The following is a 57,671-nucleotide window of genomic DNA, read 5'->3' on the forward strand; positions in this document are numbered from 1 at the left end:
CCAATGCCGTTACTGCGGCATCGTTAACTTGCCGATAGGCGGCTGCGATAGCCGCTGCGGAGGTCGGCTGATTTTTGGGGTCCGGTACTTCCAGCTGCAAGCCTGCCGAGTTCAGAAAAGCGCCGAAGCTGCCTACCAAGTGCCAAGCAAGATCACCGAGGGAACGCTGTTGAGCCTCCGAGACCGTTTGCTTGAGCGAAGCATCGGTAAGCTTGTCCAGCACTTGCAGGGTAAGAGAGGCTTCAAGCTTCCAGTCTTCCAGAAATCCTTTCACGCTAGTGTACATGGGCTCATCTCTCCTTAGTTCCTATTATGAGTTGGCGTCGACGCCTACTCGTTGCCAATTACCGAATATGCTTTACGGTGATTGTACCAGTCAATTATACCACTATGGCAGCAGCTTTTTACAATTTTTCGCAAAACTGTCCGCGGCAACCGTATCCCGCTGTAATTGACGGCATTGAATATCAAATCAGTTTGTTGTATATTTATACAATCCAATTCAGATGGTTTTACTTTGATCAATAAAGGGGATGACAGAAGAGCCATGACTGTAACGATAAGAAACGCCGAAACCAAAGATATCAACCCGCTGACGGAATTAATGTATCAGTACATCACAGATTTCTATAAGCGGCCAAGACCTTCATCCGGAAAGATACATAGCTTAATCTCAACCTTGCTCGAGCACACAAAAGGGATTCAATTCGTGGCCGATAAGGAAGGCGAACTGCTCGGCTTTGCTACTTTGTACTTTAGTTTCAGTACGACCAAAGCGGATAAAATCACGATCATGAACGATTTGTTCGTAGTAGAAGACGCAAGAGGTACGGGCGTAGCCCAACAACTTTTTAAGACGTGCGAACAATTCACCAATGAAAACGGCTATGCCTACATGTCATGGGTTACAGCGACCGATAATAAACGCGCACAAAGGTTTTATGAGAAAATGGGCGGTTCGGTAGAAGCTTGGCTGAACTATTCGATATAATGCAGAAATACTAAGCAATTTTTCTAACAGCAAACCACATTTCGACAAAGCTGAGCCCGGCTCTGCCACCGTAGATTACAATGTTAAAGAAGCAGTCCTCGGCCTTAGCCTAGGGTGAAACCATGCTCGAGTCCGTTATTTGCACAAGCGGGCTTCGTTTACAATGGAAATAAACTCCATAGGGGGCTGCGTCAGTGAGAATATGGGTAGTAAGCTTGCTAGTAATAAGTATGCTGGGCTTGGTCGGATGCTCCAAACCTACACAGTTCAAGGGAGAAAGCACAAATTGGTCCGTCACCTGCTCGGTCCGGCAGTCGGCTAAAGTTAAATCTTATCAAATCCGTTATATCGGCCCGGACAAAGATCGCGACAGCCAAGTCAGCTATTCATTCGCGGACAGTCAAAATTTTAAAGCAAGCAAAGAGAGCAGCACAACCTCCTTGAATGGTTTGAAAATAAGCGGCGAGTCCAGCAATGATGCGCCTTATGTGGACGAAGACCAATTTAAGCTCCACATCAAATGGAACGGTAAGGAAGAGACGATTCAAATTGAAAAGGTGAAGTGACGGAAATAGGGACGGCTCAGCCGTCCCCTGCTTGCAAATGGATCATCGCGTTCATTTCGCTTAATACGGTGATGCCCCGCACTTCCGCCTCCTTGGCAAGGGCAAGAAGTTCGATCGTACGCGCCGCATTTTCCCTCAGACGGACGTCCCCGCCGGTTTCCCGGAGCGGATATGGGTACAACGGTGCAATATCCTCGAGATGCTCTAACCCCGAACTCCTTCGCAAACAAATTCCAACCGACTACGGGAAAACCGCGTTTCAAGCTTTGACGTATCGTTTCGATAATGCCCGCCAGCGTGTCGGGCGTGATCGTTTTGACCGGCGGACACAGATTTAACGTTTTAAACCCCAAATTCAAGAAATTACGCCGCAACACTTCCCCGCCATGCATGCAATATGGACTATCCGGAGCGATCGTATTTTGACGCAGGTTAATCCGAAACGCGTGCCCCGTGTATCCCATTACCTCGGATAATGTCCTATCCGCTTTGTCCGTATGCTGCAATACCGCATGGATCGCTTGTACAATCGTGCTTGGCGTTTGCTCGAACTGGACGGGTAAAATAGTCGGCAATGAATTCATCTCCCTAACGTATCTCTAATTCCCTTCACTCCGAGAGATGCCATTCCGTGCAAGTTTTTGAACTCCTATTTGTATTGAATGAGACCCAGGTGTACCCCTGTCGGATCGACGATATAGGCAAGGCAGAAATCCCCGAAATCCATTTTCTCTTGTACGACTTTGGCACCGTTCCCAATCGCTTTCTCCAACGTTTCGTCAATGGAATCGACCTGGATTTGCAAACGGGTGCCTTGCGGAAAATGCTCGGGACCTTGGGCGATACCGCCGTCGATTCCCGGTTGTTCGGCCGCCCCCGTCTTGGCGCTCCGGTATCCCCACTGCGGCTCCGATACTTCCCATCCGAATACAGTCGAGAAAAACTTGGCTTGCGCTTCAGGATTTTGGCTGCTTAATTCGAACATTACGACTCGATTCATAGTCTACACCTCATCAGTTGGTTTTTAAATGAAATCCGATAGCGGCAGCCCAAGCTCGCTTGCAGCCGCGCGCATAAAATCGCGACAGAAGGAGTAATCCTTCCACCGTACGACTTTGTCCATTTCCCATTCCAGCGTGTTGATATTATTCAGCATGAGTCCTTGTTCGGTGCGAAGCAAAATAATTACGGCAGGCTGGCCCCACAGCGTATCCGCGTATACGAAAAGATCTTTCGCCAGCTTCGTGCCGCTGTACGGATTAAGAGATTTTTGCGTAATCGTAGACTTGCCGTATTCGGAGCTGTTCATCGAGACGAAGCTGAACGTCGCTTCATCGATAAGGAAGCGGGCCAGTCCCTTATAATCTTTACGATTGAAGGCTTCGAGGAACTTCTTCATGAATTCGGGATTTACCGCATCTTGTTGAGCCATACGATTCTTAGCGGCCCCTTCTTCGGCGCTATCTTTGTTCAGCTTGCGCAGGTTGGCTCTCGCCCGGTGTAACATGGCGTTTACGGCGGTTTCCGTTGCGGAAATAAGCTCGGCCGTCTCCTTGGCGGTAAAGGAGAACGATTCCATGAGTATAAAGACGGCGGCTTGTTTCGGGGTCAAATGATGCACCAATACTTCCAATGCTTCGCTTACTTCTATCGAATCCGCCGCTTCGCTTTCGTATAGATGCTCCTCCGCATATTCCTCCAGCTTTACTTTCATTCTCCGGCATTGATCGATCCAATGATTGGTAGCTACCCTGAATAAGAAAGATTTCGTTTGCAACGGCTGCTGTCTATGAGATAGTGCAGAAAGAGAAGCAAACGATTTAAGCAGCGTATCTTGCAGCAAATCCTCGGCATCCCAAGGGGAGCCGGTTAGTTTCCTGCAGTAATGCCAAAGCTGGGAGCGGAAAGGACTAATAATTTCTATAAATCTGCCCCATGGATCAACCGTATTGTCGCCGATAAGCTGCAGGTCGGTTTTATTCAAGCTTCATCTCCTTTCGAATGCCCGACTACTAGTAATACGAAAAATAGTCGAACATCCATATGGGCTGTTTAAACTTTTTTTGATGTCAAATCATGTCGAAGTGATACGTTCGACATAACGATTCCAATTCCTGCAACTTTAGCTGCGCCTCGGGCATAACTTTACTGACCGGTACTCCTCGCACGTACGGTTGTTTATTGTACACCTTTCTGACTTCGGCCCGATAAGTGCCATGCTCGCCATTATTGCGAATGATGATCCTATGGGGTTGTTTTACGAGAACGTCGATGTGCCGCCGTACGGCTTCCGAGCCGCTTCCTTCCAATAAGGAAAGCAGCTGATAATCGGTCAATCGATCGATCGAATGTAAGATGCCGCGGTTTTCTTCCCTGTACAAAAGGATCGCCTTCGCCAAAATCTCGTCTGCCGCCAGGAAATGGGGATGCAAAAATATTTGATTGTCCGTTACAACCGCATGCAGCAGTTGCATAGCCGTTTCTTCGTCAGTCTCGATTACATGATTGTTAAACTTTATTTTATCGACCAAGCGTGACGGGGGCACCAAATGCATGCCGGCTCCGTATGTATCTCGTATGAAGCTGTCGAAGTGGTCTATGCTGATTCCGTCCGTTTTGCCGCTTAACGGAGTATTTTGATTCAGCAAATCGATGATGCGTGACGGTGTGAATTGATGCTTTTCCAATATTTCGGACACGGGGGCGGAAGCGATAGCTTCTTCCGTAAGAAGATGATGGTTTTTCCCCAGCGTCTTTTCTACCGAATGAGAGAACGGGAGGTGCCCGATGTCATGTACAATCGCCGCGGCGTGCAGCTCGCGCCAATCCGGATAAAAATGCTTCGTCAGCGCCCATACTCCGACCGTATGCTCGTAACGCGAATGCGTGATCGGACTGATCAAGGCACCGGCACCGAAATGATGCAAATGCTTCAGCCTTCTAAGCGGGGAGCTTTGGAACAACTCTCTTTCGAAAGGTTCTGCAGAAATCCGAAGCTGGTATAAAGGCTCCCATACCGAATCGTCAACAAAGATTTGCTGTGCTTGCACCATGCAGGAAACAATCCTCCATCTGAATTGTGATAACCCTATTATAAACAACTCTTATGGAAGATCATGCTACTAAATGCTTTTATTCATCTATAATGACTACTGCCCATAGTAAAGACCGCTCCCGTCTCATGGAGAGAAGGAACGGTCTTTGCTTGCTTCTAAAATAGCGGTCTAACGTCTCTTATTCCCCCGAATTCGCCGGTTTCCTCCAAAATAAGAGGTATTAGGGACTCTTTTCCGTTCTCCGGCATCTGCTCATTCGAGATTACGGCAGCCGGATTCGTCCGAATACGTCCTTCATCGCATAGTACGACTGCTTCAACCGCTCATGGAAACGCGGCTGCTCCCAAGTCGGCCATACGAGCGGAATCATGTCCTCGGCCGAAAGCTTGCCTTCCTTGAGCGCAGGGTAAACGAACGTTAGCGTGCCCGGATCGAGCGCCGGCTCCTCGTCGGCCGCGCTCTGCACAGAGTCGCCCGGCTTGTAGGCGGCGACGGCGAACTTGAAGCCCGGCACGGTTTGCTTGGCCGCAAGCCCTTCTTTCCATATATCGCCCATCACCTCGCGGGTGCTCGGATCTTTCACATTCAGCAGCTGCCAAGCGATTCTCGCTTCCAGCACATGCTCCTTCTCATCGAAGAAGACGTCGGCCAAGGAATCGTATTCCTTGCTCGCCGGATTGCCGTTGCCGAAACGAAGCAGCCCGGTTTCGTAAGCGTCGAACGGAAGCTTCAGCCCGCTGTCCGGGATCGTCAACGCCTTGTTCAACGCCAATTGAAGTGTATGGTACCGGCCGTTATTCGAAGTCTGCGCATACTCCCGGGGCGGAATCATGTTCAACGTATGGCCGTATTGGTAATAAAACGCGTCGTAGTAGCTGTCCACCCATACCCGCGAATGATCGGGACCCCCGATGTCGATCACGAAATCGAAGCCGCCATCCGTTGTCGCCCCGTCGCTTCCCGGCAACTGCTGCTGTCCTTGGCCCGGAATCGTGTCGAGCATGATCATCGCCCTCACCCGCCGCCAATCGAACGGGCGACCGTCCTTCCCGAAATCGAGGCGGAGGTAGACGTATCGTTCGTCGGCGGATGAGGCGACCCGATCCACGCGACGGTGCGCATCCCATTCATCGACAGCTTGCACTACCGAAGTTTCCCCGATATTTAGAAGAGGAATGCCTGCCTTCTCCCAATCCTTCGTGTCCCCGTCCACCAGCAATTGCACGCCTTCGGCGTTCGGATCGAAGCCGAGCAAGCCGAACTGCTGCTCGCTCGTCTGGGCGTTGGACCAGAAAGGACGGCGGTCGGGATTGTCGAGGTCCATCGTATTCCATGTCCTCTTGAACCATTCGTCCTGCCAAGTGAATACAAGTCCTCCGGCCATACCTTCCCTGTAAATATCCTCGAACAGTCGGGCATTGATCGCGCCCTGCTGCTCCTCCGTCAAGTGGCCCTGGTTCCATCCGCTAACGTTTCGATGCGTCATCCCCCGCGAAGCGGGAACGCCGAATTCGGCAACCAGCACCGGCATCCGGTGAGACTGCTTCAGATCGTGCAAATAGCCCGCATAACGGTTCGTTTCACCGCGGGAATCCGTATAGGCCGCATACTTTTGCTCGTAATTCATAAATTCGGGGTAATACGGGTAGACGTGATAGGAAGCGAAGTAGCCGCTCTTAAGCGCCGGTTTCGCCACGATCGCGTTCGGATCGACGGACACCATATCTTCCTTCGGCGCAGGCTCGGACGGATGGCGCATCGGGTCGGTCGTCACCCAATTCGTAAAGCTGAACGGCCGCTGCCACTTATACGTATCCATTTCGTAAACGGCGACGTCCTCCATCAGCTTCGCCACCCATACTTCAAAGGGAGACGCCTGCTCGGTCCGGAAGTACGTGCCGTCCAGCTGCGCCGTTCCTTCGCGCTTCTTGTTCGTCGAGTCGACCATGATCGGGTCCCATTCGATGCCGAGCACCCAGCCGAGCACATAGTTTGATATGTCCGCCCCGTACTTACCGGAAGCATGTCCCGGTCTTGCCGGCAAATCCGCTTTCCCGTGAATGACGTTCACCATATCGCGGAGCTCTTTCTGAAGCTCCTCGTTGACCTCGACCGAGTAAGCGTCTCCCGTCTCGACCAGCTTCTCCTCGTCGACCCATACCCCGTGCAGCACCATGACGGGCTCGTCCGCCTTGTCGTTGTATTCCTTCAATGCCTCGTAAAATGCCGGCGGGTGCAGCGTATAGACCCGGACCGCGTTCGCGTGCATGTCGCCGATTTGCTTGAACCAGCGGGCATATTCCTCTTTCGTAATGGCGGTTTCCCCGGGAAAGTGACCCGGTTTGGCGACACCCATGTTGACGCCCTTGATCAATAAGTCTTGCCAAACGCCGTTGCGGCGGACTTGAATGTAATGATCGCCGGTTCGGGCGGGCATCGATATGCCATCGACTTTCACAGTCTCCAAGCGTTGTACATCAGCTTGCTTTTGCCGGTCGAAGACACACGCCGCACCGCCGGCGGCCAAGCCGGCCAGCACGACACCGCCGAGCAGCCAGACGGGCCAGCGACGCCTTCGTTTCGATCTTTTTCTGCGCATGGAGCTTCCCTCATCCTCCCGTCCGTTTCCGCTGCGACTCCACCGATATGCCTTTGCGCGTCATCTCGCCCCATTCGTGCCGTTTGCCGCGGAGCGATTTGAACAGCCCGTTCAGCCTCCATACCGTTTGGATCGGCCGGTACCAGAACGTTTCCGACAACGCCCAGAAGAACAGTCTCGTCACATCCGAGACGCGGTTATATTTGCTTAACGTCCATTCCTCGAGCAATACCGCCCCCATCGACAGAAACGAGCCGTACAAGAGCATGGACAAAAACAGCAGAAAGCTGAAATATAGCTGAGTATGTCCCGTGAACAGTCCCCAAACGGCGATCGCGTAGCCGATCAGTTCCAAGATAGGACCAAGCAGCTCGACGAACAGAAAATACGGCATCGCGACGAGGCCGATTTTGCCGTAGCGGGGGTTCAGCACCATTCTCCTGTGCTTCCACAAGCTCTCGAACAAGCCGCGCTGCCAACGGACACGCTGGCGCTTCAACACTTTCATCGTTTCCGGCGCTTCCGTCCAGCAGACCGGATCCGGGATGTAGGCGATTTTCGCCTTGCTCCCTTTCTCCCGGATCAACCGGTGCAGGCGTACGACCAGCTCCATATCCTCCCCGATCGTTCCGACCTCGTAGCCGCCCGCCTCCAGCACCCAATCTTTGCGGAACACGCCGAATGCGCCGGATACGATAAGCAGCATGTTGAACCGGCTCAATCCGATCCGACCGATGAGAAACCCGCGCATGTATTCGATAACCTGCATAATGACGATCGGACGCCCCGACAGACGGACGTCTCCGCGGGCCAAATGCCCGCGGTCCACGATGCTGCCGTTCGCGATGCCGACGCTGCCCCCGCTCGCGATTATTTCTTCCCCGGGCTTCGCCTCGACGATCGGCTTCATAATTTTCAGAAATGCGTCGGCATCCAGTACCGTATCCCCGTCCAGCGAGACGAAGTAAGGGTATTGGGAATAATGGATGCCCGCGTTCAACGCATCCGCCTTGCCGCCGTTTTCCTTATCCAATACGACAAGACCCGGGTGCTTCCGGGAACGGTAAACGCCGCGCACCGGCTTCGTTTCCTTCCGCGATGTCCACAACACCTGATGCTTGACCTCGTACATGTCGAATTCCTCGATCATCCTGTCCTTCGTTCCATCCTTCGAGCCGTCATTAATGACGATGACTTCGTATAAGGGATAGTTCATGCCGAGCAGCGAACGGACGCTGTCCACTATATTTTTCTCTTCATTATAGGCAGGGACGAGGATGGATAAAGGCGGACTGAAAGCGGAATGCAGCAATTCCCCGTAATGAACCGTATGGATGTCGGCCTCGCGCCGGAGCTTGCGGAACGCGACCAGAAACAGGAACATATAAAAGGCCATAACGGCAAACACGTAAATAACGACGACCCAGCCGCCGATCTCCGCTGCAAGCGGCAACCCCTTATCCGGCATCGGCAACGCCTCCCTCCCCTTGCTCCAGCATTTCCTCGGCCGCCTCCCGCGCGAAGCGGTCGGGGTGAAAGGATGCAATCTGCCTGAGCTTCGCGGCGCCGTCCGCATATTTCAGTATCGAGCGTCCGGCTTCGATTCGGACCAAGTACGCCTGGTCCCCCATCATCTGTTCGAGTATCGGCACAAAATCGGGATTGCGCACCTCGGCCATCAGCCTCGCCGTCATGAGCCGCATCGGCCATGAGTACGTACGCCATTCCTTGCTCGCTTCCAGGAAGGCCGACTCCGCCTCCTCGGTCATATAGCCGAAATTGGCCAATGCTTTCATCGCCCGGATGCGGCATTCCTCCGACGGATCGGCAAGCAGCCGCTCGAACCAAGCCAGCACCCGCTCCGAACGGATATTGCGGATACGCAGCACATCGATCAGATTCAGCCGCAGCGATTCCCGGACTTCCCCGCTGCGTGCGATCAGTTCCTCCAGCAGATCGGCCGGCATGACGATCAGGACGCTCCGGTACATATGCTCGGAAATATAATCCGTTTCGTGCTTGGCATCCTCCGTCACCATCACGTCTACGATGTCCGGATTCCGGAGCAAAGCGAGTACCCGAATCGCGGACCATTTTTCCGTATCTCCGGTTTTGCGGTTGAACGCAAGGTCGAGGACGTTATTTTCAATTCCTTTCAGCTGAAAAAGTCCGATCAAGGCGAGTGCGTTCATCCTGACGGTCCAATTCCGTTCTTGGAGCGACTTACGGTATACATCCGAATACAACTCGGCGACGAGGCGGGATATGCGCTCGATCTCGGTCTGCATGCCGCTCAAGATCACCTGGTGAAACAAATAGTTTTCCAGCGCGGCGAACTGCCACTTGCGGCGGGGAACGATTCGCCGGGAACGCGTCCCGTCCCGCAAGTACTGCTCCAACGGAGAATCCGGCTGCTCCATGAGGGCCGTCCACTGCCGAATGCGTTCCTTCGTCCGGTTCGACGACCATTTGCGGATGACGAGAAACCCGTACAGGAACAGCAGCAGGCCGGCGACCATCGCACAAAACCAACCAACATACGCAATCGTGTAACCGGCGCTCATGATTTGTTCCCCTGGAGAATGCGCAACATTCTGGCTTCCAGCTCCGGCAGCCGGAACGGCTTCGTGACGTAATCGTCCGTTCCGAGCCGCATCGCCTGCGCAATCTCCTCTTGTTCCCCGACACCGGTCAGCATGATGATCCGGTAACGGTCCGGCGGATAATCCGCACGCAGACGCGTAAGCACCTCGATACCGTTGATTTTCGGCATCATCCGGTCGAGAATGAGCAAATATTTCGCTTTCTGCCGATGCCAGTCGTCCTCGAAAAAAGCGGAGCCGTCCGCGAACGTCCGCACCTCGGGCGCTTGGCCTTCGAGCCGCCATTCCTTCAATCTGCGCTGCAGCATATTGCGGATGATCGAATCGTCGTCGAGAATGGCGATGCGCCATTGCTCCGCTACTTGCCCGCTCACGCCGTCCGCTTCGAGCACCGTTCCCGGCCCGCCCTGCTTCGCTTGCTTCATCGCTTCGGACAAGCGGGATGTTTGCAGGTCAATGCTTTTCTGTACGTCCCATCGTTCGTACACGGCGCATATGGTTTTGACGACCGGATTGCCGTCGATCGCGAAGCCGCGACTGGCGAAGCTTTGCGCGAGCCCCTCGAAGCGCACGCCCGCTTCCTCGGCGGACAGCCCTTTCGACAGGAGCAGAAATTGGTCTTTGTCCCAACGGATCAGCAGCTCGTCTTGATGCAGCCGCCCCTTCAGAAACGCGGCCGCCTGAAACAGCAGCGAGTCCGCACCGGCATGGCCGAACTTGTCGTTCAATTCCTGAAACCGATCGATATCCAGCAGCGCCGCGTATAGAGATACTCCGCTTCGGGCGCACTCCCTGCTGTACCGTTCCCACTCCGCACGCAGATACACGGCGTTATACAGCCCTGTACATTCGTCGGACAGCATGAACTTGCCGATCGATTGCTTCCTGCGGATTTTGTTCATGACGCGCACGGCGAATTCGTCCGGATCGACCGGTTTGGCCAGAAAATCGTCCGCTCCGCGCGTGTACGCTTTAAGTCGGGCGTCCTTATCTTGCTGTGCGCTCATCAGGATGACCGGCACGATCATTTGCAGCGAACGTTCTTGAAGAATCGTAAGCAGATCATACCCGCTATGACCCGGCAGCACGACATCCAGCACGACACAATCCGGCTTCAGCTCATAAAACCATTGGATCGCTTTCTCCGGATAAGGGGTAGCGAGAACGAGACAGCCCTCCGCCTCCATCCGCTCTTTAAATAATTGAAGCAGCACCAAATCGTCGTCGACGAGCAGGACGAGCGCTTTCGCCGGAGCGGGAGCGGCAGTGACAGCGGCAGTGACAGCGGCAGTGACAGCGGCAGTGATAGAGGGAGCCTTGGCGGCAGCGGACGGGGCATCCGCATGCGTCGTCTTCCCATCGGCCGCCTCGGCCGGCACAACTTCTGTTTGTGCCACGCGGCTTGCTTCGGCTTGAGCCCTTAATTCAATTATGGGAGTAAGAATGAGCATAATGTCCGGATAGGACAAGCCGGCCGAGCTTTCCTCGTCGATGCGCTGCAGCAGGGCGGCGGCCCGATCGGTCCATTCCTGCAGCCCGATCGTCGCAGCGGTGCCTTTGATCGAATGCAGCAGCCGGTACAGCTCGGATTCGGGAACGTCTTTGCCTGATGCTAGCCACTGTTCCAACGTCCGGTCGAATTGCCGGATAAAAACTTGCTTATATTTTTGCATGGCCACGTTCCTGTTCGATTCATCGTAATAGGTAACCTCAAACAATTTTACCCCATATTGATGGCTTCGCAAATAGGACGGCGGCGCTAACAACTGTCTATCCGCCTACATGAAGCCAGAAAAGTCCCGATCGATCTTGTTTTTGTCCCGATCCGCCATGAATTCGCCGTTTTGGATGATTATGATGGAGGTAAGAAAGCTGATCCCCCAGAAGTGATGATCTGCTTCGTAGCTTATTCCATCGGAGCAGTCTAGCCGCTCTCGCAACAATAGCTTCAACTAGAACACGAATGTACTTCGCCGAATTGCATCGATCAAAGCTATTGTTAATACTTCTGGGGGATCCCCCTATAACAAGCGACATGTTTCCCGGAAGGAGTATCAGGATGAGCGAGCCGATCCAAATTGGCGTTCTCGGTTTTGCACACGGTCATGTCAACACGTATTGCGACGAATGGAACAAAAATCCGGATCTCGGCATTCAAGTCGCCGCCGGATGGGATCACGATCCGGAGCGGCTGGAGAAAGCGAAGCAGGCGTTCGGCCTGCAAACGTATGCGGAGGCATCGGCGCTTCTTGCCCGGGAAAATATCCGGGCCGTCGTCGTAGCATCGGAGACGTCGCTTCACGCGGAGTTGGTGGAACAGGCCGCTGCAGCGGGTAAAGCGGTTATCCTGCAGAAGCCGATGGCGCTGACGATGCGCGAAGCGGACCGGATTGTCGATGCCGTGAACAAACATCGCATTCCGTTCACGATGGCTTGGCAGATGAGAGCCGATCCGCAAAACATTCGTATGAAGCAATGGATGGACAGCGGCGAGCTCGGCCGCGTATTCACGGTCCGTAGAAGGCACGGGCTTGCCATGGGATTGCAGGCGAATTTCGCCGACTCGTGGCACGTCAATCCGGAATACAACCGGGACATCTGGGCCGATGACGCCTCCCATCCGATCGACCTGCTGCATTACTGGCTGGGCGTCCCGGAGAGCGTCACCGCGGAAATCGAGTCGCTGTACAACCCGCGCATCCCGATGGATAACGGCATTGCCGTCTTCCGTTACCCGGGCGGTCCGCTGGCCGAGGTGAATTGCTCCTTCACCTGCAACGCGGCGGAGAATACGACGGAGATCGTGTGCGAACGCGGCACGATCGTGCAAAATTACGGCGACGCGACCAGCTGCAACGTCCCGCGTCCTTCCGGAAGCCCGGGTCTTAAACGGTTCGACGCTTCGACGGGTGCCTGGACGGCAAGCGACATCGAGAGCCCGCCGAATCACGGTTTCCGCATACGCGGGCTGGCGGGGCCGTTGGCTCAGTTTTTGCGGGGCGAGCGTGCGGCGCTGGCATCCGCGGAGGAAGGCCGTACGTCGCTCAGGATGGTGCTGGCCTGCTATGCTTCCGCTCGGCAAGGGCGAAGAGTTACGCTGGATGATCCGATGATATCGCAATTGTAAGCGATAACAATTACCTAATTAATAGGATAAGAGAGGCGGGTGAAGTTTCCGGAAGTCCTCGGACATCGCATCCGGAAACGAAGTTATGGCGCTGAAAATCGGCATTGTAGGCATGAACGGCATCGGCAAAAACCATGCGGCTTGTTACAAGGAAGACGAGCTGGCGGATCTGGTCGCAGTTTGCGACGTGGTCAAGGAGCGCGCTGACGCGGCCGCCGAGAAGTACGGAGTGAAGGCTTACTACAGCTTGAAGGACATGGTCGAGAACGAGCCCGACCTGCAAATCGTCGACATCACGACCGGCGGCATCGATAACGGCAGCTGGCATTTCGAACCGGCTATGGAAGCGGTCGGCTACGGAAAGCACGTATTGGTCGAGAAGCCGATCTGTCATGACGTCAAGGAAGCTCGCGAGCTTGTCGCCTTTGCGGATAAGCAGAAGGTGTATCTCGGCTGTAATTTGAACCACTACTTCACGCCCCCTGCCGAGAAGGCGAAGCAATACGTCGATAACGGCGAAATCGGGGAGCTCGTGTACTGCTTGGCGAAGATGGGCTTCAACGGCGGAGAAGCGGGTTACGCGCTTGCAGGCTCGCCGAAGATCAAGGGGCATCCGTATTTCCATATGAAAGCATTTCTGACGCATCCTCTCAGCGTTATGCGGTATTTTTGCGGAGATATTACCCACATCCAGACGTTCTCGGACCGTCCCGGCTTCCGCAGAAGCGCGGGCGACGTCATGGTATCGATCAACAGCATCCACATGAAATTCGCGAATGGCGGAGTCGGCTACTTGCTCAGCCAGCGGGGCGATGCGGTATACGGCCTCGGCGGTTGGTGGAGCTTGGAGATGGCCGGCACACGCGGAACGTTCTGCATCGAGAACTGCGTGGAGAAAGTATCGTACTGGAAAGCGGAGAAAGGCATACCGGCCATCAGCGTCCAGCCGAAGCCGGAAGTGACCGACTACGGGACGAATGATTTCGGCCGGACGTTCAACAACAGGCTGCACGCGTTCCTCGAGGACGTATCCAACAACGTCGCCCGCGACCAGCTGCGCGCCAACGGACGGGACGCTCTTGCCGTGCTGGAATATACATTTGCCGTCATCGAGTCGTACGAACGCGGCGGCGAGACGGTCAGACCGCATCCGCTTCCGCCGCTGCACGGGGACCCGCTTTTCATGAAGTAAAGCTCATACAAATGGAGGAACGAATCCGATGATCAAGCTTGGCGTAAATTCCGTGCTGTTCAAGCATTTCGACTTTGCCGCCGCGGCAAAGCAAATCGCGCTGTGCGGGTACGACGGCGTCGAAATCGCGGCCATTCAAGGCATGTGCGAGCATCTCGATTTGAGCCGCTGGAAAGAGCAGAAGAGCGAATTGCAGGCTATCGTTCAGGAGAACGGCCTCGAGTTTCTGTCGACGGAGGTAGCCTCTCTTAGCGAGGAAAGACTGCTGCCCGCGTTCGAGGCGGCAGCGGAGATCGGCATTCCCGTCATCAACGTCGGTCCCGGCGGGAAGCTCGGCGTTGAAGAGGACGTGCTGGCGTCGATCGAGAAGCTGGCCCGGCTGTCGGAGCGGGCAGCTTCCTACGGGGTCACGCTGTGCGTGAAGGCGCACGTCGGCAACGCGATCTACAATACGCCGACCACGCTTCGGGCGATGGAGGCCGTCTCCTCCTCGGCGTTCGGGATCGATATGGACCCGAGCCACATCCACCGCGCGGGCGAAAATGCCGAAGAAGCGCTGCCTGCGGTGCTGAGCCGCGTGAGGCACGTCCATATCCGCGACTGCAAGGGCCGGGAGAAAGGCCCCGGGCCGATCGAGCTGCAGGCTTGCGGACGCGGCGACATCGATTTGTTCGGCTACTGCAAAGCGATGGTGGACGGCGGCTACAGCGGTCCGGTCGTGCTGGAGGTGATCGGTGCCAGTCCCGATCACTCGCTGGCCCAAGTCTCGATCGTGGCCGCGGAATCATACGGCTACTTGAACGCCTGCTTGAAGAAGCTGGGCGCCCGTTAACACGGGCTCCCCTTCCTTAGTCGGCGGGGGCCGGGCTGATTAGGGGAAGTACTCCTCTCTACTCTCTCCTCTCCCCTCTCCGCCGTCGGCAATTTGGCTGGAATTACTTAATTACCTGGCTCTCCCTCCACCTTTGGCAAGGTTGCGGGAATTTCGGAGTAATAAGGTTCATTTGAACCTTATTGGACGGGAGAGCCGCCAGTTTCGCGGATGTAAGGTACATTTGAACACTGTTTACCTGTCTCCCTTGCCACTGTCGGCACTTTTGCGGGAATTTCCGAGTAATAAGGTACATTTGCAATCTATCGGGCGGGCAAGTGACCAGTTTGGCGGATATAACGTACATTTGAACACTACCTACTCTAACAGATTACGAAGTCAGCTTTCCTAAGGAAAGCTCAGCCTACGCTTACGAAGACAGCTTTCCTTCGGAAAGCTCAGCACATGCTTACGAAGACAGCTTTCCTGCGGAAAGCTCAGCATATGCTTACGATGACAGCTTTCCTTCGGAAAGCTCAGCATATGCTTACGATGACAGCTTTCCTTCGGAAAGCTCTTAGGAGGAAACCAAATGCCAGCGAAAAAACCGAACGTGATCATATTCGGCATCGACAGCTTACGCCGTGATCATATGAGCTCATACGGCTATTCCCGCTTGACCACGCCGCACATGGACAAAATCGCATCAGAGGGAGTCTTGTTCGAGCAGCATTTCAGCCCGAGTATCCCGACAACGCCGGCTTACGCCTCGATGTTGACGGGAATGGACGTATTCGGGACGGATGTAGTCGCACTTAGACACCAAGGGCCGCTCGGCGGACACGTCAAGACGCTTGCCGAAGTACTGAGCGACAACGGCTACAACACGACCTGCATCGGCTTTACGGGCAACCCTTCGTCGCGCGGATTCGACAAGTATTTGAATTACGAATCGTGGCATCCCGACGAAACCGGACGCGCCCCTAAAGCGCACAATTTGAATCAGGTGGCCGTTCCCGAGCTCGAGCGCCTTGCCGCGGACAATAAACCGTTCTTCCTGTTCCTGAGACATATGGATCCCCACTCCCCTTACCTGCCGCCGCAGCCATACGAGCGGACGTTTTACGGGGGCGACGAGAAGGACCCGGAGAACAACTCTATGGAGCCGGTGTACAACTTCAAACCGTTCGCGGATTTCTTGAAATCGTGGATACCGGAAGGCGTGACCGACCACGCCTATGTAACGGCACAGTATGACGGGGCGATCGCCTATATGGACGCCTGCATCCAAACGCTGTTCGCCAAGCTCGAAGCGCTCGGCATTACCGAAGAAACGCTTATCGTCATTACGGCCGATCACGGCGAGACGCTGTACGAGCATGACTGCTACTTCGACCATCACGGCTTGTACGACTGCACGCTCGTCGTTCCGCTCATCATCAAATTTCCGGGCGTCGTACCGGCCGGGAAACGGTTTTCCGACGTATCGCTCATCCAAGACATTATGCCGACCGTACTTGACCTGCTCGGGATCAAAAGCAAAATCAAATTCGACGGGCAAAATCTCGTCAACTGGATCAAAGACAAGCAGACGACCCGCATCAGCGAGTTTTATATTACCGAGTGCACATGGATGCGCAAGCACGGCTGGCGCACGCCGGAATGGAAGCTAATCCGCGCGCTCGAGCCGGACTTCCATTTCAAGCCGGAGGTCGAGCTGTACAATCTCGTACAGGATCCGGAGGAGAACGTCAATTTGGCGGAGAAGGAACCGGAAGTCGTAGCGTTGCTCACGAAGCGGATGAACGACCATATCGCGAAACGAGAGAAACAAACGAAACGGCAAAATCCGATCTATACGAACCTGAACTGGCACGGCAAAGGCGTCACCTTCAAGTCTTCGCAAGAGGCATACGACGCCATGCACATCGGCTCGATCGTAAACGCCCGCTCGTTGCAAGAGAAAAAAGCGGAAACCATCAAAAAGTAGCACAAGCACCATTATTCTAGTTAGCAGTCTTAAGCAGCTCTTTTTTTCGGCGGATTCCCCGAAATAGCAGATGCCAGGGACTCTTATTGGGCGGCAAACCAACCGGTCACCGGCTATCCGTCCCAAATAACAGTCCCAAACATCTCTTATTTCCAAAAAATCACCGATCCCCTCCGAATAAGAGATGCAAAAGACTTCTAATCCCGGAAGCTTCTTCGGATAGAAAGAAAGGAAGGATCGCAGATGATCAGAGTGGCGGTTATCGGCGTCAATAACATTGGCAATATTCATTGCCGCACTTACCGGCAGCACCCGGACACCGAGCTTGCGGCCGTTTGCGACCTGCTGCCGGAGCGGGCGGAAGCCGCAGGCAAACAGCACGGTGTACCGGCCTATACGGATCTGCACGAAATGCTCGCCAAGGAACAGATCGACGCCGTTGTCGTAGCTACCGCGGGAGTAGAGAAAGGCAGCCATCATTTCGCGCCCGTCATGGCCGCCATCGAAGCGGGCAAAGACGTACTCGTCGAGAAACCGATTTCGAACCGGATCGAAGAGGCCAGGCACATGGTTGCGTTCGCCCGCGAGAAGGGCGTCCGTCTGGCCTGCAACCTGAACCACCGGTTTGCCCCGGCCGCTTACCGCGCCAAGGAGCTGCTAACCGAAGGGAAGCTCGGCACCCTTCTGTTTCTTAATATGAGACTTACGATCAACAACCCGCAGGACGATACCGAATGGCTCCATATGAGGGCTCTGCACCCTCACTCGATCGACGTCATACGCTACTTTGGCGGCGATATCAAGCGGGTTCAATCGTTTATGACGAAAGCTCCGGGACGGCTGGCATGGTCAACCGTATCGATCAATATGGAGTTCGCGTCGGGAGCCGTCGGGCATTTGACGGGGAGCTACGACATGTCGATGAAGCATCCGATCGAGTGCTGCGAAGTCGCCGGCAATAAGGGCAGATTGATCATTGACAACGTGTATGAGAGCATGACATACTACCCTCATCATTCGAACGATTTGACTGTGTACCGCAATCCGATATTCGGCGGCATGCAAGGCTTCGACGATACGTTCCGGCAGCGGATCAACCGGTTCGTCGGGCAAATCAAAGCCGGCGACGCCCCTGAAGCCATCGAAGCTTCCGGCGCCGAGGCGCTGGCCGCGCAGGAAGTGATCGAAGCGGCCATCCGCTCGCATCAACTTGGAGGAGCACCCGTGGACGTACCATGCGGCTCCCGATGACAACGGAGGTTCTACAACATGAATAGCAACGAACAGGGTAAAGTGCTCTGGTTTACCGGCTTGTCGGGAGCAGGCAAAACGACGACGGCGGAATATGTAAAAGCCCGATTGCTCGAGCAAGGGCGGCGCGTCGAGCTGCTCGACGGGGACGAACTGCGCCAAACGATTTGCAAAGGACTCGGTTTCACCCGCGAGGAACGGCTGGAGAACGTGAAACGCATCGTTTACGTGGCCGGATTGTTATCCAAACACGGCGTTGATGTGCTCGTATCGGCCATTACGCCCTACGCGGAAATGAGAGATTACGCGCGCGCGACACTTCCGGGATACGTGGAAATTTATGTACAATGCCCGCTGGAGGAATGTGAACGGCGCGACGTCAAAGGACTCTATGCCAAAGCGAGACGCGGGGAGCTGAACCATTTTACGGGAATATCCGATCCGTATGAAACGCCGCTCTCCCCTGACGTGACGATAAGCACTGCATCCGGTTCGCTCGAAGCAAACAGCAACGCCATACTATCCTGGCTCGGTAGACCGGGAAATGCGCCATCGGCAGGTTACGATCGCTCGCAAGACGGTGCGTAACCCGGCATATGCCGATAATGCCCAGGGCAGGAGGACGCGGGGATGAAAATCATACTAATATCGCTCGATACGCTTCGAGCCTCCCGTTTAAGCGGATACGGGTACGGTAAACGGACCAGCCCTCATATGGACCGGATCGCCCGTGAAGGAGTGCTGTTCGAGCGCGCCTATGCGGCGGATATTCCTACGGAAGTAGCCCATACCGGCATTTTCACCGGCAAAGTCGGGCTGACGACAGGAATCGTATCGCACGGCTCGGAGCTTACGCATTTGCCGAAAAATACCTCGTGGCTTCCGGCGCTGCTGCGCTCGGCCGGCTTTACCACTTCCGCCGTCGACAATTTGTATCAATTGAAAGAATGGTTTGCCAGAGGGTACCGGTATTACATCAATAGTGCAGGGGGCAAACGGTGGATCGACGGGCGGACGGTCAACGAGTTGGCTTTTCCGTGGCTGACGCAGCATAAGGACGAATCGTTTTTCCTATTTCTGCACTATTGGGATGCCCATACGCCTTATTTGCCGCCGGAGTCGTATATTCCGGAGTTTTACCCGGACGGACGGAACCCGTTCGATCCCGCCAACCGGAGCATGGAACCGGCGTACAATCATTTGGCTTATCCTTTCTTCAAGCATCATCATTACGACTTGCTCGGCGAAGTTACCGACAGCGCTTACTACGATGCGCTGTATGATGCGGAAATCCGTTATTTGGACGACCGGCTGCGGGATCTGGATCACCATCTGGACGCACTCGGGATACGCGAAGAGACGCTCGTCATCCTGTTCGGGGACCATGGGGAAAGTTTGACCGAGCACGACATCTACTGGGATCATTGCGGTTTGTACGAACCGACCGTACACGTTCCGGTCATCATGCGCTGGCCGGGCCGTATACCGGAAGGGCGTCGGGTACCCGGTTTCGTGCAGCAGGTCGATCTGCTGCCAACCATTCTGGAAGCGATCCGGAGCGAAAACCCGTCCGGCATCGACACAAGCAAGCTCGCCGACCCGGCCGGGCTGGATGGAGCAAGCTTGTGGCGGACGATCCAAGGAAAAGCCGACAGCACGCACGATACGATCTATTTAAGCGAATGCGCATGGCAAGCCGCCCGGGGGATCCGGACCGACCGCTACAAATTGATCCGCACCTATGACTCCGGGCCGTTCGTGCGCCCCGAACGGGAGCTTTACGACCTGCTGGCCGATCCGGAGGAAACGGTCAACCTGGCCGACGCCGAGCCGGAATTGGCCGGACAGCTGGAACGCCGGCTTACCGATTGGGTATCCAGCAAGCTTGCGGGTCGACCGGATCCGATGATGCTGCAGTTGGAGGCAGCCGGGCTGCCGTTCCGCAGACGAATCGAGCAAATACTCGGAACGGCGGGCTTGAGCTGGGACGATTGGCGTCGGAACCCGCGCAGGGAACGATTCGATCTAGCCGTACGCCATCACGGATAATTTTCTCTGTTGAACCGTCAAAAACGACCGGATGAATCGGAGTCATTGGCGAGGAGTGGGAAGCGGATGAAGTCGATGATCAAGAGCAGCGGATTAATGAAGGATGAATTTCCGTTCTGGATCACGCGCCATACTCAAGGAGCGGTTCAGGAGCATGGACACGAGTTCGTGGAGCTCGTCTATGTCGTGCGCGGAGCCGGCATGCATATATTTGAAGGAACGCAATACGAGCTCTCCGCCGGGGACGTATATATCATCAATCCCGGCGAAACTCATGCGTACACCGTAGCGAGCGGAGAGCAGATGGAGATCGTCAACTGTCTCTTCATGCCTTCCTTCATTCCCGATGCGCTGTTGAAGGAGCTGGAAATATCGACTTCGATGGACTACTTCTACGTGCATCCGTTCATGAAGCCGGACATCCGCTTCAATCACCATCTGAATTTGCACGGCCAGGATGCGGTCAACGTACTCGTGCTGCTCGACAGCATGATCCGGGAGCTCGGCCACCGTGGGCCGGGCTATACGACGATCATCCGTCTGCAATTGGTCGAGCTGCTGGTTCTCCTTTCCCGCTACTATACGTTAATGCGCAACCGCAGCACGACTCCGTCCCCCCGGCAGCTGGAACGCGAAATAACGGCCAGGCGCATCTATGGCTACATGGAGCGGAACTATGACAAGAAGATCACTTTGGAGTCGCTGGCCGGTCTATTCAATGTCGGCATCCGCCAGTTGAACCGCCTGATGCGGCAGGAGTTCGGCAGAAGCATCATCGACGTGCTCCACGAGATCCGGATCGAGCGGGCCAAGCATCTGCTTACCGAATCGGATGAGAAAGTGATTACCGTCGCGACCCAGGTCGGCTACGACGACCCGTCATTTTTCAGCAGGCTGTTTCTGCGTCACGTAGGATGCCCGCCCAGTCAATACCGTCAAGGACTCGGACTTCTCCAAGCGCATCGTTCGGGAGAATAATCCGCGAGTTTCAAGGAAGGATGACACCGTCCATGAGAAAACGCCCGCCGAATGTATTGCTGATTACGGCCGACCAGCTTCGCTTCGACTGTATCGGTTCAAGCGGCAAATATCCCGTCCGGACTCCCCATCTGGACCTGCTTGCTTCGCAGAGCGCCGTCTTCTCCGGCGCTTATTCGCATATTCCGGTATGCGGACCGGCGAGGCAATCGCTGTTGAACGGCAGGAGAGCCGAGACGTTCGGTGCTTTATGGAATTACAATGGCGCTCTCCCCATTGCCTCTCTTGAGCCGGATCATTACTCCTGGACCCAAACATTATCCGAGAACGGCTACGCCTCGGCATTCTTGGGCAAATGGGGCGTCAACCCGTCTCTTGACGCAACCGCTTTCGGCTACGATTCGTATGTCGGCGAAGCCGAATACGGGCGATTCACGAAAAGCCGCTATCCGGATGTCCGTTTCTCGAACGGCTTTTTCGGAGAGACGAATCCGATCCCGGTCGAGGACTCGCAGACACATTGGCTGGCGGCGCGGGCTGTCGAGGCTATCGAGCGGCTGCACGAGGCCGACTCCCCTTGGCATGTGGCGCTGCACTTCCCGGAGCCGCATTTGCCATGCCGGCCTTCGGGACGCTTCGCCGATATGTACGATCCGGCGGAAGTTCCTGAGTGGGACGGCTTCCGCGAAACGTTTGCCGGGAAACCATACATCCAACAGCAGCAATTATACAATTGGGGCATCGAGCATTTTACATGGAACGATTGGGCCCCGGTCGTCGCCCGGTATTACGGCGTTATCAGCCAAATGGACGAGGCGGTCGGCATCGTGCTGCAAGCTCTGGACCGGATCGGCGCGGCGGACGATACGATCGTTATTTTCACCGCGGATCACGGCGACATGTGCGGCTCGCACCGCATGATGGACAAACATTTCATCTTGTACGACGATGTCGTTCACGTGCCGCTTATGATCCGCTGGCCGGAGCTGGTTCGCCAAGGGGCAACGATCAGCCGATTCGTCTACAATTTTCTCGACCTGCCCCCTACCCTTCTGGACCTGCTCGGACTTCAAGCGCACGACCCGGGAAATTTGCACGGCCGCTCCTTAGTACCGCTGCTCTCCGGGATGGCGGAATCGGCGGAATGGCGAGATTCGGTCGTCGCCTCCTACAACGGCCAGCAGTTCGGACTGTACACGCAGCGCATGATCCGTACGAACGAATGGAAATATGTGTGGAATCTTACGGATACGGATGAGCTGTACGATCTCCAAGCCGATCCTGCCGAGCTTACTAACCGGATCGGCGATCCGGATCATGCTGGACTTGTCGCGGAACTTCGACGCCGGTTGTACTATACGCTACTCGCGGACGGCGACGCGATTGTCGCCAATGAATGGATGCGGCGGCAATTGTTGCAGGGATGCAAGCTTTCGAGGTAGTTGGCAGGTGGATCAGGGGGATTAGTCTTCGTCAGGAGACTCGGGCGTCTTCTTTCGAAGGCTTATTTGTTTTTGACATGCTGTCGCGGTCAGCGGATTATTTCCCGTAGCTTTCCGTCTCCTATTCCAAGACTACAGCTCGCCCTCCTTCACCGTATTTGTCGAAGCTGCTGTCCTTGCCTTCTCTGTGTCATGCCCGCTGGAAAGAAACGGATCGGACAACAGCGCAACGACAAGCTGCGCGCCATCGCTCATTCCCTGCAAATACAAGCGTTCGTTCTCTATCACCCGCATGAAATGATGCTTATCCTCCCACTCCATAAACTCCAGCCCATGTGTCCGATCCGCACCGGTAAACATCGCTTCGAAAGCCACCTCCTCCTCCGCGCGATATTTACACAGGGCGGAATTACGCTCGATTCGGGAAGCTTTACGAAGAATTCCTTCCGGAGCTGGTCCCCAGGCAAAATTCTCCTGGGTTTTTAGCAAAAACCAGTATAACAGACGGCTATAAAAGAACTGCGAAAGAACTATGAAAGAATCCCTATAGTGAAAGATCCTTTACCTATAGTATGATCAATAGGTGAGAAGGAACTGAAGGAAACATTGTGACGGCTTGCTGTCCTGAATATAATTAGAGGAACTCCAGATGTTTTCTACTGTAAGGAGAATTTCGCAGTTATGAGTATAACGCTATCCAATGTGGTCATGCTGGTTTCCATTTTTTTGATGACCGCGTTTTTATGCTACGCCTTTCTGTACAGGCAGGAACGGGGAATCCGATATTTTGCCTGGGTCATGGTTTGCCGCGTGATTTATGCCGGAAGTGTGATCATGGAAATCAACAGCGAAAGTTTATCGTCAAAAATGCTGTTTCGAAATATGGAACAGACCAGCTTGCTGTTTGTGGTGCCTATGGTCATTTTTTTTGTGCTGGCCCTGTTCGGGAAAGACGAATATTTACGTCCGTCTCGAATGATGCAGATCCTTTCGATTTTCGCGCTTTGGTCGTTGCTTATATGGACGAATCCGTATCACCATCTGCTTTTCCGGAATATAGAGCTCGACCAAGGGCATTTGGAAATAAGCAAAACCGTTTATTCCATTGCGTTTAATATCATCTGTTATCTGATTATTGCTGCTTGCGTCTTTTATTTGTTCGTCTATCTGCGGCGCGTACGTCCCGAGCTTCGCAAGCCCGGCATCTTGTTAGTGCTGTGCGGTTGTATCCCCGCTGCGACGGAAATTGCCAAATCTTCTTCCTTCGGCCTTACGCCGTGGCTGCTTCCCCTCTCGGTCTATTCCGGCTTTTTGGGAATGGCTATGCTGTGGATTGTGATCCGATACCGGATGTTCTCGGTCGTACCGCTTGCAAGAAACGTTGTGGTCGAGACGATGGAAGAAGGGATACTTATTGTCAATCGAAGAGGAAGCGTCATCGATAGCAATGCGTATATTGAGCCCTTATTTGCGGGTTCGGGAGAAAGTTCGATTGCGGGACAGCATATCGACAAATTGTTGCACAAGTGGCCGGAATGGCTGCGTGTCTGCAAGCATATGGAGACGGGCGATATAGAGATTGACGCCCAGGTGAACGGAGAAACACGGGTCTATTCGGTCAAGGTGTATCCGCTTGCCTCCCGGGGAGGGCCTGGACAAGGAACCGTATCCGTATTGTTCGACATAACAGAAAAGCAAAGACAGATGGAGCAGATCGTTAAGCTCAATCAGCTAAAAGACCATTTGTTCGCAATCGTTTCCCACGATATCCGGAACCCGTTAGCGGTCCAGGCTAGTTTGATTGAAGTGCTGGAAGTGGATAAAACGATGTTTAACCGCAATCATCAGGAAGTGATCGATGCATTAAGCGGGCAAATTCAAAATACGTTTGTGATGATCGAAAATTTGCTGGAATGGTTTCGCAGCCAAAAGGAAGGCATGCTGCTGCAACCCGAACGATTACGACTGTCAGATGTGGTCGAGGAAGTGTGCCGCACATTGCGAATTAAAAGCGAAGCCAAGCAAATCGCGATACATACGGAGATCGACATCGACATCGAAGTATATGCGGATAGAGAAGCGGTCAATCTGATCGTTCGTAATCTGATGACGAATGCGATCAAATTTTCCGAGCCAGGCGGGAGAGTTCTGGTTAGAGCCGAAACGAATGCCGGGCAGGTTATCGTATCGGTTAGCGACAATGGTGTGGGTATGGAGGAACAACGGGTTCGGGAATTGTTCGATCCGCTGAGGCTCGTGTCCACAACAGGTACTGCCGGGGAGAGAGGAACCGGGCTGGGATTGCAAGTTTGCCAACAATTCGTGCGGATGAGCGGCGGACAAATTTGGGTGGAAAGCGTGCCACGCCAGAAAACTGTTTTTTACTTTACGCTTCGCGCTGCAGACTCGGAAAGGGACAATGATGAGAGTATTGCTTATTGATGACGAACAGGCGATGCTGACGGCACTCAGCCAGCTATTGTCGCGAATAGATGGCGTGGAAATCGTCGGGATGGTACGCAGCCGTGCAGAGGCGGTTGCGTTTGCCGCACAGCATGTCGTGGATCTTGCCTTTATCGATATTAAGATCGCGGAAGACAGCGGATTGACATTAGCCCTTGAATTGAGGAAGATGAACGCCGACTTGGATATTGTGTTCGTGACCTCCCATAAGGAGTTTGCGCTGGATGCTTTTAATGCTTATCCATTGGATTATATTGTAAAGCCTATTTCTAAGAAGCGATTGGAAGAAACCGTTGCGAGAGCGGCGAGAGGGCGGACGGAGAAGCTCGGTCCCGGTAACGCGGACAGGCCGAAACGATTGTCGGTTGCAAGCTTGGGAGGTTTGCAAGTCAGCAGCGAGCAAGGAGAATCATTGAAGTGGATGTCCCGTAAAAGTCAGGAGCTGTTTGCGTATTTGTTGCTCTGTCGCGGGAATCGTGCGGCCAAAGTCCGTATTCTGGAAGATTTATTCCATGATAGAGAAGGGAAGAATTCGGAGTTGTATCTCAATACTGCGCTATACCAGCTGCGCAGGACGCTATCTACGCATGGAATGAAGGCAATACTTGTCTCCGATCGCGAATACTATCAGATGAGTCTGGAACAAATCGAGGTCGATTTTATACAATTTGAAGAACGATTGTCCGGTTTCCACACCATTGATGGAAATAATGAAGAGGCCGCGATAGCCATTGAGAACCTGTATACAGGCGATTTGTTCGAAGACAAACCGTACGGGTGGGCGCTTGCCGAGCGTGAGCGGCTCAGCGATGTGTACGAGGCGTTTGCCAAACGTCTGGTCAAGTGGCTGCTCGAAAATAATCAGATTCGTCAGGCCGTTCAGATTTCTAAAAGGCTGGTGCGGCGCAACGAATTGGATGAAGAAGCGAATATGCTGCTTATGCACGGGTTTGCCGCCTTGAAGGACAGACGGGCCCTCCAATTGCAATACAAGCAGTATGAAGAGCTATTGAAGCAAGAACTCAATATTCAGCCTTCGGCAGAGCTAACCGAGTGGTACGGTCGATTGTAGCTAGTGAAGTATAACTAAGGAACTTGGGCCTCTGTCTTGCAACGCCCTATTTGGATACATACGTTTATATTTTGATGGGCGTGAGGTAACGATAAATCTGCTATGAAATTCGCTCAGAAGTTATCGTCTCGTTTTGCTCAACCGTGTAGCTGAGACAGGTAAACTATCCGGCTCGTTAAAACTTAAAGCGTCGGGTCGGTTACCCTGTGCGTCCGCATCGACCAGCAATACTTTCTTCCCCCAGCAGCCAAACCGACTCCGAGATTTTCGCCTTCGGCAACTGCGCTCTCCAACGCCTCCTGGATCTCTTCCTGACCAGCAGCAATACCGTTTTCTTCCGCGAATAAGGTGATGAGCGCATGCGAGATGTAATCGTTAATCGCACCGAAGCTTTCCCGAATGACGGCGGAACGCAGTACGGTCGCTAACGAGTAGCTTCGTTCATCGATTTGAAGAGCCATGACTTGAGCGAGTGACATCGTGCATACTCCTTTATGGGTTCCTATATAAAAGCGCGGGAGTCGCTCCCGCGCCATGCTTCTTTCTCCATTAAATAAATCTACCGCCAGTCACGTTTTTCGCTTCTTCCTCGGTCAGCTTCTTCGGCATATCGCCGAGCTTGATCTCGGTAGCTTTGCTCGTCTCGACGGACTCCTTGGTTGCGTCCGTTTTCTTTTGCTCTCCCATTGGAATCACCTCCTTGACAGAAAATCTTCGAAAAGTAAGCTCTCCTTTGACGGTATGAGATTACTTTATGTTTACTTTATCAAATCCAAATAAAAGAATAATGAAAGAATTTGCAGTTTCCTTATGAGCTACACATATCACTCCGCTTGTGTCGTCGAAGGAATAGGAACACAATTCGCCCCCTTCATTTTTCAACGGCTTTTATACGGATTAGGTTCCTCTGGATCATTAGGACATCAGAGGTCGATAAGAGGCTGGGGAATCGGAGACGATCCCGAGCATCATCTGTTTGGCAGAGGAAGACGCCCTAGCCTCGTCCGCCGGTCCATACGCAAGAAAGCTGCAGCCCCAATGCGGTCGCCCTGCGTAGACTTTCACTTTCTTTTCAAAACGACCAGGTTGCCCTTCATTCCATCTTCGCTATAACCTTTGCCGACCGTCATCTGGATCGGCAGCACCGGGCCACGTTTAAAATACCGGCTGAAGTGCTGGTCCACGGATTGTTCGGTCACGAAGACAAAATGTCCTTCTTCTGCCTTGTCGCGACAGCCTCTGAGCAGCATCACCCCGCCCGGTTTGAGCACCCGCGCGACTTCCTCCGCAAATCGCCCCCGATTTTCTTCGGCGATACTGTGAAAACATCCGCGATCATTGACCATATCCACGCACCGGTTTTCCAACGGCAATTTCAAGACATCGCCCTGACGCCAATCTACCTGAACCTCCGCCTTGTTTGCCCGTTCCCTTGCGATGTTCAAGGCAGCGGCACTCAGATCGACGCCGATTACGCGATATCCCCGCTGGGCCAGAAAAATGGCTTCGCTGCCCGCGCCGCAGCCTACATCCAAAACGGCAATATTAGGGGGAAGATCCATGGAAGCCACGAACGCGACCAATTCTTGAGACGGATACGGGAGATCCCAGTAGTCTCGAAAGTTTCCGCTGTTATACGCTTCATCCCAATCTCTCATCCTGTCAACCTCCATATTAGAGACAGTTTTAACGGCAAGGGAAAGAACTTTGAAAAGAAAGGCGATGCATCGCCAACCGCAGAATCCATGGGAGCTTGAAATGGAAAGCTCCCATTGTCTTCAGCAGTTGGGTAATGCAAATTCATTACAGCATTGTACCTGCCCGTCTAGTATAGTCCATACTGGCTCTGCCCGGCAAAAAAGCCCCTCATCCATCAGAGGGGCGCTGCTTCATTTCTTTTTCAATTTTCCCGCGGCTTTTTCCTTGTTGGCGGCCACCCGGTATTTCACGATTCGGCTGATAAGCTCATAGGGCAGCGGCTGGTCGAGCGGGAATTGCAGCGTCCCTTTCGACTTGTGATAAGCCTTTACTTCGTCGTGGAACGCCTCGATTCCGCTGGGAGCCGGATAGAAGCCGATGTGGTACTCATCGATCGACCCATAAGCGGCTTTTGGGGGGTTCATGGGAATGTATCTCCTTTCTGTGGCTTGTCTAATATTCCCATTATACCAGACAAGCCTCCTGCATCTAGCCGCTCGCTCTTTCCCCAATCACAATCCCAACCTTCCCCCCGTCAACCTGCACCTTATATGAGCGCGTCCGCACCTTTTCGCTGAAAACCGCCTTGCCGGTCTTGATCTCAAACTCCCAGCCGTGCCAAGGACAGCGGACAAGCTCGCCGCTGCGGCCGTACTCGTATTCGTACACGGCTGACGGCAGCGTCGTGCCGCAGATAGGACCCTTGCACAACGGGGCTCCCTGATGCGGACAGCGGTTGTGCAGCGCATACAATTCGCCGCCTACCCGGTACACGCCGATCGACCTGCCCTCGACCTCCACGATGATTCTTTTGCCTTCTTGGATATCGGCTGCGTCAGCTACATAATGGACCGCCATACGCATCCCTCCGCTCTATAAGTTATACAGCGCCTTGGCGTTGTCGTAAAAAATTTTACGTCTCGCTTCCGGACGAAGCTTCTTCAATATTTCCGTCGGCATATCGTTGTCCCAATGCGGGTAGTCGGTCGAAAACATCAGGAAGTTTTCGGCGTCGATCATGTCGAAGATCGAGATCAGCTGCTTCGGATCGTCGGGCTCCTCGATCGGCTGGGTCGACAGGAAGCAATGGTCGCGAATGTATTCGCTCGGCAGCCGCTTCAGCCACGGCATCGTTTCGCGAAGCTGCTTGTAATATTTGTCGAGCTGCCACATCAGGCCCGGCAGCCAGGCGATGCCGCCCTCCAGCAGAACGAATTTCAAGTTCGGAAATTTCTCGAATACGCCCTCGCATATAAGGCTGGTCGTATGCGTGATATAGTTTTGCGACAAGCTGGTGTGCCATTCCAAGTACCGCGTCGGATAGCCGTGCCCCGTCGGCGGCGGCATCCCTCCCATTCCTTCCGTGCCAGGATGGATGGCGACTGGGAGCCCGTGCCGTTCGGCCGCTTCGTAGATCGGGTGGAATTGCCGCTGACCGAGCGGGGCGCGCTGGCCGCTGCCCATGATGACCCCTACCATCTTTGGATGATCGGCCATCCGTTCGATTTCCCTCGCGGCCAATATCGGATCGTGCGCGGAGACAAGGATCGAACCCCGGTAATGAGGATGCTTGGACAGCCAATGCTCAACCAGATGATCGTTGTACGCTGAAGCTATCGCGGCGGCAAAATCCGGATCGTGCAGGTTGGAGACACTCATCATGTCGCCTGTCAGAATCACATATTCGATATTGTACGGTTCCAGCAGGTCGGTGACGATAAAATCCGGATCGGAAGCCGTCGGATCGCCGGTAGGCGGTCTGCAATCTTGACGGACAACCCCGATCGGGTTATGCAGGTTCAGGCTGGCCCCGCCCGAACCGAGCTTCGCGTACCGCGATTTCCACGGCTCCTTCATGTAGGGAAGAAGGTTTTTCCCGCTCCTTAAAGTCTGGTGTACATCGACGTCAATCACTTTCATCGCTTCGCTTCTCATCGGACCGCACAGCTCCTTTCACAGTCGGTACAGCTTCTTGGCGTTGTCGTAATATATTTTTTGCCGGGCTTCCGGGCGGAGATTGTTTAGCAGGCCGGTCTGAATGTCGTTATCATAGTTAGGGTAATCGCTTGAAAACATGAGGATATTCTCGGCGTCGATGATTTCGAACAGTTTCAGCATATGCTCCGGATTGCCCGAATCCTCCATCGGCTGGGTGGAGAACCGAAAATGGTCGCGGATATATTCGCTGGGAAACCTCTTCAGCCAAGGAACCGTGGACCGCAGCCCTTTGTAATTTTTATCGAGACGCCAGATCAGATGCGGCAGCCACGAGATTCCGCCTCCGAGCATCGCGAATTTCAATCCGGGATATTTCTCGGGTACGCCTTCACAGACGAGGCTGATCATATGTCCCAGGAAGCTCTGGGAAATGCGCATCTGATATTCCAGAAAATGAGTCGGATAACCGGCCGGTGTCGGCGGCGGGGTTCCGCCAGCACCGTCTGCGCCCGGATGAATCGCGATAGGCAGTCCATGGCGCTCCGCCGCTTCGTAGATTGGATGAAACCGGCGTTGACCGAGCAAAGCCGGTTGGGCTGTGCTTAGTACAACAGCCGCCATCTGCGGGCAATCGGCCATCCGGTCGATTTCTCCCGCCGCGAGATAGGGGTCCTGCGTCGCGACGACGATCGAGCCGCGGAAGGACGGATGCTTGGGCAGCCAATGTTCGGCCATGTAATCGTTATAGGCCGAAGCGACGGCGGCCGCATGATCCGGGTCCAGTAAAGCCGATACGTCCATCATGCCGCCGGTCATAATCGCATATTCGATGTGGAGCGGCTCGATCAAATGTTGGACGAGATACTCCGCATCGGAAGCGGCCGGCCCTCCCGCAGGGGGGATGCAATTGCTTCTCAGCCTATTGATCAGGGACGGATAGCCGCTCGCCGGCAGCCCGACCCCCTGCGATTTCCATGGCTCGGGCAAATAACGATTAAGATCTTTCGGATTTTTCAACGCGTTGTGCACGTCTACATCAATGATTCTCATATCCGCATTCATGGATGGTGATGCCTCCCTCCGAATAACCGTGCCTGGAAAACCTGGTTTTGTTGAGCTCTGTTCATATTTTTATTGTAATTCGCCGGAAATACGATTACGATTGGTAATCATGTCATTATATGAGTAATTCTTCGATTTTTTACTTACAGGATGGAGGCTGCATGCAGATGAAGATCGATAACATCGCCTTTCAACCCGGCATGAATGGCAGCTGGACGGTTCCTTTGCATAAGACCGTGCATCATATCCTGCTACTCGTCACGAAGGGGGTTGCCATATACCGCTTCGGCGACCAGACGGTCCGGGTTCACAAAGGCGAAGGACTGTTTTTCCCGCAAGGCAGCCTTCGTTCGGCGGAGAGCGACCTGAAGGATCCTACGCAGATGTATTCCGCCCATTTCCGGGATATACCGGACGAAGAAGTCCCCGACTGCAGCGGCGAACGCTTCATTCATTTCAGGCCGCTCGGCTACGACTACCTCAAGCAAAGATTTTCCATGCTGAACGAATGCTGGCTAGGCAAAATGCCGAGCTACGAGCTCATTGCCCGCGGCATTCTGTACGAGATTCTGGGCATCGTCCTGCGCGAGCTGTCCGGAAGCTCCCATTCCAGCTCCCGCCGCAGTCTGGCGCTCCGTATCCATCAATACATCGTGCAGCGTTACCGCGAGCCGCTGAAGCTTAACGAGCTGGCTCAGGCGGTGGACCGGTCTCCGACTTACGTCTCCACCGTATTCAGAGAGGTGACGGGGCGGACGCCCGTGGAGTATATGCACGAGGTCCGGATTTCCGCAGCACGCGAGCTGCTGCTGACCAATAGCATGACGATCAGCGAAATATCCGAATCGCTCGGGTACTGCGATCCGACGTATTTCAACCACATGTACAAAAAAATTGTAGGTCATCCGCCTTCCCATACGTTAAAGCTGCAGCATTTGAACGAAGCGGCGGCGAAAGCGGCAATCCGGATGCCTTAACGGAAAGTAGCCGCTGCCGGCATACGTCTGATGCGTTCGCCGGCAACGGTTTTCGTCGACTGTATTCAACCCGATAAAGCGCTTAACCTACTTCATCATAACGATCTGTTCTTCGATTTTCTTATTCGCTTCCTGCTCATAATCCCTGAGCGCCGTATTCAAGTCCTTCGCGCCGGTCACTACGCTGCTGAACGCGTTAAGCAGGCTGGCGTCGGCAATCGAGTAATAGCGGGAGTAGGCGGGCGCCGGCGCGAGCTTATCCGGGAAGAAAGCCGCGACGTTTTTACCGGCGTAGTTTTTGTTGTTTTTCCCGAAAGCTTCCTGAACCGCCTTGTCTTTAATAACCGGGGTGAAGCCTTCCTTGGCCAGCTCGATTTGGGCTTCCACCGTCGTCAAGTAAGCGCTTACCTCAAATGCCTGCTTTTTGTGCTTGCTCTTGCTCATGATGTAGAGGAAATACGGGTCGGCCGCGGGAGCCACGCCTTTCGCGTCGGAATAATACGGCAGCGATACGGCGTCCCAGTTCAAGTTGTCCGGCAGCCTTCTGGACACGTTCGTGAAATGCGGATACATCGCCAAAGTCTGGTCTTTGAAAAACATATTTTCAAGCTCTCCGCCTTTGCTCATCACCGCGTTCGCCTCGTAGCTCGGAATCCGGAAAAATCTGGAGAAGTTGTCGAACACGCGTCTCGTCTTCTCGTCCGAGACCGCTTTATTCGTCGCCGGATCGACCAGGGACAACGGAATTTGGCTCGTTTTGTAATGAAAAAGCATATTCGTGCCGAGCCCGTAATATTTTTTGCCGCCATCCGTGCGGCTCATCTTGACCGCCAAGTCGTAAGTTTCGTCCCACGTCATGCCCATCTTGGGATAACCGACGGCAAATTTGTCGAACAAATCGCGGTTATACAGCAGGAACGGGATTTGGACGAATACCGGCAAAGCGTACAGGCCGCCCTTGGCGATATCTCTCTGCATATTGATAATGGACGGATCGAACCGGCTCAAATCGAATTTGCTTTCTTTGACAAGGCCGGATATGTCGTACTCGAGCCCGTATTTCAATACAAAGTCGGCCGTGCCGGATGTCGTGACGAGCATAAGATCGATTTGATCTCCGGAAGCGACCAAATCGCCGAGGGTCACCTTCGAACCGGCCACCTGTATAAATTTGGGGCTAATATGAGGAAATTTCTTCTTGATCGGATTGCCGTAGAGCGCCCAGAACATCTCCTCGGTCCAGTTGCTCTGTCCCGCATGGAAGACGAGCTCGATCGGCTGCTCCGCTTGCTTCGTATTGCCCGGATCTTTCGCATTGCCCGCTTCGCCGTTTTTCTTGTTTGTGCCGCAGGCCGCGACCATCGCCCCGCTCATGCCGAGCAGCGCTATCAACGCACAGCTTCCCAACAAATTCATGGTATCCCCCCGAGTGGTGAATAGTTTTCGATATGATCGTAACGCTTCATATCGAATACACCTTTATTGTAATGGGAAGGTGTGGGGGTTTCGATTGGTGATCATTCGTTTTTATTAGTAATTCTTCGATTTTGTAATCGCTATCAAAAGGGGTTCATTCGGGCAATCACTTATCGTCCCGGCGGCAACCGGATCGATTTTGGGCGATTCTTCGATTTGCTTATCAACATCGATATTATCTTCACCAAGACAATTATATATGATATAGTAAATATATTATTTGATGAATGTATATAATCTAACGAATTCTATCGAATAACGGGCAGGAACAGCCGCCTGCACAGGAGGAAAACATGGGAGAGCGAAATTACGAATTCAGAAACCGGTTGGACGTCGTTCACAAGCCGAACCGTATCAACCCGGCGCTGCAACCGGAGGCGGACGAGTGCCGCATCGGCGACGGATGGCAGATCGTCATTAGCGAGGATGCGAGCCCGCTTGTCGTCCATGTCGCCAAAGATTTGCAGGATTATTTCTTCGCCAGCATGAGTTGCTCCCTGCTGCTTCGACGTTCTTCCGATATCGGCGATGTCGCCGAGAATGGAGAGCGGGTTATCGTGCTGGCCGAGAAGGCGCAGCTTCCCGGTTACGGCGAGTCTTTGCATAAAGCCCGCAGCTACCGCATCGTCGCGGATGGGGACAACATCGTCATCTGCGGTTTCGACGAGCGCGGAGCCGGACAAGGAAGCTACTATCTGGAAGACTTGATGAATCTTCGCGAAGCCCCGTTCGTCAAGCAGCAGGATACGGTGCGCGAGCCGGTATTCTCGCCGCGGATGATCCATTCCGGATGGGGACTGGACGTCTACCCCGATGCTCACCTGAATGCGATGGCCCATGCCGGTATCGACGCGATACTCGTCTTCGTGAAGGACATCGATCAGACGCCGTTCGGCTACCTCGACTTCAATCACGTGATCGACCGGGCCGCCCTGCACGGGCTCGACGTATACATGTACAGCTATTTGCAGAGCAAGAAGCATCCCGACGATCCGGATGCCGAAGTTTACTATGATAGCACATACGGGCGGATTATGGAGAAATATCCGCGCTTCAAGGGGATCATTTTCGTCGGGGAATCGTGCGAATTTCCGAGCAAGGACCCGAACACGACAGGCATGCTCCGATTGGAATGGCCGAAGGACAAACCGAGAACGAAGCCTTCTCCCGGCTGGTGGCCTTGCACCGATTATCCGCAATGGCTCGATATGATCAAGAAAGTGACGCGCAAGCACAATCCCGACCTCGATATCGTCTTCTGGACCTATAACTGGGGCTACGCGCCGGAGGAGGAGCGGCTTCGCCTGATCCAGTCGCTGCCGACCGATATTTCGTTGATGGCCACCTTCGAAATGTTCGAGAAGTTCGAGCGCGATGGCGTCATTCATACTTGCGTCGATTATACCGCTTCCTTCGCCGGGCCGGGCAAATATTTCGCCAGCGAGGCGAAAGCCGCCCACGAACGGGGAATCCGGCTGTATACGATGGCCAATACCGGCGGACTGAGCTGGGATATCGGCGTCATTCCCTACGAGCCGATCCCTTACCAATGGGCGAACCGCCACGCCGGCCTTAGGCGGGCTCACGACGATTGGGGACTCGTCGGACTTATGGAATCGCATCATTTCGGCTGGTGGCCGTCGTTTGTCAGCGACTTGACCAAATGGGCTTACTGGACCCCGAGTCCATCGTCCGAAGAGACGTTCGCGGCCGTGGCGAAGCGCGATTTCAGCCCGGAAGCGGCGCCTCATGTGCTCGAAGCTTGGAAGCATTGGAGCGAGGGCATCCGGCACTACATTCCGACCAATTACGACCAATACGGGCCGTTCCGAATCGGACCTTCATATCCGCTTGTTTTCCGGGAACCGGCTTATGTCCCGCAAGCGTGGTACGCCCACTTTGGCAGCAATAACCGGATTGTCACTACCGCCTACAGCCCGAGAACCGATCACGAGAACAATTTACGCGTCAATGTGGAGATTGCGAGCCTGGAGAAAATGGCTGATTACTGGCACCGAGGCAATGCTGCCCTGGAGCAAGCGATAGCGCTCATTCCGGAGAGCAAGCTCCCCGACGCCAATTTGCTCCTTGGACTAAACCGCTTCATCCACCGCTGCGTGCTGACCGCGATCCATACGAAGCAGTGGTGGAAGCTGAAGCAGAGTCTTCTTCAGGAACAGGATCCGGCGCAAGCCGAGGCGATCGCCCAAGGCATGGTGCAAGTCGCCGAGCGGGAAATCGCCAATGCGGAAGCGACGATCCCGCTCACGGAAGCCGACTCCCGACTCGGCTGGGAGCCCTCGATGGAATATATGACCGATCCGGAGCATCTTCAGTGGAAAATTGCCCAAGTACGCCATGTTTTGGACCACGAGCTGCCTGAATATTTGAAGTCGAAAGTCCACGCCTGATCCGATCCGTCCGCACCGGACGGCAAAATCCCCGGCTGTTCGCCTTGAACAAGCCGGGGATTTTTTCAATGATTCGCATAATGACTCGTCCTGAAGCTGCCGCCTCAGACGTCAGCGCGTTGTGAGGGAATGGACAAGGCTGCCCGTCGACTTTCCGTAACGGCATATTTTCCAGTGTAGGGAGCAGTACCTGTTCAAATGAGCCGGATCCTGGCTCCGTTACAGTTTGAGCGCATTACAAAAGGATCCTTAACGCTTTGGTTCACAAAAAAATCCCCCTCACGGTCGTCATGCCAAATACCGGAGGGGAGTATGAGGAATTATTTAAGATCAGCAGCTCGGAGCACGATATGTGCCACCGTCAGTTTCGGAACGTTAAGCGTAAAGCTGTTGCCGTTGATCGAAGCGATGCCCGCCCTTTCCTGGATAATCGGGCTTTCGCTGTCGTAAGCCCACACTTGGGCCGACTTGTACGCTTCGCTCCCTTCGATTTGGAAGACGGCATTCATGTCGTAATCGAAGTTTTTGTTCATGACGATGAGATGGAGATTGTTGTCGTTGTCCTTGAACACGGAGCCGTAGATGGAGCTGTTCTCCGCGTCGGACGTTTCGGCACGTACCGAAGTATCGCCGAATTTGCCGTTACGGCCGTCGTAATTGTTGTAAATTTTGGCGGCTGCCGTAGAGTACGCCGTTTTCTCCGGCGCTACCATCTTCCAGTAGTTCGCCATGTACACCCCTTGCTTGCCGAAAATGCCGATTACGTCCGCCATGGCGATGCCGCCCGAAATATGGTCTTCCCCGCCATAGTTGTATTCGGTAAATGCCAGCTTCGTGCCGGGATTATACGTGCCGATCGATTGCTTCAGCTTCGGAATGAGCGGCAGGTACGAGCTGTAGAATTCGCCGATCCAGCTGTTCTCCTTGTAGCTCGGGTCCCACAGCGAACGCGGCGCCTGCACCCGGGCTTTGTGCGTCTCCAGGTTGCTGGCCGTCCACGGATCGGAAATGCGGACGCCCCCTCCCGTCGCTTCCGGATACCAGTGAAGATCGAGCACGTCGAGCAGTCTGCGGCCTTCCTTGGCGGATTCCGCGCGCATTTTGTCCAAATAGTAATCGAGATACCAGCTGTAGCTGCCTTTGATGCTATCCCACTCCGGCTTGTTGTCCATCATCAAATATTCGCTGAAGCCGTACGACACGGGGCCGAACAGTTCGACCGTCGGGTCTACTTTTTTCACCGCTTTGGCCAGCGCGGCCGACTTGTTCAGCACCTCGACGCCGCTCGCCTGTGCCGGATGAACGTATTTGTGATTTTCCGCCCACAGCCCCGGTTCGTTGTCGATCTCCATCCCTTTAATACCCGTCGCCGAAGACGCCGGTCCGTACTTGTTCACGAGAAGGTTGACGAATTCGTCCATATACACGGCATTGTCGTTCAAATCCGGAGTCAAGCTGAACGGCGAGCCTTTAGCCGGCTTCACCTCTACCCATCTGGAATTCGGCGCCGTTTCGGTTACGGCCGTGTCGTTTTTGTCCGCCGCCACATAGCCGGCCGTCTGCAGCGTAATGAGCGTATAGGCTCCTCTTGCATTCGCTCGGTCGTGGAAAGCGGTCGCGCCGATGCCCGGAATGTTCCATTTGGAACGATCCATAATGTTTCCGAAAAACCATGGAACATACCCGTCACTGCGCCAGCCGTCGTCTTTCCCCGCGTTGGAGGCGTTATTCTCCCAGTTGTACGTCGTCAAACGGTTGCCTCCCATCCGGAAGGAGGTCCAGTTCTCGGTGCCGGTCAATTCATCGTTCGTCCCGTAAATGTACGGGCTGATCGGAGCGCGATCGCTCTGCGGGTTCACGGTGAAGTTGACTGTGAATGGACCGGTAGGAACGTTGACGGTGCTCAGCTTCAGCAGCTCGCTCCACGGTCCGAGCGTAGTGCCGTCCTTCGCCCTGACCCGGTACGTGTGCTGCGAGCCTTTCGCCAAGCCGTCATGGGTGTAGTTTAGAGCCATGCCGACCGATTGAACGGAGCCGTCCACTTCGATATCGTAGCCCGTAATCTCTTCCTCCAGCGCCGCCCACGTAAGCCGGATCGATGTCTCGGTGCGTTCCGCTCTGACGTTGGCCGGAGCGGGCAATACTTGCTCCCCGTTCGTTCTGGCTGTCAGCAGAGAGCTCCATACGCTGTACTTGTCGCCTTTCACGGCTCTTACTTTGTACGTGTGCTTCGTTCCCGTACGCAGCCATTCATGGGTAAAGGAGGGATTGCTCACTACTTCGGCCGTTCCGTCGGCAACGATCTCGTATCCGGTTGCGCCTTCCACCGCGTCCCACGTTACGGTGATCGACGTATCGGACGGCACCGCCCTAATGTTGGCCGGGAAAGCCGGCATATCCAGCAGTACAGGCTCGACGCCCCATACGAGCTGCCCGGAAACGTAACCCGGCGCCTTATCCGCCGCGGTATAGCTCGGCGCTTGCAGGTACGAGTAATCGTTCGATTGGTTGAATACGCTCCAGTTCGTTTTGTTAAACCAAGTGGAAACCGTCGCGTACGACCCTGCGTTCAAGGTGCCCGCCTGATCGTTGAAGCCGATCTCCAGATAATGGTCGGCGTTAGCCGAAGGAATCGGCATCTTGATGAACTTCGCCGTTACATTCGACTTCGCGACCGTGCTCCAGAAGTCGATGGAAAGCGGTGCTTCTTCATCCAAAGTAAAGTAGTATCTCGCTTTGACGTCTTTTAAACTTACCGGGGATTTACCCGTATTCTCCAGCTTGAATGCAACGGTCGGCATCTGCGTGTTCAGGCTTCCACTCGTTTCCAGACTTACGCGGATGGCAGGCGTAGTTACGACCGCTGTCGTTCTCGCCGTGACGACACTGCTCCATTCGCCCGTGCCGGATGCGTTACCCGCTCTCACTTTGTAAACATGAGCCGTATCCGGCTGCAAGCCTGTATGGGTGTAGGATGCTGACGTAAGAGGCAGGATCGTACCGTCCGCGTCGAGGTCATATCGTGTCGCTCCCGCAACCGGGTCCCACGTCAGAGTGATCGACGTCTCTCCTGCCGTCGCCTTCAAATTGGCCGGAACCGGCAGTCGAGGCTCAGTGCCGACCGTAAACTGTGCGGCCGCGCGGTTCAGGCTGTACGTTACGGTGCGGTCCGGCTTGTAAATGCCTACCTCGACTTGATACGTTCCTTGCGGAGCATCGATTGGGACCGTCCAGTCAGTTGGCAGAGATTTGGTCTCGTTCGCTTGGAACGTCTCTTGGAATGGACGCGTCCATGCTTTCGAACCGTCCGACCGGATCAATCCGATCTCGACGAGCGCGCTTCCGTACGTACTGGCCGTTACCGTCGTCGATATATTTACGTTACCGCCGGGAGCAACATTTGCCGGGGCCGCTGTGGTGCTGCTCGTAAAGGTGAGGACAGGCGTTCCCTTCGTTACCGTTAACGAGGCTGCACCCGCATACCAGTCGTACATGGCGCTCCAGCCCGCGCCGAACAAGCCGAAGCTGACGATGTATTTGCCTTCCGGCAAGCCGGCGGGCACGTTCCAGGTGAAAGGAACGGTCGTTTTCGCATTTGCCTTCACCTTGACGTTATCGACGAATACTTGATGCACCTTCTTAAGAGAAGCATCGAAAATTTCCACATCTACCAGCAGCGAAACGTCCGCTGAAGGCGTGACAAGCACGTTAATGGCGGCAGTTCCCCCCGTCTGGACAGAAGCCGGCGATACTTCGGCGGATGCCTGGAAAGCAGGTGCCGCATAGGCGCGGCCAGCCGGTACGAACAATCCGGCGCTCTGCAGCAGCAGTGCGATGGCGATGACCGCACACAGCAGCCGGAGCCCGTTTCTTTGAATATAGGGCACTATAATCGTTCTCCTTTCTTGGTTGACGCTGAATCCTTCGTCATTATACTGCCGTACGCGCGTACCGGGGAGGATGAACTTTTCTCACCCTTCGACGCATCCGGATGCCGGCATTCCTTCCATAAAGTGAGAACGATGAGGTATAATATAGGTTGAACACCCGCTGTTCCCGGAGGCATACGATGGTTTTGTTATATTGCACCATATTTATTTCATTGTGGACACTAGGCATCATCATGCTCGTTAACAATCCCCGCAACGCGCACGTGCGCTGGTTCAGCGCCCTGCTGTTCGTAACGGGCTTCGCCAGCTTCTCAGTTGTCTTGAACGTACTTGTATTGCCGTGGATGCGCTCATCCTCCTCGTTCGCTCCCGACGGCGTAGAAGCCGTCAGACTGTTCTCGATGATAGCGTGGGGAATCGAGTACCACTTTTTGCCGTATATTCTTCTCATGTGCGCTCTTGTGTTTACCCGGATCTTTTCCAGACGAACCCTCCTCCTGTTCAGCCTCGCGGCATCGCTGCCCATTGTCGTCTATTTGGCCGCAGTGCCTCCCTTGTATCCGGAGCTTCGGCTTGGCGACCCGGTATTTCGGGTCATTTCCGGCGTTTACTTCACGGTCGGGCTTACGATTTATTGGCTGCGCTGCTTGACGGAGAAAGCTCCTTCCTATCGGAAGAACAGCTTCCGGACCGCCCTGGCTTTGCTGCTGTGCATCGGCTTTTTGTACTCCACCGATTATTTGGGCCTCGACTATTTTTATATCGGGCGCGACGGACTGCAGATGTCCAGCAACAATATGTGGCAGTTCAACTTTCTGATCTCGCTTGCGTTCGTGACGATGTTCGTCTTCTATTCGATGAAATACGGCTTCATGGGCATTAAGCTGCGCATCGAGCAGCAGAAAATCGATTATTCGATGAGAAATTTGACCCAAGGAGCGCTCATCCTCAACCATACGATGAAGAACGAAATCCAGAAGATCAACTACCTCGGCAGCCGTATGCGGACCGCAGCGGCCGGCAATGACAAGGATGAGCTGCTCCGCGACTTGGATAGTCTCGACCGGGTGACCGGTCATATGCTGGACATGATCAACCAGATCAAGGAAAAGACCGATGAGATCGTCCTGTATGAGCAGGAGTACCGGCTGGCCGGGCTGCTCGATTACTGTCTCCAGACGCTGGAGGCGACCGTGCAGCATAAGCAAATTCATATTTCCAAGGACGTGCACGTCGATCCCCTCGTGTTGTGCGATGCCACCCATATCCGGGAAGTGCTGACCAACCTGCTCGTCAATGCGATGGACGCGATGGAACCGGGCGATGGCCAAATAACGGTAAGCATTTTGAATGACAAGAAAGAAGTTCTCGTTTGGGTGAAAGACAACGGGTCGGGCATTTCGAAGGAAAATGCGGCGAAAATATTCGATCCTTTCTTCACGACGAAAAAAGGCAGGGCCAACTACGGCCTCGGCCTCAATTATTGCTATGGGGTTATGCACAAGCACGGGGGAAGCATCCGTCTCGTCGAGACGAATCCGGGTGCAGGAACATGGATGGAGCTCCGGTTCCCGGCTAAACGCGTACGCATGACGATTACAGCGGAACGGTTCGCGCACATGCAGCGAGGCGTCTATTGAGAGGAACATGAACGGATGGCTCAACATATACGGGTAATGCTCGTCGAGGACGATCCGTTTTGGCGGGAAAGGCTGACGGCGGATCTGGATAAGGAACCGGATATCGAGGTTGTCAAGGCGGCATCCTCCAGACGGGAGGCTTTGGAAGCGGCGGCTTCTCTTCAGATGGACGTCGTGCTTATGGACATCAATTTATCGGAAAACCGGCTGGACGGGTTGGACACGGCGAAGGAATTGATGCTGACGAAACGGTCCGAGCTGAAAATCATCATGCTCACTTCCTTGACGGACAAAGATACGATCGTGAGGGCGTTCCAGAACGGGGCTGTCAACTATATCGGCAAAGCGAACTTCCACGATATTGCGCGCGCGATCCGGGACGCTTACGGCGGAGAGTCCCCGATTCATCCGGATGCCGCCGCGGCGATGAGGGACGAAATCCGGCTCATGCAGCTCACCCCTTCGGAGCGTGAAATTCACGAGCTCAAGGAGCAGGGATACAACCGTACGGAAATATCGGTGATGCTGAGCAAATCGCTGAATACGATCAAGTCGCAAATTCGCAGCATCCGGGGGAAGTTGTTGAAATAGAGGGAAAAGAAGACACTCCGGATCCCGGAGTGTCCCATTGCATGCATGCCGCGTCACACCTTCAGCCCATAGTGCTGCTTCAGATGCTCCGTGATCGAAGTAAAGCGGAAGCTTCGCAAGATGTCCTCCAGCTTCGCCTCGGTCCCGCGCACATTGTAATAGTGAATGAAATTTTCCTTGAAGGGGAGGCTCAGCTTCTGCTCATCCGCATCGATTTCTCTAGGATGCAAGTAGACGATCGAGCTGTTCCCGCTGCGGTTCGCCGACCGAATCGCATTTTTGATCAGAAATTTCGGGAAAAACCGGAAGTAAAAGCCACCGGAGTACCCCATATTTTTCCCGGCAAGCTTCATGACGGACATCGGAACCTCGTACAACCCCAGCTCCCTGCCACCCACTCTCGGCTTATGAATCTTCGTCGGGGCCGTCGGGATGCCGTACAGAAACGTTTTGACAGGGAAAATGCTGGCGTCGTACTTCATACCCAGTCCCTCAAGAGCTTCAAGATAATGCAGGTTGCTTTCCACGATCGACCATGAAGGCGCCCGGTAGCCGAGCACTTTGGTCCCCGTCAAGTTTTCCAATATATCGACAGACTTCTTCACATCGTCGCGAAACTCCTCGAACGTCTGCTTGTATGCCAGCTGATGACCGTACCCGTGGGATGCGACGTCGTGCCCTTCGCGGGCGATCGCCTTCACGACATCCGGATAATTTTCTCCGATGCAGCCGAGTACGAAGAACGTCGCCTTGCAATCGGTCTCGCTGCATATGCGGAGAAGCGTATCCATATGGGCGCGGAAATTCGAGCTTCTGCCGGATACCGGCTCGAGATTCACACCTTCGAAATTCGCATGAAACCATTCCTCGATGTCGAAGGTGAGCATATTCGTTATCCCGAGCCCCTGAACAGTGTCATGTGCGGAAGCGCTCGCGGCTCTATCCTGTATAGTCAACTTTTCTTTCTCCCTTTGATTGCGAACGAAGTGCTGAACATATCGGACAGCAGTCCATCTCCGTTGCTTGTGGATACGAACTTGAACGGATGGTAAACGTGCAGAAATTCGATTTGCTCAAACCCGTATTTGACGTACAGCTGTTTCAGCTCGTTCGTCGCATACATCCGGTCGAACTTCTTCGTCTTCTCGAACAGCTTAAGCAGCTTCCGCTGAATCGAGCTTCGGTTCAACGTCTGGATCAGAAGCGTTCCCCCCGGCTTGGTCACCCGGGCAAGCTCCTTGACAACATTCTCGTACTGCTCGATCAGCTGGATAACGCCGATGCACAGGACGACATCGAATTTGCCGTTCTCGAACGGGAGAGCGGTCAAGTCTTCCGACATTGTCTTCAGTCCGCGAGCTGCCGCGAATTCCAAGCTTTTCACCGAGAAGTCTACGCCGTATACCGTATTGTGCTGAACGAGCGGCTCGCTGAATGCGCCTACTCCGCAGCCCGCATCCAGAACTTCCTTGCCTTTCACTTCTCCCAGCCATTGCAAAGTGTTGTTTCTTTGCATGAAGAAGCTCTCTTCATTGAAATAATCGGACGATTGGACAGCCGCTCCATGCGTATTGGCTTTGTCGTCGAAATATTGCTTCCAGTTCGTATTGTTCGTATTGCTCATCGTATGCATCCTCCGAATATGTAACCGAAATAGGCACTGGCTCTTGTTACGGCAGCAGATACTTGATCAAAGCTTTGCCTGCCGTGTCTGTCACGAATGCGGGCATTGCTTTCCACAGGTTTATGAAGACGCCGAGGCTTTCCTTGTCGGGAGGTCCGCCGGCATTCCTGCCGCCGTCATAAACCAAATATCGCAGCTGTTCGGCCCGCGCCCCCCACTGCTCCTTGTATTTGTACGTTCCCGATCCCGTTTGGGACCGGCCGAGGTCCAAATAGCGAAGTCCGTTTCGGATCCCGAACCGTACCGCCTCCCAGTACATGAAGTTGTTCAAATATTTGTTGTTGTACTCGGACAGATTGGCTCCGTACGGGTAATACAGCGTCGAGTTCCCCGGACTGGCGAGCAGGAGCATTCCTCCTACAACGGCGCCGGTTTGCTTGTCCAGCACGGTAAGCAGAGTCGAATAATCCGGCATATATTCGAAGAAACGTTTGAAGTAACCGATCGCCGGAGCCGGAGAACCCAGCTGTTTCATTCTTCTTACATATACTTTATAAAAAGCGTCCAAATGACTGGCGTCGAACGATACCGTAAACCAATCGTTTTTGTATACTTTGCGGACATGGTTCCGGTTGCTGCCGCTCGATAGCGCCAGCACTTGATTCTCGTCTTCCGCGAGCGGAAGCACGAAGGTATGGTTGTGAAGGTTCTCGCTCCAGCCGGAGCCGTCCAAACTCTGATCCTTCAGCCGCAGCTCGACGTACCCGAGTCCGAGACTTTCCTTCAGCCGAAGGACGGAATCGACCGCGAAACGGAACGCTTCTTCATCGTCGGCGCAAATATCGGAATAATTCACGAATGGAATCGATACGCCAACCTTTTTCATGCCAAGATTGCGGCCGATGATAAGCGGAATGATTGCGCGAATGCGGTGTTGCTCATCCACCACGGCGTGATAGCCGCATTGGTATCCGAAAGAATCGATCAGGACTCGTCTGAACGAGGTCGTATGATAAACGGTCCCCTTCGACAGCGCAAGCTTGTCCCACTCGCCCTTCATCGATTCGGTATAGCCGACGCAACTGAACATGTACCTGTTATCCTTTCAACCACATATATACACCTATCAGGATGACGACACAGCCGGCCCACTTCATGAGGCTGATCTGCTCGTGAAACACTAAGATGGAGACGGCCAGCAGCAAAATATATTGGAAGCTGGATACGAACGTAACATAGCTCAAGTCGAATTTGGACAAGCAGTATACCCATAGAAAAGCCCCTACCGCATAGGACGCGAAGCCCGCCAGCAGTACAGGCGAAGAGATATAGCCGAGCGCAATTCCCCATAACGCGCCTTCGAAATTAACCGATCGGCTCCCGAGCTTCAGAAGCGTGCTTCCGGCGACGGTCATGGTTACGCTTGCAAGCAGCATCAAGTAGTTGATTCCAATCCACCCTCATTCTGTTTCTTTTCGAGCTCCTCGAGCCTCAGCTTCGTCAAGCCCAATTCCTGCGTCAACGATTTGTTATGCATCTTCAAGCCCGAGATGCTGACGCTCATCTTCAGCAGAAGCAAATAAGCGCTGACGATCAGGATGGCGAAGAACGCCGACGGAGCATAGTACACTCCGATCATGTGAGAGAACCAGTCCATCAAATCTTTAAACACGGACATCGTGAGCGTAAACAAACCGATCAGAAACCAGACGAGCGAATATTTCTCCCTGATCATTCTTGCCCTAACCATTAAAAATACCGAAACGATAATGATCAGGCTGAACGCAATCCCCATCAGCTGAACACTTGTTATATTTCCGCCTTCCATAGCCTTACCACCTTGTCCTAATGTAGGAGAAGAAGATCGATAAAATGACTTTCGCCATATAGTACGGGCTTTTGATGAACGTGATGGAGGAAGTGCCGTGCTCCCGCTCCCTCATCTCCACGCCGACCTCGCTGATTTGAAGCCCGTGCTTGTTCAGCAGAATGATCGCATCCGGCTCCGGATAATCGTCGGGGTAATGCTTGGCCAACAGCTCGATGCTTTTGCGGTTGTACAGCCGGAACCCGGAAGTGCCGTCGGTCACCTTCGTATGGATCAGCATTCGGAACAAATAATAAAAAATTTTGATGCCAAGCCGCCTCGACCACGTCGTCCGGAACGATCGGATATCGAGAAATCTGGAGCCGATGACCATATCGCTGCCGGTTCTCTCCATCGTGTCCATCAGCTTGTTGACCTCTTTGGCCATATGCTGCCCGTCCCCGTCGATCTGCACCATATAGGAGTAGCCTTTGGCCTTCGCGTACTTGAACCCGGTCTGAACCGCTCCGCCGATTCCGAGATTGTGCGGCAGGTCGACGACCTTGACCCCTTCCGCCTTCCTGGCCGTAGCCGAGGTGGCATCAAGCGAACAGTCGTTAACGACGAGAATATCGCAATCCGGAATATGCTGGCGTACGTCCCAGATGACTTTCAAAATGTTGTTCTGTTCGTTATAGGCCGGAATTACAGCGAGTATTTTCCCTTGTTCCATGGCAGCTTCCCCGTCACTTTTTTGATAATCCAAATCGCCCCGTAAATCGCTCTGTCCGCCCCGTATGCGGCCGCTATCGCAAAGAACGGAATACTTGGCGCCTTGTACCTGAACATTCCGTCGATAAAGAAAATAATGCAAAACAGGAACACGGAGAAGATGAGCAGCCAGACGATCGATGCCTTTCGAAACAGCTTGTTCACAATTGCGGCGACGGTTGCGATCAAGAAGAGAGCGCTGGGAAGCAAATGCCAGGCGAGCTTCTTAAGGCCTGCTATCGTCGTTACGTCCGTAGTCCACACCCATCGGCCCAGGAAGGCGATGCTTCTCTTGCCGTATAGAATCATGATGTGGTCCCAATTGTTAATTATAAAACTTAATATTAGGCTGTTCAATACATTAATCGTATAGTCCGGCCTGAACTTATGGTCCTGCGGCGATGGGAGGTCGTAGATCCAGCCGTTCGCATATTGATTGTACAGCACCTTCTTGGCGTTGAACTGCAGCGAGGCGACGAGCGAATCGAGCTTCCCGCCGGCGTAGATCCAGACGATCGCGACGACAGCCGCGGTCAGTACGCCTCCGATAGCCAGCCTGTGCTTCTTGAGGAACGCCGTCACCCGACGCCGGTCGAGGTTGAACACGATGTAAAGGAGCATAAAGCCGAGCGTCAGGATGCCGGCCGGTCTGAATACGAGCATGTAGAGCGCCGATAAGGCGAACAAAATTTTGTATCTTTTTTTGTCCGACTCGTAGCACTTGAGCAGCAAGTACACGGACAACAGCAGGAGACTAATAAAGAAGCTGTCTGTCAGGATATAGGTGGTCCAAAGCGTAATATCCCACGAGTAGGAATAGAAGAAAGCGGCGATAAGGGCGGTCCGCAAGTTGAACAGCATACGGCCGATCTTGAATACGAGTATGACGGCGAGGCCCGCCGTTACGGCTTGAATAAAGAGGACGTTTACCGGATCCTTGACAATGGCGAGCAGCACGGTAAGCAGCAAATTGTAGCCGATGTACATAATATCGTTCATATCCGAGCCGATCTTGAAGTTGGCCATCAAATTGTGCGCGTACTGGATATACCAATCCGAGTCCGGGGATTGCGGAAATTTACCCGACGACCTCAGATAGAAAAAATACCGCAATCTCACATAAAGAGACAGCAGCACGATCGGAATCATGAAAACAAATTCCCAATACTTGAAACGATGGTATATTTGAACTAGTCGGTGCACTACCATATACAACTCCAATTCGCTCTTATGACTGTATAATCTGACATGACTTGTCAGCTTTGGATGGGAGTTTATTCCAGTCGGAACGGCCGGACTTGCTTGTCGCGTCTGGGTAACTCGGCATTCTCTCTTCTCATTTTGCACTTAATCCGGACATTCGGCAACTCTTTTTTTGCGGGCCAAAAAAAAGAAGTCCGATCACGGACTCTTTTCCTATATTAGGTTGATCGCAATCCAGGAAAAATATTCAAACGTACGACTTTACCCTCTCATGTGCCGAGCACCTTTTTCCCTCTGGGCTTATTTCCTCCCGAATCCGGCTCGAGCGTAATCCCGATCGTATCGAACTGCCGCTCGTGTTCGTCGATTTTGTAAGTCAGCACGCCGTTGCCTTGCGAGTCGACGCGGAACGTGCCGCAGTTGAGCCGGTTGCCGTCCTTGACGAGCCATACTTGATAAGCTTGCTCCCCTTGCAGGGCGGATAGTCCGCTCGTCTGCAGCACAAGCTCCATCCTGCCGCCCTTCTCGGTCAGCCACACTTGGCCGCTTGCCGCCGGCATCGCCGGATCGAACGGCTTCAAGCTATATTTCTGCAGCACCTCGGCAGGCAAATGCAAATCCTCGGAGTGAGTCAGTGCATCCTTGCGCCACTGCGATAACCCGAACAAGCCGGTGAACCCTATTACGAGCACCAATAAGGCGGCCGCGGCGTAACGCCAAACATGCCTGTTCCCGGGTCTGGCCGGACGCTTGCTTGCAGGTTTCGCCTGTTTTTGCAGGATCGGCGTGAGCACTTCCGACTTCATCTGTTCCGGCAGCTCAAGCTCCGTCATCGTGTAGGGCAGGGCATCCCAAACTTGCCGCAGCTCCTTCAGTTCTTCTTGGCAAGCCGGACATTCGGACAAGTGAGCATGAAAAGCTAGCGTTTCCTCTTCCGTCATTTCTCCCAAGAAAAACGAAAATACTTGTTCGCAAGGATTGTCGACCCTACTCACTTAGATACCCTCCTCTCTAACCGATTCCATATGCTTGCGCAATATTTTCAACGTCTGATGCAGCCGGCTTTTTACCGTACCGATCGGCTCGCGATTGCGGTCCGCGATTTCGCTCAGCGTATAGCCTTCCCAATAAAACGATTGGATCAGGCTCACCTGACTGTCCGACAAATGCCGGTACGCGTGCTCGATGCTCTGCTTCAGCCATTTGCGGGAGACGACTTCCTCCGGCTGCGGCTGCATATGATCCGGGAGCTGCTCCCAGGCGGACGGCTCGAACGGAACTACGGCCGCGTGCTTCTTCAGCTTGCGAAGCTGATCGATCGCGATGTTTCTCGTAATCGTCAGGAGCCAGTTGACGAACAGACCCTTTTGCGCGTCATAGCCGATTTCGGTCGTCCACAGCCTCGTAAACACAAGCTGGACCACGTCTTTGGCGAACTGCGCGTCCTGCGTATCCTTGTTCGTCTTCATCGCGAACGAATAGACGAGCCGGGCATAGCGGTCGTACATTTCCTCAAGCGCACCGCTGTCTTTATCCATGATCATTCTCATTAATTGTTCATCGGAATATTGCCGCACGATAGTGACACTCCCCGCGTCTATCTACTCACAGCGCAATCTGGTTCATACTCTACACGGATATAAGCATCTTACATCCGCGCCCGATTTGCAAGCTGCCGACGAAAAAATCCGGCTTCCCCGGAGAGGTTTTTCCAGGAAAACCGGACTTATCGGAAAACGGGGGAATGAGCCGATCCTTTATTTGACGATAATTTTGCCCTTCATATGATCTTTGTGCGGAGCACAGTAATACGTGTACTCGCCCGGTTTGTCGAGTGTCAGCGTGAACGATTCGCCTTGGCGGAGCATCGCCGACTCGAACAGCGGTTTGCCGTCGACGAGAAGGTCCGATACTACATTGTGCTCGGCGTCATCTTTGTTCGTAAACGTAATGCTCGCACCGGCTTCGATCGTAATTTCCGGCTGGGCGAATTTGAAATTGGCGATATCCATCGCATAAGCTTTTCCGTCAGTCGCTGCAGGTTGCTCGGCTTGCTTCGCTTCGATAGGAGCCACGACGAACCAAACGTTGTTCACTCCCTGCCCTTTTACATCTCCCGGCTTCTCGTCTTTGATGTAGTAATACAGCGGCATCCCGTTGTAAGTCGTCTGCTTCGTGCCGTCCTCGCGGACAATCGTGCCGAAGCTTTCAACTTTCAGATCGGCCGTGGACGCCAAGTTATCGGAGTAGAAAATAGGCCAGTTCGTTTCGCAGGTTCCCGCGCACGCGCTCTTGTCTTTCGTATCTCTCGTAAACCAATACAGCGTCCTGCCGCCCGAGTCGACCAGGAACTTGCCGAGGCTGTCCTGCGAAGCGACGGCTACGGAGGAGAAATTCACGACGTACCAGACATTGTTTACGGCTTGACCTTTCACGTCTCCCGCTTTCTCGTCCTTGGCGAAGTAATACAGCGGCATTCCTTTATAGGTCGTCTGCTTCTTGCCGTCTTCGCGGACGATCGTTTTGAAGTCCGCAGCGTTCATCTGGGCGGACACTTGGATGTTCTCCGCATAATAGATCGGCCAGTTGACGGCGCATTGGTCTTTGCATGTACTTGTGTCTTTGGTGTCCTTCGTAAAGTAGTACAGCGTTTTGCCGCTTTCATCTACGAGATAGGAACCGAGCTTGGCATCATTGACAATGTCGATGCGTGCATATTTCGCCAATGCCGCTTTATCGGAAGCGATGATCTTTTGATCGGTAAGCGCTTCCGCGATCGTCTTGCCGCCGCCCTTTTGTTTCACTTTCAACGCTTCGACGGTTGCCGTCGCGATGTGGCTGTTCCTTAAAGCGCCCGCACCCGCGATTTGGGACAAGCCTTTCGTTTTGGCGAAGGCGAATACGTCGGCATATGTAAAATCGGTATCCTGCTTATAGCCGGCCGCCTCCAGCAGCACTTTGTAATATTGCTGGGCGGTTACGCCGGAGAGCGGATCGAATTTGCCGTCGCCCGTTCCCGTCCAGCCTTGAGCCGGGTTCGCTTTCAAATACGCCATGATCGCTTTGTTGCCGTCCCCGACAAGCGCCGCGTCCGAGAAATTATCGGTGCCTTTATAGGCGAGCGCCGTCTGCTCCAATCCTTTCAACCGCAAAAACAAAATGGCGGCTTGAATGCGGGTCGTCGTCTTCGCCAAGTAGGCGGCGGTAATCCCGCTTCCGTCTCCCTGCAGTACCCCAAGCTCGGCCGCCACCTGCGCATCCGTCTTCACGGACGCTGCGGCAGGCGCATCTGCCGCGAACACCGGCAAAGCCGACGACACCATCATCCATCCGGTCAATAGCGTTGTTACTAGCTTGCTTCCTTTCTTCATTGCGACGAATCCTCCTCAGTTTCGAATGGCCTTGCTTTGTACACCCCTGTTTACGGAGAGATTCGTCAGGCGGTTTGTGCCGATTGAAAAAAAGATTTGAAGGCGGTTTAAACCCCCTATACTTGACCGGCCACGACCCACTAAATGGAAAACCTACAGTACATGTAACAAGAATAGAGCAAATAACAAGTCATAACGGGAAAACCTACAGCTAATCTCGTCATAATCGGCACCAAAAAGCAATTTCGATAAAAAATACTGTAGGTTTTCCAGTTAACTACCCGAAAAAGCAAAGAAATCGAAAAATTAACGACATGTTTTCCAGTTACGGGAAGCGGGAACGGTTCAAATGTGCCGGATCACGGCTCGGTACATGTATGCAAGGGCACCCTTTACGCTTTAGCACAGTAAAGAACTTAAACATTTAATAAATGCACAAAAAAACCTTGGCAGCTCGACCGCCAAGGCTCAGTTGAAACCGATAACTACTCCATCGTTTCCTCCGGAGGAAATACGCTCTTCAAGTCAATGGTCAGGCAAGGAACATTCGGTGAAGCGATGCGGTCGTCTTCGGTAAGCGTAGCGGCCAGCCGATAAGTCCCGTCGTCGAGTACAAACTGATCCACGGTCCGGTACAAAGGGTCGGCAAGCCAATATTCCTTGACGCCGAATCGTTCGAACATCGCTTTCTTTACCGTCTTGTCCTTCCGTCCCGTACTGCCCGACAATATTTCCACGACGAGGTCCGGCGAGCCAAATACGAACCCGTCTCGGATGATTCCCCGGTTTTCATTGGCGATGTAGATGATATCCGGCTGGACGATGTTCTCCTCGTCGAAGTGCACGTCCATAGGAGCCAATATGATTTCTCCGTCAAGATGGCACGGCGTATGGAAGCCGACGAAAAAGTTCGCCAATATTTTCTGATGCACAAATTTCGGCGACGATAAGAAGTCGTAGCGGATGCCGCCGATAATTTCGTACCTTTCCGGAATATCGTAGAAGCCGCTCTGCTCCTTGATCTGGCTTTTCGGTTTGGATCGCTCGCTCATCCGGAAGAACGCCTCCCTGCAACAAAAATGGACTTTATTCCATTATATCAGGAATGACGGGACGTGCTCCATCATTGTCCGTTCAGCCAACGCTCCGTCTCTTCGGCGTCGTACGGCGGGTACAGCTCCGGGTGCAGCATATGGCCGAGCTTGCGAAGGCCGGCGATCAGAAGCGGCGACGGCCTGCAATAGAGCGACTCCTCCATCACGCGCACGCGCTGTCCGGCGACAGCCCGCATCCTTTCGGAGCCGGGACGTTTCCCGACGCTTTCCGGCTTGACGAGCTGGTCCCTGACCCCTACCCAAGCGAGCAAAATATAATCGGGGTCGCGGCCGATCACTTCGTCCCAATCGGTTTTGACACTGGCCCGTTCATCGGATGCGAATACGTTCACCGCTCCGGCTAGCGAGCTGATTTCGGTGAGCCAGTTCCCCCCGCCCGGCGTGAATACCGGCTTCGGCCACCATTCCCAGTATAACGAAGGTTTGTCGGCCGCGCGGCGGCTAAGCTCCGCGTAGTGCGCCAGCATATCCTCGTATCTGCTTCTGGCCGACCTTGCACGTTCCGGTTCGTCCAGCGCTTCGCCGACCGCGATCATATTGTCCGCGATGTCGCTCAGACTTTTCGGCTTCAGCGTAATGAACGGCAGGCTTCTTTCCTGCAAGCCTGCTATATTTTTCTCCATGCCCGGCACGGTAAGCGACGCTATGACCAGATCGGGACGAAGCGCCTCCACTGCGTCCATATCGATATCCATGTCCGATCCGAGCCTCGGCAGCTTGTCGACTGCGGAGGGCCAATCGGAATATTTGTCTACGCCGACGATGTGCTTGTCCAGCCCCATGAAGCCGAGCAGCTCCGTGTTGCTCGGACATAAGGAAACGATTCTCACGGCACAACCTCCCCTTTCATTTCAGTCAGCGATTCGCTTTACTTCACCAGCTCAGGGTAGATGCCTTTGGCGATGCTGAGCAGACCTTCGACGATGCGCGGTCCCGGACGGTTCAACGTATCTTGATCGATCCCGATAAGCCGGTTGCCTTTGACCGCTTCGATCTTATCCCAGCCGTTGCGTTTTTTAATAATTTGATCGAGCGTTTGGCCTTCCTTGTCCTTAGCGCCCGTCGTATAGAAGATGACGGCGGGATTATCCTGAATAATTTTTTCTTCGTTGATTTTGTTGTAGCCCTTCGTGTCCGCAGCGATATTGATGCCGCCGGCAAGCGTCAGCACTTCGTCCATAAATTCGCCCTTGCCTACGGTCCAGCCCGGAGAAAACTCGATGTACACTTTCTTCTTCTGCTCCGGCATGACGGTGCTTACGGCCGTCTTGATCCGCTCGATTTCTTTCTTCATTTTGTCCGTTAGCGCCTGTGCTTCCTTCTGCTTGTCCGTAAGCTGGCCGATAACGAGAATGTCCGCGATAATATCGTCAATCGATTTCGGCTCCACCTTGTAGAACGGGAGATTCAAGGCACGCAGCTTGGCGAGCGCGTCGTCCTTGATCGAGATGCCGGTAATGACCAGATCGGCATTGGCGGCGAGAATCGCTTCGACGTTAGGCGCCGAGACGCCGCCCATCTTCGGCTTGCTCTTCGCTTCCTCGGGATAATTGTCGAAGTCGGACACGCCTACGATACGGTCGCCGAGGCCAAGCGCGAACAAAATTTCCGTCTCGGCGGTCGACGTCGATACGATCCGCTGCGGCGCTTTTTTGAGCGTAATTTCGGTCCCGGTCGTATCCTTCAAGGTGAGCGGATATACCGTGGAAGTACCGCCGCCGTTTTCCGGCTTTTTCTCGGCAGGCTGGCTTCCCGATGCGGGCGCCCCGTTCTTGACGGAGGAGCTTTCCTTGCTTCCCGCCCCGCAAGCGGCGAGAGTCAAGCTTAACGATAAAACTAGCAGCAGTGCGACAATCTTGTTCATTCGATGTTTCTCCTTCTCCAGTTGGAATCATGGAACGGCCTGGATTCATAGAGAACCCGTATCGCTTTCGCGCAACATGAAAAACCCCCGTTCCGCAGGAACGGGGGCAGCATATCGAGAATTTGCGGCACATGATCGGTCGACCGGAGGCGACAAGCGCACTGGGCAAAGGCGACAGGGCGTGTCAATGACGCATCTCTCAATATAGCCGATCCTTTTCCGCGAAGGATTTCATTGGCTGAAGCGCTGTAGGCAGGTTTCCTGGCTCTCGGGCATGCGAGTTCCCCGCCTTCCCATCCCGTTAACGGAACAGTGGCATGTTGAGGTTCTCCCCGATACACAGTGGCGGGACCGCGCCGGATTCGCACCGGCTTCCCTTTTAACCTTGCAGAACCGTTACCGGCTGCAAGGCACCTACTGGCTGTTACGAGTTTTCAATTGTTCAAGCTTGGTTCACATCGGCGATTATACCACAGGTTCGGATTTCTTGCTATGCCGAAGCGCATCCCGGCGAGCTTCCCGGTATTTTCCGGGTGGGATGCCTTTAGATTCGCAAAACGCCCTCGTAAAATAATGAATGCTTTGGAAACCGCACTCCTGCGCGATTTCCTTAAGCGGCATGTCGGTCGAGGCGAGCAGTTCTTCCGCTTGACGCATTCTTTCCGTACGGACATATTCGGAGAAGGACATGCCGAGCGTGTCCGTGAACAGCCGGGAAAGATGGCGGCCCGACATATTCATATAGGCGGCCATATCGCGTAAATGCAGCGGCGCCGACAAATTGTTGCGGATGAAGAGAACCGCCCGTTTCACATGTCTTTCGCTAAGCTTCAATGGAACGGACGGCTCCCCGTTCTCCTCATCCCCAAACGCAACCTGGAAGGATACAAGCAAAGCATGAATCGCGCTCGCAAGCGCCTCTCTGGAATGTTTGCCGCCGGACGCCATATCCAGCAAGGCACGCCACAGGAGTACGGTAGGGGAGCTGTCGCAATCGGCGATCACAATCCGTCCGGTCCGCTTCATCGATTCCAGCCTACGCAGCATGCCGGGGCTCGACTTTGCTTCAATTGCCTCGAATGCCACAAACAGCAAGTACATTCCCGAGCGGCTTCGGATTTGATGATGCACCCCGGGACGGGAGCAAAACAAAGTTCCGGCACGCAGCGGATGCTCGATCTGCCCCTCGGCGTAAATCCCTTCCCCCTCAACGACGAAGCAAACTTCAAAAAACGAATGGCGGTGCACCGGGTTATCTTTATGGTTCGGGGACACTCCCCAATAATGGATCGAAAAAGCGACGTCCCGATTGCCGATTTCGGCGTCAAAGCTATCCAGCAGCCGTTTGGCGTCCAACCACCTGTCCGACATCGCAGAGCCCCCGTTTCGTTGCGCGTCCCAAGCGGCGCACCCTTTCATCCGCGCCCGTGCTCAATGGGCGCCTTTATACAAACGGAAAATCGGATTTTCGCCGCATACCATCAGCCCTTGGCCCCAGTTGACGTGCTTGTCTTCGACCGGCATATCGAGCGGGTCGCGGTACTGGAACAGCACATTGCGTCTCGTCCGCTTGCTGCGGTTTACATGAGAGCCATGGATCGTCAAATAGTTGAAAAACAGCACGTCTCCCGCCTTCGCGGGACAAGCAAGCCCCATATCGATCGGATACCGGACGTGATCCAGGTAATGCCGGCCGACGTGATGCAGCGGCCCTTGCTTATGGGATCCCGGAATGACGTGCAAGCAGCCGTTTTCTTCGTCCGCATCGTCCAGATGAACGCTTCCCGCCATCATCGTATGCTTCTCGTGCGGAAAGTAAGGATAGTCTTGGTGCATCGGAAATGCGGCCCCGATCTCGGGAGGCTTCACCAGCATTTTCGAATGGTGGAGCTGAACGTTCGGCCCGATCAGCCGCGACAGCACCTGCGCATATTCGGGTGAACCGCAGCCGAGGTGAAGGCGGAATCGTGGTACTGTACATCATGATAGCCCTTCAGCACCACTTTCTTCAACTCCGCTTCGGGCATATGGTCTCCGCCCCATCGGGAATTGCGGTCCATGTTCGCTTCGACGGCCCGTTGAATGATGCTGTCGATTGCGGTTCTCATCGCCTCGATTTCCTGATGATCGAATACGGCCTTGACCAGCAAATATCCGTTTTCGTTGTAAAATTCCACGTCTTCCTGCGAAATCATCCCGGCCCCTCCTTCGCATGCCGAACGTCCCGTCCGGCGTTCACGAATATTGTATGCAATCGACGCCGGGCTGTATTTGCAGGACATAGCCACAGTTTTGCACGATGAGGACATTGCCGTCACGGACTTTGCGAATATCAGCCTACGACCTGATAGCCGAATTGTACTTCCAGACCGTTCGCCGATGACGCCTGAAGGACCCGGAGCTGCAGCTTCTTCGGACTGCCGATGCCGTCGGCGGAGAACGGGGCCGCGAGACTGGTCGACTGCAGAGCCGGGGAAGCGGAGACCGAGCTGCCGCCGGCGCTCGCTCCGTCGGCGTCCAGCCGAACGTCGCACGTGCCGGAAGCAAGCTTCCGGGTCACTTTCACGATCCGGATTTTTTGGCCGTCCAAGTACAAGAAATTTTGAAGATCGTATAACCCGTCCGCTACCGGTCCGGTAATATGCGCGCTCAGCCATCCGTCGATTTGGTCGATGCCTTTATTGCCGGTAAAGCGTGTTTGAGCCGTTTGCGTTCCGTACAATTGGTACGGTCCTGCCGTATTTCCTCTCAGATCGTTGTCGCTGACGAGCACATCGGCCGCTCCACTTACGATTCCGTAGTCTTGGCGCGAGACGCCGTCCGGCAGCGAACCTATCGCGTTGCCGACCACCACGACTCGGGACGCGGTCGATCTTAGATGAATGCCGGCGCCGCTCCTCCAAGCGGTTCCTCCCCCGGTATAGCCATGAACGAAGGCCGCTCCTTGAAGATCGAATTGGGTCGGGCTGATGACGGTTACTCTCCATTTCCCGTTAGCTTCCGTCGTGCCGGCTACGTTCTGGATCGTAATCCGGTCGTCCGTTTCCCAGCGGTGCGCCGACGCCGTCGTTACGCGAATGCCGCCGGTGCCGTTGTCCGCAATGCCCGCGATCGTCCGCGAGAAGGCGGTATGCGCCGTTCTGCCGTTGTTCCCGATCAGACAGCCCGTGACCGTCACACGCGACGAAGCAATATCGATCCCGTTGCGTCCGCAGCCCCGTATGACGCATCCGGTAAAGGTCGCGATGCCCGTATAGCCAGCCGCAATCCGGACATTGTCCTCTTCTCCGTCGCACGAAATATAGGTATTGGCGAACTGTACCTGAGCGCCGGCATCGAGCAGCACCGGAACGCCGTGGGCGTTCTCGAATCCCCCGCCTTCGAAGTACAGAAATTTCGGCCCGCCTTGGCCGGTATTGTTTCTGAGCCATAAGCCGTGTCTTCCGAACAGGATCGCCGTCGCGATAAATTTGATCGAGCCGCCGAGCCCGTCGATTACGAGATTGTCCGTATTCGGGTTGGCGGTTCCGGCCGCTATGGCGCACTGCACGAATTCGACAGGGTCTGCCCGGGAGGCGTCGTTCGCTCCGTTCAACAATATGACCTGCTCCCCGTTGAACCCGGACCATATGCAGTTTTGGAACCGGACCGTGTTGCAGGCTCGGAGTGTTAGGCCGTTGTATCCGTTCTTGAATCTTACGCCGGAGAAGAAAAGCATATAATTGCCCGCCTCGCCTAGGCGTTCCGTAGCGATCAGACTGCCTCCCGTCAACCCTTCCCCGCGCATCTGCATATTCCTGAACCCGCCGCCGCGGACGCCCGACAGCAGAAACCCGTCTGCAGCCCCGGTAGCTACGATATATTGCGTGGAAAACTCGTCGCCGTCCGTGCCGCCCGCACCTTCGAACACGATGGGGACGGTGCGTACCCGGATCGTATTCCCGATTCGTACTTTACCGGGGCCCGCCTCGATGACGCCGCCTGCGGTCAGAGCATCTACCGCCGCTTGCACGCGTGCGGAGTCGTCTTCCAGGCCGTGCCCT

General features: G+C 54.2%; 53 protein-coding genes and 1 riboswitch (2 of these 54 running past the window's edge). Of the genes, 17 read left to right on the plus strand and 36 right to left on the minus strand.

The genetic code is table 11. The features are described 5' to 3' along the window. A protein-coding gene (locus FE783_RS15230; protein WP_138880237.1) for a DinB family protein crosses the window boundary here: on the minus strand, positions 1 to 286 show its 5' portion. Its footprint begins 221 nt before the window's first position; the window shows 286 of its 507 coding nt (coding positions 1–286); its start codon is at positions 284 to 286; its stop codon lies beyond the left edge, outside the window. 261 nt (positions 287 to 547) lie between these two features. On the opposite strand from FE783_RS15230, the gene FE783_RS15235 reads away from it, so the two are divergent. Both FE783_RS15235 and FE783_RS15240 read left to right on the plus strand, forming a co-directional pair. Next, positions 548 to 991: a GNAT family N-acetyltransferase gene (locus FE783_RS15235; protein WP_138880238.1), complete on the plus strand. Its 444-nt coding sequence runs from the start codon at positions 548 to 550 to the stop codon at positions 989 to 991. Positions 992 to 1,185: 194 nt separating this feature from the next. Then, positions 1,186 to 1,557: a hypothetical protein gene (locus FE783_RS15240; protein ID WP_138880239.1), complete on the plus strand. Its 372-nt coding sequence runs from the start codon at positions 1,186 to 1,188 to the stop codon at positions 1,555 to 1,557. Positions 1,558 to 1,573: 16 nt separating this feature from the next. Here the strand turns inward: FE783_RS15240 and FE783_RS37565 are convergent, their stop codons facing one another. The 8 genes from FE783_RS37565 to FE783_RS15275 all read right to left on the minus strand — a co-directional run bounded on the left by FE783_RS37565 (position 1,574) and on the right by FE783_RS15275 (position 11,488). Further along, complete coding sequence (locus tag FE783_RS37565; protein WP_158301815.1) at positions 1,574 to 1,738, minus strand: hypothetical protein; 165 nt, start codon at positions 1,736 to 1,738, stop codon at positions 1,574 to 1,576. 468 nt (positions 1,739 to 2,206) lie between these two features. Further along, positions 2,207 to 2,557, minus strand: a complete 351-nt coding sequence (locus FE783_RS15245) for a VOC family protein (protein WP_138880240.1) — start codon at positions 2,555 to 2,557, stop codon at positions 2,207 to 2,209. 24 nt (positions 2,558 to 2,581) lie between these two features. Next, positions 2,582 to 3,541 (minus strand): RNA polymerase sigma factor, encoded by a 960-nt coding sequence (locus FE783_RS15250; protein ID WP_138880241.1) that lies wholly within the window; start codon positions 3,539 to 3,541, stop codon positions 2,582 to 2,584. A gap of 85 nt (positions 3,542 to 3,626) precedes the next feature. Then, positions 3,627 to 4,610: an HD domain-containing protein gene (locus FE783_RS15255; RefSeq protein WP_138880242.1), complete on the minus strand. Its 984-nt coding sequence runs from the start codon at positions 4,608 to 4,610 to the stop codon at positions 3,627 to 3,629. Positions 4,611 to 4,875: 265 nt separating this feature from the next. Then, on the minus strand, positions 4,876 to 7,212 hold the full coding sequence (locus tag FE783_RS15260; RefSeq protein ID WP_138880243.1) for a hypothetical protein: 2,337 nt from the start codon (positions 7,210 to 7,212) through the stop codon (positions 4,876 to 4,878). Positions 7,213 to 7,222: 10 nt separating this feature from the next. Next, positions 7,223 to 8,680, minus strand: coding sequence for a glycosyltransferase family 2 protein (locus tag FE783_RS15265; protein WP_138880244.1), 1,458 nt, complete (start codon positions 8,678 to 8,680; stop codon positions 7,223 to 7,225). Then, positions 8,670 to 9,776, minus strand: a complete 1,107-nt coding sequence (locus tag FE783_RS15270) for a HEAT repeat domain-containing protein (protein ID WP_138880245.1) — start codon at positions 9,774 to 9,776, stop codon at positions 8,670 to 8,672. The genes FE783_RS15265 and FE783_RS15270 overlap by 11 nt, the downstream gene beginning before the upstream one ends. Then, complete coding sequence (locus tag FE783_RS15275; protein WP_138880246.1) at positions 9,773 to 11,488, minus strand: GGDEF domain-containing response regulator; 1,716 nt, start codon at positions 11,486 to 11,488, stop codon at positions 9,773 to 9,775. The genes FE783_RS15270 and FE783_RS15275 overlap by 4 nt, the downstream gene beginning before the upstream one ends. A 386-nt stretch (positions 11,489 to 11,874) precedes the next feature. Here FE783_RS15275 and FE783_RS15280 point away from each other — a divergent pair, with 386 nt between their 5' ends. The 9 genes from FE783_RS15280 (at position 11,875) to FE783_RS15320 (ending at position 22,655) form a co-directional block, all read left to right on the plus strand. Continuing rightward, positions 11,875 to 12,942: a Gfo/Idh/MocA family protein gene (locus FE783_RS15280; RefSeq protein ID WP_158301816.1), complete on the plus strand. Its 1,068-nt coding sequence runs from the start codon at positions 11,875 to 11,877 to the stop codon at positions 12,940 to 12,942. 85 nt (positions 12,943 to 13,027) lie between these two features. Next, positions 13,028 to 14,134, plus strand: coding sequence for a Gfo/Idh/MocA family protein (locus FE783_RS15285; RefSeq protein ID WP_138880248.1), 1,107 nt, complete (start codon positions 13,028 to 13,030; stop codon positions 14,132 to 14,134). Between the two features lie 28 nt (positions 14,135 to 14,162). Next, positions 14,163 to 14,966 carry a sugar phosphate isomerase/epimerase family protein gene (locus FE783_RS15290; RefSeq protein WP_138880249.1) on the plus strand — a complete coding sequence of 268 codons (804 nt, stop codon included), beginning with the start codon at positions 14,163 to 14,165 and terminating at the stop codon, positions 14,964 to 14,966. A gap of 571 nt (positions 14,967 to 15,537) precedes the next feature. Next, entirely contained in the window at positions 15,538 to 16,935 is a 1,398-nt protein-coding gene (locus FE783_RS15295; RefSeq protein WP_138880250.1) for a sulfatase family protein, read from the plus strand. A 243-nt stretch (positions 16,936 to 17,178) separates the two neighbouring features. Beyond that, positions 17,179 to 18,186: a Gfo/Idh/MocA family protein gene (locus FE783_RS15300; RefSeq protein ID WP_138880251.1), complete on the plus strand. Its 1,008-nt coding sequence runs from the start codon at positions 17,179 to 17,181 to the stop codon at positions 18,184 to 18,186. A gap of 18 nt (positions 18,187 to 18,204) precedes the next feature. Next, positions 18,205 to 18,774 (plus strand): adenylyl-sulfate kinase, encoded by a 570-nt coding sequence (cysC, locus tag FE783_RS15305; RefSeq protein ID WP_138880252.1) that lies wholly within the window; start codon positions 18,205 to 18,207, stop codon positions 18,772 to 18,774. A 42-nt stretch (positions 18,775 to 18,816) separates the two neighbouring features. Next, a complete protein-coding gene (locus FE783_RS15310) occupies positions 18,817 to 20,235 on the plus strand; it encodes a sulfatase family protein (RefSeq protein ID WP_138880253.1) in 1,419 nt (472 codons plus the stop codon). A gap of 66 nt (positions 20,236 to 20,301) precedes the next feature. Beyond that, positions 20,302 to 21,213, plus strand: coding sequence for an AraC family transcriptional regulator (locus FE783_RS15315; RefSeq protein WP_138880254.1), 912 nt, complete (start codon positions 20,302 to 20,304; stop codon positions 21,211 to 21,213). Between the two features lie 32 nt (positions 21,214 to 21,245). After that, positions 21,246 to 22,655 carry a sulfatase family protein gene (locus tag FE783_RS15320; RefSeq protein ID WP_158301817.1) on the plus strand — a complete coding sequence of 470 codons (1,410 nt, stop codon included), beginning with the start codon at positions 21,246 to 21,248 and terminating at the stop codon, positions 22,653 to 22,655. Between the two features lie 132 nt (positions 22,656 to 22,787). Here the strand turns inward: FE783_RS15320 and FE783_RS15325 are convergent, their stop codons facing one another. Further along, positions 22,788 to 23,030 (minus strand): hypothetical protein, encoded by a 243-nt coding sequence (locus FE783_RS15325; RefSeq protein WP_138880256.1) that lies wholly within the window; start codon positions 23,028 to 23,030, stop codon positions 22,788 to 22,790. Between the two features lie 306 nt (positions 23,031 to 23,336). Here FE783_RS15325 and FE783_RS15330 point away from each other — a divergent pair, with 306 nt between their 5' ends. Both FE783_RS15330 and FE783_RS15335 read left to right on the plus strand, forming a co-directional pair. Next, the gene (locus FE783_RS15330) at positions 23,337 to 25,097 is read left to right on the plus strand and encodes a sensor histidine kinase (protein ID WP_138880257.1); all 1,761 of its coding nucleotides are present in this window, start codon (positions 23,337 to 23,339) and stop codon (positions 25,095 to 25,097) included. Beyond that, on the plus strand, positions 25,075 to 26,190 hold the full coding sequence (locus tag FE783_RS15335; RefSeq protein ID WP_138880258.1) for a response regulator: 1,116 nt from the start codon (positions 25,075 to 25,077) through the stop codon (positions 26,188 to 26,190). Before FE783_RS15330 ends, FE783_RS15335 begins: the two co-directional genes overlap by 23 nt. A gap of 182 nt (positions 26,191 to 26,372) precedes the next feature. Here the strand turns inward: FE783_RS15335 and FE783_RS37980 are convergent, their stop codons facing one another. The 7 genes from FE783_RS37980 to FE783_RS15365 form a co-directional block, all read right to left on the minus strand. Next, positions 26,373 to 26,669: a hypothetical protein gene (locus FE783_RS37980; RefSeq protein WP_202916200.1), complete on the minus strand. Its 297-nt coding sequence runs from the start codon at positions 26,667 to 26,669 to the stop codon at positions 26,373 to 26,375. 70 nt (positions 26,670 to 26,739) lie between these two features. Next, complete coding sequence (locus FE783_RS37570; RefSeq protein WP_158301818.1) at positions 26,740 to 26,877, minus strand: hypothetical protein; 138 nt, start codon at positions 26,875 to 26,877, stop codon at positions 26,740 to 26,742. A 374-nt stretch (positions 26,878 to 27,251) separates the two neighbouring features. Next, positions 27,252 to 27,848: a class I SAM-dependent methyltransferase gene (locus FE783_RS15345; RefSeq protein WP_158301819.1), complete on the minus strand. Its 597-nt coding sequence runs from the start codon at positions 27,846 to 27,848 to the stop codon at positions 27,252 to 27,254. A gap of 231 nt (positions 27,849 to 28,079) precedes the next feature. Next, positions 28,080 to 28,313, minus strand: a complete 234-nt coding sequence (locus FE783_RS15350) for an iron chaperone (RefSeq protein WP_420799743.1) — start codon at positions 28,311 to 28,313, stop codon at positions 28,080 to 28,082. A 64-nt stretch (positions 28,314 to 28,377) separates the two neighbouring features. Then, positions 28,378 to 28,746 carry a Rieske (2Fe-2S) protein gene (locus FE783_RS15355; RefSeq protein WP_138880260.1) on the minus strand — a complete coding sequence of 123 codons (369 nt, stop codon included), beginning with the start codon at positions 28,744 to 28,746 and terminating at the stop codon, positions 28,378 to 28,380. 15 nt (positions 28,747 to 28,761) lie between these two features. Beyond that, positions 28,762 to 29,823 (minus strand): amidohydrolase family protein, encoded by a 1,062-nt coding sequence (locus FE783_RS15360; RefSeq protein ID WP_138880261.1) that lies wholly within the window; start codon positions 29,821 to 29,823, stop codon positions 28,762 to 28,764. 18 nt (positions 29,824 to 29,841) lie between these two features. Beyond that, the gene (locus FE783_RS15365) at positions 29,842 to 30,888 is read right to left on the minus strand and encodes an amidohydrolase family protein (protein WP_138880262.1); all 1,047 of its coding nucleotides are present in this window, start codon (positions 30,886 to 30,888) and stop codon (positions 29,842 to 29,844) included. Between the two features lie 167 nt (positions 30,889 to 31,055). On the opposite strand from FE783_RS15365, the gene FE783_RS15370 reads away from it, so the two are divergent. Continuing rightward, positions 31,056 to 31,865 carry an AraC family transcriptional regulator gene (locus tag FE783_RS15370; RefSeq protein WP_158301820.1) on the plus strand — a complete coding sequence of 270 codons (810 nt, stop codon included), beginning with the start codon at positions 31,056 to 31,058 and terminating at the stop codon, positions 31,863 to 31,865. An 87-nt stretch (positions 31,866 to 31,952) separates the two neighbouring features. On the opposite strand, the gene FE783_RS15375 is transcribed toward FE783_RS15370, so the two are convergent. Continuing rightward, positions 31,953 to 33,281, minus strand: a complete 1,329-nt coding sequence (locus FE783_RS15375) for an ABC transporter substrate-binding protein (protein ID WP_138880264.1) — start codon at positions 33,279 to 33,281, stop codon at positions 31,953 to 31,955. Positions 33,282 to 33,634: 353 nt separating this feature from the next. Between FE783_RS15375 and FE783_RS15380 the strand changes: the two genes are divergently transcribed. Then, a complete protein-coding gene (locus tag FE783_RS15380; RefSeq protein ID WP_138880265.1) occupies positions 33,635 to 35,752 on the plus strand; it encodes a hypothetical protein in 2,118 nt (705 codons plus the stop codon). Positions 35,753 to 36,072: 320 nt separating this feature from the next. Here the strand turns inward: FE783_RS15380 and FE783_RS15385 are convergent, their stop codons facing one another. Continuing rightward, entirely contained in the window at positions 36,073 to 39,639 is a 3,567-nt protein-coding gene (locus FE783_RS15385) for a glycoside hydrolase family 44 protein (protein WP_138880266.1), read from the minus strand. Between the two features lie 182 nt (positions 39,640 to 39,821). On the opposite strand from FE783_RS15385, the gene FE783_RS15390 reads away from it, so the two are divergent. Continuing rightward, entirely contained in the window at positions 39,822 to 41,282 is a 1,461-nt protein-coding gene (locus FE783_RS15390; protein WP_138880267.1) for a sensor histidine kinase, read from the plus strand. 15 nt (positions 41,283 to 41,297) lie between these two features. After that, positions 41,298 to 41,873 (plus strand): response regulator transcription factor, encoded by a 576-nt coding sequence (locus FE783_RS15395; protein WP_138880268.1) that lies wholly within the window; start codon positions 41,298 to 41,300, stop codon positions 41,871 to 41,873. Positions 41,874 to 41,926: 53 nt separating this feature from the next. Here FE783_RS15395 and FE783_RS15400 read toward each other — a convergent pair whose 3' ends face one another. The 17 genes from FE783_RS15400 to FE783_RS15475 all read right to left on the minus strand — a co-directional run. Beyond that, the gene (locus FE783_RS15400; protein WP_138880269.1) at positions 41,927 to 42,829 is read right to left on the minus strand and encodes a polysaccharide deacetylase family protein; all 903 of its coding nucleotides are present in this window, start codon (positions 42,827 to 42,829) and stop codon (positions 41,927 to 41,929) included. Beyond that, positions 42,826 to 43,497: a class I SAM-dependent methyltransferase gene (locus FE783_RS15405; RefSeq protein ID WP_158301821.1), complete on the minus strand. Its 672-nt coding sequence runs from the start codon at positions 43,495 to 43,497 to the stop codon at positions 42,826 to 42,828. Before FE783_RS15405 ends, FE783_RS15400 begins: the two co-directional genes overlap by 4 nt. Positions 43,498 to 43,543: 46 nt before the next feature. After that, positions 43,544 to 44,587 carry a GNAT family N-acetyltransferase gene (locus tag FE783_RS15410; protein ID WP_138880271.1) on the minus strand — a complete coding sequence of 348 codons (1,044 nt, stop codon included), beginning with the start codon at positions 44,585 to 44,587 and terminating at the stop codon, positions 43,544 to 43,546. Between the two features lie 7 nt (positions 44,588 to 44,594). Next, the gene (locus tag FE783_RS15415; RefSeq protein ID WP_238403102.1) at positions 44,595 to 44,933 is read right to left on the minus strand and encodes an EamA family transporter; all 339 of its coding nucleotides are present in this window, start codon (positions 44,931 to 44,933) and stop codon (positions 44,595 to 44,597) included. Further along, entirely contained in the window at positions 44,933 to 45,325 is a 393-nt protein-coding gene (locus tag FE783_RS15420; RefSeq protein WP_138880273.1) for a DUF2304 domain-containing protein, read from the minus strand. The genes FE783_RS15415 and FE783_RS15420 overlap by 1 nt, the downstream gene beginning before the upstream one ends. A gap of 4 nt (positions 45,326 to 45,329) precedes the next feature. After that, the gene (locus FE783_RS15425) at positions 45,330 to 46,037 is read right to left on the minus strand and encodes a glycosyltransferase family 2 protein (RefSeq protein WP_138880274.1); all 708 of its coding nucleotides are present in this window, start codon (positions 46,035 to 46,037) and stop codon (positions 45,330 to 45,332) included. Continuing rightward, positions 46,010 to 47,224, minus strand: a complete 1,215-nt coding sequence (locus FE783_RS15430) for a glycosyltransferase family 39 protein (RefSeq protein ID WP_158301822.1) — start codon at positions 47,222 to 47,224, stop codon at positions 46,010 to 46,012. The genes FE783_RS15425 and FE783_RS15430 overlap by 28 nt, the downstream gene beginning before the upstream one ends. 323 nt (positions 47,225 to 47,547) lie before the next feature. Next, positions 47,548 to 48,273, minus strand: a complete 726-nt coding sequence (locus FE783_RS15435) for an anti-sigma factor (protein ID WP_138880276.1) — start codon at positions 48,271 to 48,273, stop codon at positions 47,548 to 47,550. Next, complete coding sequence (locus FE783_RS15440) at positions 48,274 to 48,855, minus strand: RNA polymerase sigma factor (protein ID WP_138880277.1); 582 nt, start codon at positions 48,853 to 48,855, stop codon at positions 48,274 to 48,276. Between the two features lie 180 nt (positions 48,856 to 49,035). Continuing rightward, positions 49,036 to 50,649 (minus strand): plastocyanin/azurin family copper-binding protein, encoded by a 1,614-nt coding sequence (locus tag FE783_RS15445; RefSeq protein ID WP_138880278.1) that lies wholly within the window; start codon positions 50,647 to 50,649, stop codon positions 49,036 to 49,038. Between the two features lie 485 nt (positions 50,650 to 51,134). Then, on the minus strand, positions 51,135 to 51,701 hold the full coding sequence (locus FE783_RS15450) for a Uma2 family endonuclease (protein ID WP_138880279.1): 567 nt from the start codon (positions 51,699 to 51,701) through the stop codon (positions 51,135 to 51,137). Between the two features lie 71 nt (positions 51,702 to 51,772). After that, a complete protein-coding gene (locus FE783_RS15455) occupies positions 51,773 to 52,594 on the minus strand; it encodes a cobalamin-binding protein (RefSeq protein ID WP_138880280.1) in 822 nt (273 codons plus the stop codon). A gap of 38 nt (positions 52,595 to 52,632) precedes the next feature. Beyond that, positions 52,633 to 53,628 (minus strand): ABC transporter substrate-binding protein, encoded by a 996-nt coding sequence (locus tag FE783_RS15460; RefSeq protein ID WP_138880281.1) that lies wholly within the window; start codon positions 53,626 to 53,628, stop codon positions 52,633 to 52,635. Between the two features lie 234 nt (positions 53,629 to 53,862). After that, positions 53,863 to 54,061, minus strand: a riboswitch (cobalamin riboswitch). Between the two features lie 32 nt (positions 54,062 to 54,093). Further along, the gene (locus FE783_RS15465) at positions 54,094 to 54,999 is read right to left on the minus strand and encodes an AraC family transcriptional regulator (protein WP_158301823.1); all 906 of its coding nucleotides are present in this window, start codon (positions 54,997 to 54,999) and stop codon (positions 54,094 to 54,096) included. Between the two features lie 60 nt (positions 55,000 to 55,059). After that, positions 55,060 to 55,551, minus strand: coding sequence for a phytanoyl-CoA dioxygenase family protein (locus FE783_RS38835; protein ID WP_338015856.1), 492 nt, complete (start codon positions 55,549 to 55,551; stop codon positions 55,060 to 55,062). Then, complete coding sequence (locus FE783_RS38840) at positions 55,536 to 55,823, minus strand: phytanoyl-CoA dioxygenase family protein (RefSeq protein WP_338015857.1); 288 nt, start codon at positions 55,821 to 55,823, stop codon at positions 55,536 to 55,538. The genes FE783_RS38835 and FE783_RS38840 overlap by 16 nt, the downstream gene beginning before the upstream one ends. 137 nt (positions 55,824 to 55,960) lie before the next feature. Continuing rightward, positions 55,961 to 57,671, minus strand: partial view of a right-handed parallel beta-helix repeat-containing protein gene (locus FE783_RS15475; protein ID WP_138880283.1) — the 3' portion only. Its footprint extends 470 nt past the window's final position; the window shows 1,711 of its 2,181 coding nt (coding positions 471–2,181); its start codon lies off the right edge, out of view; its stop codon occupies positions 55,961 to 55,963.

This window comes from Paenibacillus mesophilus (genome assembly GCF_005938385.1).
Taxonomy (GTDB): domain Bacteria; phylum Bacillota; class Bacilli; order Paenibacillales; family NBRC-103111; genus Paenibacillus_AB; species Paenibacillus_AB mesophilus.

Coding starts and splice junctions, on each gene's coding strand:
- FE783_RS15285 (WP_138880248.1), top strand. CDS start 13,028: ATGGCGCTGAAAATCGGCATTGTAGGCATGAACGGCATCGGCAAAAAC.
- FE783_RS15390 (WP_138880267.1), top strand. CDS start 39,822: ATGGTTTTGTTATATTGCACCATATTTATTTCATTGTGGACACTAGGC.
- cysC (WP_138880252.1), top strand. CDS start 18,205: ATGAATAGCAACGAACAGGGTAAAGTGCTCTGGTTTACCGGCTTGTCG.
- FE783_RS15450 (WP_138880279.1), bottom strand. CDS start 51,701: ATGAGCGAGCGATCCAAACCGAAAAGCCAGATCAAGGAGCAGAGCGGC.
- FE783_RS15415 (WP_238403102.1), bottom strand. CDS start 44,933: ATGCTGCTTGCAAGCGTAACCATGACCGTCGCCGGAAGCACGCTTCTG.
- FE783_RS15300 (WP_138880251.1), top strand. CDS start 17,179: ATGATCAGAGTGGCGGTTATCGGCGTCAATAACATTGGCAATATTCAT.
- FE783_RS15280 (WP_158301816.1), top strand. CDS start 11,875: ATGAGCGAGCCGATCCAAATTGGCGTTCTCGGTTTTGCACACGGTCAT.
- FE783_RS15350 (WP_420799743.1), bottom strand. CDS start 28,313: ATGAACCCCCCAAAAGCCGCTTATGGGTCGATCGATGAGTACCACATC.
- FE783_RS15290 (WP_138880249.1), top strand. CDS start 14,163: ATGATCAAGCTTGGCGTAAATTCCGTGCTGTTCAAGCATTTCGACTTT.
- FE783_RS15370 (WP_158301820.1), top strand. CDS start 31,056: ATGAAGATCGATAACATCGCCTTTCAACCCGGCATGAATGGCAGCTGG.
- FE783_RS15375 (WP_138880264.1), bottom strand. CDS start 33,281: ATGAATTTGTTGGGAAGCTGTGCGTTGATAGCGCTGCTCGGCATGAGC.
- FE783_RS15360 (WP_138880261.1), bottom strand. CDS start 29,823: ATGAGAAGCGAAGCGATGAAAGTGATTGACGTCGATGTACACCAGACT.
- FE783_RS15255 (WP_138880242.1), bottom strand. CDS start 4,610: ATGGTGCAAGCACAGCAAATCTTTGTTGACGATTCGGTATGGGAGCCT.
- FE783_RS15310 (WP_138880253.1), top strand. CDS start 18,817: ATGAAAATCATACTAATATCGCTCGATACGCTTCGAGCCTCCCGTTTA.
- FE783_RS15460 (WP_138880281.1), bottom strand. CDS start 53,628: ATGAACAAGATTGTCGCACTGCTGCTAGTTTTATCGTTAAGCTTGACT.
- FE783_RS15315 (WP_138880254.1), top strand. CDS start 20,302: ATGAAGTCGATGATCAAGAGCAGCGGATTAATGAAGGATGAATTTCCG.
- FE783_RS15270 (WP_138880245.1), bottom strand. CDS start 9,776: ATGAGCGCCGGTTACACGATTGCGTATGTTGGTTGGTTTTGTGCGATG.
- FE783_RS15465 (WP_158301823.1), bottom strand. CDS start 54,999: ATGTCGGACAGGTGGTTGGACGCCAAACGGCTGCTGGATAGCTTTGAC.
- FE783_RS15405 (WP_158301821.1), bottom strand. CDS start 43,497: ATGAGCAATACGAACAATACGAACTGGAAGCAATATTTCGACGACAAA.
- FE783_RS15335 (WP_138880258.1), top strand. CDS start 25,075: ATGATGAGAGTATTGCTTATTGATGACGAACAGGCGATGCTGACGGCA.
- FE783_RS37980 (WP_202916200.1), bottom strand. CDS start 26,669: ATGTCACTCGCTCAAGTCATGGCTCTTCAAATCGATGAACGAAGCTAC.
- FE783_RS15320 (WP_158301817.1), top strand. CDS start 21,246: ATGAGAAAACGCCCGCCGAATGTATTGCTGATTACGGCCGACCAGCTT.
- FE783_RS15265 (WP_138880244.1), bottom strand. CDS start 8,680: ATGCCGGATAAGGGGTTGCCGCTTGCAGCGGAGATCGGCGGCTGGGTC.
- FE783_RS38840 (WP_338015857.1), bottom strand. CDS start 55,823: ATGATTTCGCAGGAAGACGTGGAATTTTACAACGAAAACGGATATTTG.
- FE783_RS15365 (WP_138880262.1), bottom strand. CDS start 30,888: ATGAATGCGGATATGAGAATCATTGATGTAGACGTGCACAACGCGTTG.
- FE783_RS15410 (WP_138880271.1), bottom strand. CDS start 44,587: ATGTTCAGTTGCGTCGGCTATACCGAATCGATGAAGGGCGAGTGGGAC.
- FE783_RS15345 (WP_158301819.1), bottom strand. CDS start 27,848: ATGAGAGATTGGGATGAAGCGTATAACAGCGGAAACTTTCGAGACTAC.
- FE783_RS15235 (WP_138880238.1), top strand. CDS start 548: ATGACTGTAACGATAAGAAACGCCGAAACCAAAGATATCAACCCGCTG.
- FE783_RS15355 (WP_138880260.1), bottom strand. CDS start 28,746: ATGGCGGTCCATTATGTAGCTGACGCAGCCGATATCCAAGAAGGCAAA.
- FE783_RS37570 (WP_158301818.1), bottom strand. CDS start 26,877: ATGGGAGAGCAAAAGAAAACGGACGCAACCAAGGAGTCCGTCGAGACG.
- FE783_RS15295 (WP_138880250.1), top strand. CDS start 15,538: ATGCCAGCGAAAAAACCGAACGTGATCATATTCGGCATCGACAGCTTA.
- FE783_RS15245 (WP_138880240.1), bottom strand. CDS start 2,557: ATGAATCGAGTCGTAATGTTCGAATTAAGCAGCCAAAATCCTGAAGCG.
- FE783_RS15425 (WP_138880274.1), bottom strand. CDS start 46,037: ATGGAACAAGGGAAAATACTCGCTGTAATTCCGGCCTATAACGAACAG.
- FE783_RS15380 (WP_138880265.1), top strand. CDS start 33,635: ATGGGAGAGCGAAATTACGAATTCAGAAACCGGTTGGACGTCGTTCAC.
- FE783_RS15260 (WP_138880243.1), bottom strand. CDS start 7,212: ATGCGCAGAAAAAGATCGAAACGAAGGCGTCGCTGGCCCGTCTGGCTG.
- FE783_RS15420 (WP_138880273.1), bottom strand. CDS start 45,325: ATGGAAGGCGGAAATATAACAAGTGTTCAGCTGATGGGGATTGCGTTC.
- FE783_RS15395 (WP_138880268.1), top strand. CDS start 41,298: ATGGCTCAACATATACGGGTAATGCTCGTCGAGGACGATCCGTTTTGG.
- FE783_RS15430 (WP_158301822.1), bottom strand. CDS start 47,224: ATGATTCCGATCGTGCTGCTGTCTCTTTATGTGAGATTGCGGTATTTT.
- FE783_RS15445 (WP_138880278.1), bottom strand. CDS start 50,649: ATGAAGAAAGGAAGCAAGCTAGTAACAACGCTATTGACCGGATGGATG.
- FE783_RS15330 (WP_138880257.1), top strand. CDS start 23,337: ATGAGTATAACGCTATCCAATGTGGTCATGCTGGTTTCCATTTTTTTG.
- FE783_RS15275 (WP_138880246.1), bottom strand. CDS start 11,488: ATGCAAAAATATAAGCAAGTTTTTATCCGGCAATTCGACCGGACGTTG.